At 70.7% G+C, this 56,442-nt stretch carries 51 protein-coding genes and 1 tRNA gene; 26 read left to right on the forward strand and 26 right to left on the reverse strand.

Annotation, left to right across the window (positions count from 1 at the left end):
* Positions 1-633: 633 nt before the first annotated feature.
* Positions 634-1,833, forward strand: a complete 1,200-nt coding sequence (locus tag LHA35_RS17930; protein WP_226610550.1) for an IS256 family transposase — start codon at positions 634-636, stop codon at positions 1,831-1,833.
* Positions 1,834-2,263: 430 nt separating this feature from the next.
* Here the strand turns inward: LHA35_RS17930 and LHA35_RS17935 are convergent.
* Positions 2,264-2,339, reverse strand: a tRNA-Lys gene (locus LHA35_RS17935).
* A gap of 570 nt (positions 2,340-2,909) precedes the next feature.
* On the opposite strand from LHA35_RS17935, the gene LHA35_RS17940 reads away from it, so the two are divergent.
* From LHA35_RS17940 to LHA35_RS17950, 3 genes are all read left to right on the forward strand, one after another.
* On the forward strand, positions 2,910-3,104 hold the full coding sequence (locus LHA35_RS17940; RefSeq protein ID WP_226610552.1) for a calponin homology domain-containing protein: 195 nt from the start codon (positions 2,910-2,912) through the stop codon (positions 3,102-3,104).
* Positions 3,101-4,780: a M3 family oligoendopeptidase gene (locus LHA35_RS17945; protein ID WP_226610554.1), complete on the forward strand. Its 1,680-nt coding sequence runs from the start codon at positions 3,101-3,103 to the stop codon at positions 4,778-4,780. The genes LHA35_RS17940 and LHA35_RS17945 overlap by 4 nt, the downstream gene beginning before the upstream one ends.
* A 251-nt stretch (positions 4,781-5,031) precedes the next feature.
* Complete coding sequence (locus tag LHA35_RS17950) at positions 5,032-5,400, forward strand: hypothetical protein (protein ID WP_226610555.1); 369 nt, start codon at positions 5,032-5,034, stop codon at positions 5,398-5,400.
* Positions 5,401-5,636: 236 nt separating this feature from the next.
* Here the strand turns inward: LHA35_RS17950 and LHA35_RS17955 are convergent, their stop codons facing one another.
* Together LHA35_RS17955 and trxB are read right to left on the reverse strand one after the other, a co-directional pair.
* The gene (locus tag LHA35_RS17955) at positions 5,637-6,527 is read right to left on the reverse strand and encodes a LysR family transcriptional regulator (protein WP_226610557.1); all 891 of its coding nucleotides are present in this window, start codon (positions 6,525-6,527) and stop codon (positions 5,637-5,639) included.
* A 7-nt stretch (positions 6,528-6,534) separates the two neighbouring features.
* Positions 6,535-7,512 carry a thioredoxin-disulfide reductase gene (gene trxB / locus LHA35_RS17960; RefSeq protein WP_226610559.1) on the reverse strand — a complete coding sequence of 326 codons (978 nt, stop codon included), beginning with the start codon at positions 7,510-7,512 and terminating at the stop codon, positions 6,535-6,537.
* A gap of 137 nt (positions 7,513-7,649) precedes the next feature.
* Between trxB and LHA35_RS17965 the strand changes: the two genes are divergently transcribed.
* The 3 genes from LHA35_RS17965 (at position 7,650) to LHA35_RS17975 (ending at position 9,389) form a co-directional block, all read left to right on the forward strand.
* Positions 7,650-8,129, forward strand: coding sequence for an Lrp/AsnC family transcriptional regulator (locus LHA35_RS17965; protein ID WP_226610560.1), 480 nt, complete (start codon positions 7,650-7,652; stop codon positions 8,127-8,129).
* A 69-nt stretch (positions 8,130-8,198) separates the two neighbouring features.
* Positions 8,199-8,849 (forward strand): class I SAM-dependent methyltransferase, encoded by a 651-nt coding sequence (locus LHA35_RS17970; protein ID WP_226610563.1) that lies wholly within the window; start codon positions 8,199-8,201, stop codon positions 8,847-8,849.
* A 60-nt stretch (positions 8,850-8,909) separates the two neighbouring features.
* The gene (locus LHA35_RS17975) at positions 8,910-9,389 is read left to right on the forward strand and encodes a DUF2171 domain-containing protein (RefSeq protein WP_226610565.1); all 480 of its coding nucleotides are present in this window, start codon (positions 8,910-8,912) and stop codon (positions 9,387-9,389) included.
* A gap of 19 nt (positions 9,390-9,408) precedes the next feature.
* On the opposite strand, the gene LHA35_RS28710 is transcribed toward LHA35_RS17975, so the two are convergent.
* The 8 genes from LHA35_RS28710 to carA form a co-directional block, all read right to left on the reverse strand.
* Positions 9,409-9,534 carry a hypothetical protein gene (locus LHA35_RS28710; protein WP_264185624.1) on the reverse strand — a complete coding sequence of 42 codons (126 nt, stop codon included), beginning with the start codon at positions 9,532-9,534 and terminating at the stop codon, positions 9,409-9,411.
* 298 nt (positions 9,535-9,832) lie between these two features.
* Entirely contained in the window at positions 9,833-11,080 is a 1,248-nt protein-coding gene (locus tag LHA35_RS17980) for a threonine ammonia-lyase (protein WP_226610567.1), read from the reverse strand.
* A gap of 415 nt (positions 11,081-11,495) precedes the next feature.
* Positions 11,496-11,969: a transcription elongation factor GreA gene (gene greA / locus LHA35_RS17985; protein ID WP_226610569.1), complete on the reverse strand. Its 474-nt coding sequence runs from the start codon at positions 11,967-11,969 to the stop codon at positions 11,496-11,498.
* A gap of 228 nt (positions 11,970-12,197) precedes the next feature.
* On the reverse strand, positions 12,198-15,443 hold the full coding sequence (carB, locus tag LHA35_RS17990; RefSeq protein WP_226610571.1) for a carbamoyl-phosphate synthase large subunit: 3,246 nt from the start codon (positions 15,441-15,443) through the stop codon (positions 12,198-12,200).
* Between the two features lie 38 nt (positions 15,444-15,481).
* A complete protein-coding gene (locus LHA35_RS17995) occupies positions 15,482-15,757 on the reverse strand; it encodes a hypothetical protein (protein WP_226610573.1) in 276 nt (91 codons plus the stop codon).
* A complete protein-coding gene (locus LHA35_RS18000) occupies positions 15,754-16,389 on the reverse strand; it encodes a LysE family translocator (RefSeq protein WP_226610575.1) in 636 nt (211 codons plus the stop codon). The genes LHA35_RS17995 and LHA35_RS18000 overlap by 4 nt, the downstream gene beginning before the upstream one ends.
* 3 nt (positions 16,390-16,392) lie before the next feature.
* Positions 16,393-17,151: an SDR family NAD(P)-dependent oxidoreductase gene (locus tag LHA35_RS18005; protein ID WP_226610577.1), complete on the reverse strand. Its 759-nt coding sequence runs from the start codon at positions 17,149-17,151 to the stop codon at positions 16,393-16,395.
* A gap of 5 nt (positions 17,152-17,156) precedes the next feature.
* On the reverse strand, positions 17,157-18,560 hold the full coding sequence (gene carA / locus LHA35_RS18010; RefSeq protein ID WP_226610579.1) for a glutamine-hydrolyzing carbamoyl-phosphate synthase small subunit: 1,404 nt from the start codon (positions 18,558-18,560) through the stop codon (positions 17,157-17,159).
* A 151-nt stretch (positions 18,561-18,711) separates the two neighbouring features.
* Between carA and LHA35_RS18015 the strand changes: the two genes are divergently transcribed.
* The 7 genes from LHA35_RS18015 to LHA35_RS18045 all read left to right on the forward strand — a co-directional run bounded on the left by LHA35_RS18015 (position 18,712) and on the right by LHA35_RS18045 (position 24,765).
* Positions 18,712-19,176 carry a GatB/YqeY domain-containing protein gene (locus tag LHA35_RS18015; protein ID WP_226610581.1) on the forward strand — a complete coding sequence of 155 codons (465 nt, stop codon included), beginning with the start codon at positions 18,712-18,714 and terminating at the stop codon, positions 19,174-19,176.
* 88 nt (positions 19,177-19,264) lie between these two features.
* The gene (dnaG, locus tag LHA35_RS18020; protein WP_226610584.1) at positions 19,265-21,148 is read left to right on the forward strand and encodes a DNA primase; all 1,884 of its coding nucleotides are present in this window, start codon (positions 19,265-19,267) and stop codon (positions 21,146-21,148) included.
* A 59-nt stretch (positions 21,149-21,207) separates the two neighbouring features.
* Positions 21,208-23,130, forward strand: coding sequence for an RNA polymerase sigma factor RpoD (gene rpoD, locus LHA35_RS18025; protein ID WP_226610586.1), 1,923 nt, complete (start codon positions 21,208-21,210; stop codon positions 23,128-23,130).
* Between the two features lie 85 nt (positions 23,131-23,215).
* Positions 23,216-23,782 carry a GNAT family N-acetyltransferase gene (locus LHA35_RS18030; protein WP_264185630.1) on the forward strand — a complete coding sequence of 189 codons (567 nt, stop codon included), beginning with the start codon at positions 23,216-23,218 and terminating at the stop codon, positions 23,780-23,782.
* A 291-nt stretch (positions 23,783-24,073) separates the two neighbouring features.
* Complete coding sequence (locus tag LHA35_RS18035) at positions 24,074-24,280, forward strand: cold-shock protein (protein ID WP_226610589.1); 207 nt, start codon at positions 24,074-24,076, stop codon at positions 24,278-24,280.
* A gap of 86 nt (positions 24,281-24,366) precedes the next feature.
* On the forward strand, positions 24,367-24,579 hold the full coding sequence (locus LHA35_RS18040) for a hypothetical protein (protein WP_226610591.1): 213 nt from the start codon (positions 24,367-24,369) through the stop codon (positions 24,577-24,579).
* A 12-nt stretch (positions 24,580-24,591) separates the two neighbouring features.
* Positions 24,592-24,765, forward strand: a complete 174-nt coding sequence (locus tag LHA35_RS18045; RefSeq protein ID WP_226610593.1) for a hypothetical protein — start codon at positions 24,592-24,594, stop codon at positions 24,763-24,765.
* Between the two features lie 159 nt (positions 24,766-24,924).
* On the opposite strand, the gene LHA35_RS18050 is transcribed toward LHA35_RS18045, so the two are convergent.
* Positions 24,925-27,042, reverse strand: coding sequence for a sodium-translocating pyrophosphatase (locus LHA35_RS18050; protein ID WP_226610594.1), 2,118 nt, complete (start codon positions 27,040-27,042; stop codon positions 24,925-24,927).
* Positions 27,043-27,560: 518 nt separating this feature from the next.
* Between LHA35_RS18050 and LHA35_RS18055 the strand changes: the two genes are divergently transcribed.
* On the forward strand, positions 27,561-28,736 hold the full coding sequence (locus LHA35_RS18055) for an E22 family MetX-like putative esterase (protein WP_226610595.1): 1,176 nt from the start codon (positions 27,561-27,563) through the stop codon (positions 28,734-28,736).
* Between the two features lie 21 nt (positions 28,737-28,757).
* Here the strand turns inward: LHA35_RS18055 and LHA35_RS18060 are convergent, their stop codons facing one another.
* The 4 genes from LHA35_RS18060 to LHA35_RS18075 all read right to left on the reverse strand — a co-directional run bounded on the left by LHA35_RS18060 (position 28,758) and on the right by LHA35_RS18075 (position 33,060).
* Positions 28,758-29,210, reverse strand: coding sequence for a response regulator (locus LHA35_RS18060; protein ID WP_226610596.1), 453 nt, complete (start codon positions 29,208-29,210; stop codon positions 28,758-28,760).
* 481 nt (positions 29,211-29,691) lie between these two features.
* Positions 29,692-30,984 (reverse strand): glycosyltransferase, encoded by a 1,293-nt coding sequence (locus LHA35_RS28995; protein WP_226610597.1) that lies wholly within the window; start codon positions 30,982-30,984, stop codon positions 29,692-29,694.
* Entirely contained in the window at positions 30,981-31,613 is a 633-nt protein-coding gene (locus LHA35_RS18070; protein WP_226610598.1) for a DUF4214 domain-containing protein, read from the reverse strand. The genes LHA35_RS28995 and LHA35_RS18070 overlap by 4 nt, the downstream gene beginning before the upstream one ends.
* A gap of 70 nt (positions 31,614-31,683) precedes the next feature.
* Positions 31,684-33,060, reverse strand: coding sequence for a glycosyltransferase family 4 protein (locus tag LHA35_RS18075; RefSeq protein ID WP_226610600.1), 1,377 nt, complete (start codon positions 33,058-33,060; stop codon positions 31,684-31,686).
* A 171-nt stretch (positions 33,061-33,231) separates the two neighbouring features.
* On the opposite strand from LHA35_RS18075, the gene LHA35_RS18080 reads away from it, so the two are divergent.
* Both LHA35_RS18080 and LHA35_RS18085 read left to right on the forward strand, forming a co-directional pair.
* Positions 33,232-33,387: a hypothetical protein gene (locus LHA35_RS18080; protein WP_226610602.1), complete on the forward strand. Its 156-nt coding sequence runs from the start codon at positions 33,232-33,234 to the stop codon at positions 33,385-33,387.
* A gap of 126 nt (positions 33,388-33,513) precedes the next feature.
* Positions 33,514-35,748, forward strand: a complete 2,235-nt coding sequence (locus LHA35_RS18085) for a glycosyltransferase (RefSeq protein WP_226610604.1) — start codon at positions 33,514-33,516, stop codon at positions 35,746-35,748.
* 75 nt (positions 35,749-35,823) lie between these two features.
* Here LHA35_RS18085 and LHA35_RS18090 read toward each other — a convergent pair whose 3' ends face one another.
* Positions 35,824-36,705: a helix-turn-helix transcriptional regulator gene (locus LHA35_RS18090; RefSeq protein ID WP_226610606.1), complete on the reverse strand. Its 882-nt coding sequence runs from the start codon at positions 36,703-36,705 to the stop codon at positions 35,824-35,826.
* 86 nt (positions 36,706-36,791) lie between these two features.
* Here LHA35_RS18090 and LHA35_RS18095 point away from each other — a divergent pair, with 86 nt between their 5' ends.
* The gene (locus LHA35_RS18095) at positions 36,792-37,622 is read left to right on the forward strand and encodes a substrate-binding domain-containing protein (RefSeq protein WP_226610609.1); all 831 of its coding nucleotides are present in this window, start codon (positions 36,792-36,794) and stop codon (positions 37,620-37,622) included.
* 37 nt (positions 37,623-37,659) lie between these two features.
* On the opposite strand, the gene LHA35_RS18100 is transcribed toward LHA35_RS18095, so the two are convergent.
* The 3 genes from LHA35_RS18100 to LHA35_RS18110 form a co-directional block, all read right to left on the reverse strand.
* The gene (locus tag LHA35_RS18100) at positions 37,660-37,953 is read right to left on the reverse strand and encodes a hypothetical protein (RefSeq protein ID WP_226610611.1); all 294 of its coding nucleotides are present in this window, start codon (positions 37,951-37,953) and stop codon (positions 37,660-37,662) included.
* A gap of 153 nt (positions 37,954-38,106) precedes the next feature.
* Positions 38,107-39,213, reverse strand: coding sequence for an NAD(P)/FAD-dependent oxidoreductase (locus tag LHA35_RS18105; RefSeq protein ID WP_226610613.1), 1,107 nt, complete (start codon positions 39,211-39,213; stop codon positions 38,107-38,109).
* Positions 39,214-39,444: 231 nt separating this feature from the next.
* Complete coding sequence (locus tag LHA35_RS18110; protein ID WP_226610616.1) at positions 39,445-40,251, reverse strand: enoyl-CoA hydratase/isomerase family protein; 807 nt, start codon at positions 40,249-40,251, stop codon at positions 39,445-39,447.
* A 146-nt stretch (positions 40,252-40,397) separates the two neighbouring features.
* Between LHA35_RS18110 and LHA35_RS18115 the strand changes: the two genes are divergently transcribed.
* Together LHA35_RS18115 and LHA35_RS18120 are read left to right on the forward strand one after the other, a co-directional pair.
* A complete protein-coding gene (locus LHA35_RS18115; protein ID WP_226610619.1) occupies positions 40,398-41,357 on the forward strand; it encodes a hydroxymethylglutaryl-CoA lyase in 960 nt (319 codons plus the stop codon).
* Entirely contained in the window at positions 41,354-42,643 is a 1,290-nt protein-coding gene (locus LHA35_RS18120) for a CaiB/BaiF CoA transferase family protein (protein ID WP_338050918.1), read from the forward strand. The genes LHA35_RS18115 and LHA35_RS18120 overlap by 4 nt, the downstream gene beginning before the upstream one ends.
* 99 nt (positions 42,644-42,742) lie before the next feature.
* On the opposite strand, the gene LHA35_RS18125 is transcribed toward LHA35_RS18120, so the two are convergent.
* The 4 genes from LHA35_RS18125 to LHA35_RS18140 form a co-directional block, all read right to left on the reverse strand.
* Positions 42,743-43,267, reverse strand: coding sequence for a hypothetical protein (locus LHA35_RS18125; RefSeq protein ID WP_226610621.1), 525 nt, complete (start codon positions 43,265-43,267; stop codon positions 42,743-42,745).
* Positions 43,268-43,612: 345 nt separating this feature from the next.
* Entirely contained in the window at positions 43,613-44,848 is a 1,236-nt protein-coding gene (locus tag LHA35_RS18130) for an MFS transporter (RefSeq protein WP_226610623.1), read from the reverse strand.
* A 2-nt stretch (positions 44,849-44,850) separates the two neighbouring features.
* A complete protein-coding gene (locus LHA35_RS18135) occupies positions 44,851-45,612 on the reverse strand; it encodes an SDR family NAD(P)-dependent oxidoreductase (protein ID WP_226610626.1) in 762 nt (253 codons plus the stop codon).
* Positions 45,613-45,842: 230 nt separating this feature from the next.
* Entirely contained in the window at positions 45,843-47,078 is a 1,236-nt protein-coding gene (locus LHA35_RS18140; protein WP_226610629.1) for a hypothetical protein, read from the reverse strand.
* A 163-nt stretch (positions 47,079-47,241) separates the two neighbouring features.
* Between LHA35_RS18140 and LHA35_RS18145 the strand changes: the two genes are divergently transcribed.
* The 4 genes from LHA35_RS18145 (at position 47,242) to LHA35_RS18160 (ending at position 52,407) form a co-directional block, all read left to right on the forward strand.
* A complete protein-coding gene (locus LHA35_RS18145; protein ID WP_226610631.1) occupies positions 47,242-48,708 on the forward strand; it encodes a glycosyltransferase in 1,467 nt (488 codons plus the stop codon).
* Positions 48,705-49,649, forward strand: coding sequence for a hypothetical protein (locus LHA35_RS18150; protein WP_226610633.1), 945 nt, complete (start codon positions 48,705-48,707; stop codon positions 49,647-49,649). The genes LHA35_RS18145 and LHA35_RS18150 overlap by 4 nt, the downstream gene beginning before the upstream one ends.
* A complete protein-coding gene (locus LHA35_RS18155) occupies positions 49,646-50,770 on the forward strand; it encodes a hypothetical protein (RefSeq protein ID WP_226610634.1) in 1,125 nt (374 codons plus the stop codon). Before LHA35_RS18150 ends, LHA35_RS18155 begins: the two co-directional genes overlap by 4 nt.
* A gap of 200 nt (positions 50,771-50,970) precedes the next feature.
* On the forward strand, positions 50,971-52,407 hold the full coding sequence (locus LHA35_RS18160) for an NAD-dependent succinate-semialdehyde dehydrogenase (protein WP_226610636.1): 1,437 nt from the start codon (positions 50,971-50,973) through the stop codon (positions 52,405-52,407).
* A gap of 92 nt (positions 52,408-52,499) precedes the next feature.
* Here the strand turns inward: LHA35_RS18160 and LHA35_RS18165 are convergent, their stop codons facing one another.
* Complete coding sequence (locus LHA35_RS18165) at positions 52,500-53,276, reverse strand: SDR family NAD(P)-dependent oxidoreductase (protein WP_226610638.1); 777 nt, start codon at positions 53,274-53,276, stop codon at positions 52,500-52,502.
* 82 nt (positions 53,277-53,358) lie between these two features.
* Here LHA35_RS18165 and LHA35_RS28720 point away from each other — a divergent pair, with 82 nt between their 5' ends.
* Entirely contained in the window at positions 53,359-54,006 is a 648-nt protein-coding gene (locus tag LHA35_RS28720; protein WP_264185625.1) for a histidine phosphatase family protein, read from the forward strand.
* 207 nt (positions 54,007-54,213) lie between these two features.
* Positions 54,214-55,002, forward strand: coding sequence for a Bug family tripartite tricarboxylate transporter substrate binding protein (locus LHA35_RS18175; RefSeq protein ID WP_408902352.1), 789 nt, complete (start codon positions 54,214-54,216; stop codon positions 55,000-55,002).
* A gap of 99 nt (positions 55,003-55,101) precedes the next feature.
* On the opposite strand, the gene LHA35_RS18180 is transcribed toward LHA35_RS18175, so the two are convergent.
* On the reverse strand, positions 55,102-56,331 hold the full coding sequence (locus LHA35_RS18180; RefSeq protein WP_226610642.1) for an ABC transporter substrate-binding protein: 1,230 nt from the start codon (positions 56,329-56,331) through the stop codon (positions 55,102-55,104).
* Positions 56,332-56,442: the final 111 nt, after the last annotated feature.

Raw genomic sequence — 56,442 nt, forward strand, 5'->3', positions numbered from 1 at the left:
GTCCAGCACCAGCCGGACTGCCCGCTCCCGCACCTCCGGCGAGTAGCTCGCCGCCGTCTTCTTCGTCATGGCTCTATCCTCTCAAGAGATAGTGCCTCCGGAAAAGCCGGTGCGGTTCAAACTGCTACTGCAGGTGAACGCCCACACCCCGGAGGAGCACCAGCGAAACCGGGACTGGCCGAAAGATCCGACCCGGCTCTCGCAGCGCCTCCGGCGCGTGGCGCCGGCACTGCGACGCGCTGGCGTAGACCTCCAGCAGGGCCGGACCAATTCGGCGCGTTGGGTTAGTCTCAGCTCCACTACAGCAGGAGCGGCTGGGGTGTCACCAGCGACACTGGCGTCATCAAGGGAGGCGAGTAGCGACCCCGTGCGTGACAGCAGTGACGCTCGTGACGCTGATCGCTCCAATTTCGGCGGTGGGCTGTGAGCATAGGGGCAGCATTGGGCTGCCTCGCGGTAAACTGGTCTTCCGGCTGTCCCGCAGGCAGGCTGCCCTGGTGGGCTTGCGGCCATCACTGATCGTGTCCCCAGACATAGTGTAGGAGGCCGCCACCGTAATGGTGGCGGCCATCGTGGTGATCCTCGGTAGGGTTGGGTTGCTGAGACCTGCAACCTGAACCTTGGACAGCCACGATGACCGACGACAGGATTGCCCTTCGGGAGCTTTTGGAGAAGGGCTCTGATGCCACCTTCCTCCGCGAGATGATCGGCTTCGCCGCCCAGCGCCTGATGGAGCTGGAGACCGACGGCTTGTGCGGTGCCGCCCATGGTGAGCGCAGCGCCGAGCGGGTGAACCAGCGCAACGGCTACCGCGAGCGCGACTGGCACACCCGCGCCGGGACGGTCGAACTGCGGATCCCAAAGCTCCGGAAGGGCGCCTACTTCCCGGGCTTCCTGGAGCCCTGCAGGACGGCCGAGAGGGCGCTGACGGCGGTGATCCAGGAGGCCTATGTCCAGGGCATCTCCACCCGCTCGGTGGACGATCTGGTCCGGGCCATGGGCATGGAGGGCGTCTCCAAGAGCCAGGTCTCCCGGCTCTGCGCCGAGATCGACGAGCGGGTGCGCGACTTCCTCGGCCGACCCATCGAGGGCGACTGGCCCTACCTGTGGCTGGACGCCACCTACGTGAAGGTGCGCGAAGCCGGGCGGATCGTCCCGGTCGCGGTCACCATCGCGGTCGGCGTCAACGCCGGCGGTCGGCGCGAGGTCCTTGGCATCGCCGTCGGCGCCTCCGAGGCGGAGACCTTCTGGCTGGACTTCCTGCGCTCCCTGGCGCGGCGCGGGCTGCGGGGCGTCAGGCTGGTCATCTCCGACGCGCATGAGGGGCTGAAGGCCGCGGTGACCAAGGTGCTGCGGGCCACCTGGCAACGGTGTCTGGTGCATTTCATGCGCACGGCGACCGCCCATGCCGGGAAGACCCAGCGCCGCATTGTCTCGGCCTGGATCGGCACCGCCTACGCCCAGGAGGACGCCGCGGCCGCCCATGCCCAATGGCGCACGGTGGCCGATCAGCTCCGCCCCAAGGTGCCAAAGCTCGCCGCCCTGATGGACGTCGCCGAGGAGGACGTCCTCGCCTACATGCACTTTCCCGCCGCGCATCGGGCCAAGCTGCATTCGACAAACCCCATCGAGCGTCTCAACGGCGAGATCAAGCGCCGCACCGACGTGGTCGGCATATTCCCGAACGAGGCCGCCGCCGCCAGGCTGATCGGCGCGATCCTGCTCGAGCAGTCGGACGAGTGGGCCACCCAGCGGGCCCGCTACATCACCCTGGAGACCATCAGCACCATCAGCGATACTGCACCCGTCAGCTTGCCCGCACTGGCATCCTGACACGGCAGCCCAGCCCGCCCAGGAGCACAGCTCCTACACCACGTCTGGGGACACGATCCCGACCCCCCCCGGATCACCGGGGACTTCCGTGGCGTACAGACAGTTTCCGACATCATTGGCGCCGGACCACCCTGGCTGCGGGCCTGGATGGCCTGCGGTGCCGTGACCTTCGCCGTACCGCCATGGTCAGAATGGCCGAGGCGGGCGCGACGGAGATCCAGATCGCGGCCGTAAGCGGCCACGATATCGAAACAACAAGGAGGATCCTGGAGACCTACATACCACGGAATGGCCACATGGCCGCAGCGGCAGTGAAGAGGCTGGAGGCGGCTGGACCCCGCCTCAAGCCAAGTCACTAGTCGTCACTGGCAAACTATTTGGAAAAAACTGGGAAACACCCAGCCCGAAGGCTGGCTAACCCTTTGTTTTTTGGTGGGCGCACAAGGATTCGAACCTTGGACCCGCTGATTAAGAGTCAGCTGCTCTACCAACTGAGCTATGCGCCCCCAGGCTGCGATGGTGCACCGCGTCCGGGAGGCGCCTTTTAACGTCCGCAGTCGCTTTGTCCACCCCCTATTTTCCGCCCTGGCCTTGCGAGCGCTGCCTGTTGCCCGAGACCGGTGGGCAAACCCGGCCAGCCCGCCGTCGGGGGCGGCGGGAATAGATGCGGCTCGGTTCAGCCGGATGAGGCGTCATGATCCCGGAACCAGCCTCGCCGCGCCCCATGCCCGTGCAATCATGCAGGCCCGGCCTGCCGAACGGGTTGGCCCGGGAATCCGGGGGGGCGGCGCCGGACAGCATTTTCCCAAGAACTGCGTCCATTTTTTGCGTTTGTGGAACGGCTGCGTGCTGCGGCGCCGAGACCCCCGGCATCGCCCTCGGCAGTGGCGTCGCCATCCTGCCGCCCTATCATCCCGGGCGGCTGCTGGCGGAGGTCGGGATGCTGAACCAGATGGGGCCCGTCGCCGCCTCGCGCCAGGTGCATGCAGCGGCTAACACTGCGCCGCGTTCGGGCGCTTCGGCCAGGCGTCATCCGGAGCCATGCCCGGCCGATCGAATGCAGGGAGAACCACATGATGGCCGGCAATGCCTACACCATCGCGGGACAGGTGGCGGAGGAGATCCGCCGCTCGCAGCCCTGTCACTGTTCGCTGCTGTTCCAGGCCGGCGAATCCTTCGACATGCCGGCGCTGCGCAGCGTCGATCGCTTCGTCCAGGTGCGGCGGCCGCTGCTGGAGCCTATCGGCGTGCCGGTGGCGGGCGCGGCATGAACGCGATTCCGGACTTCACCTGGCTGCGCTTCCCGCGGCCCTCGCGGGAGAGCCTGGCAGCCGACCATGCCGCGATCTTGGCGCGGCTGGATGCGGGCGACCTCGCCGGCGCCCTGGCCGACTGGGACCGGCACCGGCGTGACCATGACAGCTGGTCCGCCCTCGTCCATCTGCGCTTCTCGCAGGACACGACGAATGAGGCCGCGAAGGCCGAGCGCGAATATGCCGACGCGCTGGCGCCGGTCGCGACCGACCACGAGACAGCGCTGAAGCGCCGGCTGCTCGCCTGGCCGGACCGCGCGGCGCTGGAAGCGGTGGCGGGCGGCTTCGCCCTGCGCCTCTGGGAGATGGACGTCACCACCTTCGAGCCGGCAATCGCCGCCGACCTGGAGGAGGAAGCCCGCCTCGGCGCGCGCTACACCGCACTGCTTGCCGCCGCGAAGCTGCGGATCCGGGGTGAGGAGGTGAATCTTGCGGGCCTTGCGCCCTATGCCGAGGATCCCGACCGCGCGCTGCGGCATGAGGCCGAGGCGCTGCGCTGGCGCTTCTTCGAGGCCAATGGCGCCGAGCTCGACTCGGTCTATGACGCGCTGGTCCGGCTCCGGCACAGCATGGCGCGCAAGCTGGGCTACGCGAATTACATCCCGCTCGGCTACCGTCGCATGCGGCGGACCGATTACGACGCCGCCGATGTGGCGCGCTACCGCGAGGAGGTGGCGACGCATGTGGTGCCGATGGTCGCCAAGCTGCTGGAGCGGCGGCGCCAGGCGCAGGGCTGGGACGTGCTGCGCTTCTGGGACGAGGCGCTGGTCGATCCCCTCGGCAACCCGAAGCCGGTCGGCGACCACGACACGCTCTGCACCCAGGCGCGCACCATGTTCGACCGCATGGACCCGCGCCTTGGGGGCTTCTGGCGGCTGGTGGAGGCCGGCGGCTACATCGACCTGAAGAACCGCCCTGGCAAGGCGGGCGGCGGCTTCTGCACCAGCTTCCCAAGCGTGGGTGTGCCCTTCATCTTCGCCAATTTCAATGGCACGCATCACGATATCGGCGTCTTCACGCATGAAATGGGGCATGCCTTCCAGAACTGGGAAAGCCGCGCCCTGCCGGGCATCGACTATCTTTGGCCCACCATGGAGGCGGCGGAGATCCACTCCATGTCGCTGGAATTCCTGACCCACCCGCATATGGGCCTGCTGGTCGGGGAAGATGCCGCCGAACGCTTCCGGCGGATGCACCTGGAGACCTCGCTCGCCTTCCTGCCCTACGGCGTCTGCGTGGATCATTTCCAGCACGAGGTCTATGCGCAGCCGGAGGCGACACCGGCGGAGCGCCACGCGATCTGGCAGAGGCTGGAACGGCGCTATATGCCCTGGACCGATTACGGCGACCTCGCCTACCCCGCCAAGGGCGGGCGCTGGCAGGCCAAGGCGCATATCTATCGCTCGCCTTTCTACTACATCGACTACACCCTCGCGCTCTGCTGCGCCCTGCAGTTCTGGGTGCGGGCGCGGCGCGATCCGGCGGGGGCGCTGGCCGACTATGTCACGCTCTGTGGCCGCGGCGGCTCGGCGCCCTTTACCGGCCTGGTCGCCTCGGCCGGGCTTGCCTCTCCCTTCGCGCCAGGCGCGCTGGCCGGCGTGGTGCGGGAAGCGGAACGGGTGCTGCTGGGCTGAGGCCATGCGGTCGCGGAGCGGAACCGGCCACCGGGCGCGGGCTGTGCCCCGTGTGGTTGCCGGACCGGCGGCGTGCCTGGCGGTGCGTGCCCGACTCCGGCCGGCACGGGCCAGGACCCCTGATGCGGGGAAACGGGCAACGTGCATGGCCTTGTGATCGATCCCGATACGCCGCCCGGCCCTTCGCGGCGTTGGTGCAGGACGAGAATGGCGGTGCTGCGGCCCCCGCAGCACCCGGAGGAGGCAGGGCCGTGAGGCCGCGAACCATGTACCGATCCTGCTGTGTCCTGCTGCTGGCGCTCGGGCTCGGCGCCTGCGCCGAACCGGCAGGAGGCTCCCGCTGGGGGAGTTCGGGCTACTATCCTGGCTATTACGGCAGGTCCTACGACTATTCCGGCTATTCCCGCGGGCCCTATGGCTATCCGGGCCCCTATGCCGGCCCTGGTCGCTACCGGGGCTACTATGCGGACCGCTACGGCGGCGCGCCGTCACGGGGCTGGGCGCATCGGCCGGAGCGCAGGCATGAGCCGAGAGTCGAGCACTGGTCGCAGGACCGGCTGCGCCAGCATTGGGGTGAGATGCTGCGGCGCAGTTGCCGCACGCCCGGCGCCGATTGCTGACCCCAGATTGCGCCCAGGGTTGCCGCACCTGCGGCGCCGCAGAAAAGAAAGGCCCGGAACCGCTGGGGTGCCGGGCCTGAGTCAACAGGGAGGCTTCACGTCTGGGAGACGAAGGGGTTCGGGGCAGGCCCCGAGTTACCCTGTTCCGGCGATACCGCCGGGACACCCATAGCCTACGCCCCTCATTGTCATGCTGGTTTGGTCAAACCTGCCAGCACCCATGCATCAGCTGCATATCAGTGGGACCCGGTCAGTTCCGCCACCAGAAAGTCGCGGAAGACCGAGACCCGCTTGGAGTGCCGCATCTCCTCGGGATAGACAAAATAGGCGTCCAGCCGCGGTGCCTTGAGTTCCGGCAGCACCTGCAGCAACCCATCCAGTTCCGGCCCCATGTAGTCGGGCAGCGCCGCCAGCCCCAACCCGCTCTGCACCGCCCGCAGCATGCCGGTGAGGCTGTTCACCTCGACGGCCGCGCGCCGCGGCGCGCCGGGGCGCCGGCCGGCCTCGCTCAGCCAGTTCACCTCGTCGATGGGCGGCCGGTGGTCGCCCCAGACGATCAGCCGGTGCGCATCCAGATCCTCCGCCCGCTGCGGGATGCCGGCCGCCTTCAGATAGGCGGGCGCCCCCACCACCCGCCAGCCGAAGCCGGCCAGGTGCCGCTGGATCAGGTCCGGCTGCCGCGGCGGGTGCATGCGGATGGCGACATCGGCCTCCCGCATCGCCAGATCGAGGTCGCTGTCATCCAGCAGCAGCGTCACGCTGACATCCGGGTAGAGGGCGAGGAAGCGCGACAGCCTTGGCGCCAGCCAGGTGCTGCCGAAGCCCGTGGTGCTGGTGACCTTCAGCCGGCCCGCCGGCCGCTCCCGGCTCTCGGTCAGCAGCGCCTCGGTCATGGCCAGCTTGGCGAAGACCTCCCGTACCGTGCGGTTCAGCGTCTCGCCCGGCTCGGTCAGGATCAGGCCGCGCGCATGGCGATGGAAGAGCGGCACCTGCAGCGCCTCCTCCAATGCCTGGATCTGGCGGGAAACGGCGGACTGGCTGAGGTTCAGCGTCTCCCCCGCATGGGTGAAGGAGCCGGCCTCGGCAACCGCGTGGAAGACCCGCAGCTTGTCCCAATCGAGCGGCATCGCTGCCTCAGGTCCAGGCTTCGACGGCGGGGGCCTCGGCGGGCATATGAGCCAGCCACTTTTCCGCCTCCAACGCCGCCATGCAGCCGGTGCCGGCGGCGGTGACCGCCTGGCGGTAGATCCTGTCCTGCACATCGCCTGCGGCGAAGACGCCCGGGATGGTCGTGCGGGTGCTGCCCGGCTCGGTCATGATATAGCCCTCCGCATCCATCCCGATCTGGCCGCGGAACAGCGCCGTCGCCGGGTCATGGCCGATCGCGACGAAGACGCCGTCGAAGGGCAGTTCCTTGGTCGCGCCGGACTTCAGGTTGCGGGCGCGGACGGCGCGGAGCGCGCGGAATTTGCCCTCCGTCGCCAGCATCTCCTCGACCACCGTGTCCCAGAGGATGGCCACGTTCTGCCTGGCGAAGAGCCGCTCCTGCAGGATGCGCTCCGCCCGGAAGCCATCGCGGCGGTGGATCACCGTGACCGTCCTCGCCAGGTTGGAGAGGTAGAGCGCCTCCTCGACCGCCGTGTTGCCGCCGCCGATGACGGCCACATCCTTGCCCCGGAAGAAGAACCCGTCGCAGGTGGCGCAGGCGGAGACACCGAAGCCGCCCAACTCCTTCTCGCCCGGCACGCCGAGCCAGCGGGCCTGGGCACCGGTTGCGATGACCAGGCTGTCGGCCAGGTAGATATCGCCCGAATCGCCCTCGGCCCGCACCGGCTTCGCGGCCAGGTCGATCCGCGTCACCACGTCCTGGATGATCTCCGCGCCACAATGCTCGGCCTGGGCCCTGAACTGCTCCATCAGCCAGGGGCCCTGGATGGGCTCGGCGAAGCCCGGGTAATTCTCGACATCGGTGGTGATGGTGAGTTGCCCGCCCGGCTGCATGCCGGCGACGACGAGCGGCCTGAGGCCGGCGCGCGCGGCATAGATCGCCGCGGTGTAGCCGGCGGGTCCGGCGCCGAGAATGAGGAGGCGGGTATGGTGCGTGTTGGGCAAGGCTCGATTCCCGGCAGTCAGGACGTGACGCGCATATTTGTCACAGGCGGGGCCGCCACAAGCACAAGCCTTGCGGCGCGGAGGGTCAGCAATGATATTGCGCCCCGAGCCCGTTCACGGCAACGAATCATGAGAAGATGAGCGCCGCCCCCGATACATCCCTCGACGAGGTGGACCGCCAGATCCTGGCGGAATTGCAGGCCGATGGCCGGATGACCAATGTGGAGCTGGCCCGCCGGGTCGGGCTCTCCGCACCGCCCTGCCTGCGCCGTGTCCGCCGCCTGGAGGAGGAACGGATCATTCGCGGCTACCACGCCGAGCTCGACCCGGTCGCGCTGGGCTATGAGATCACCTTCTTCGCGCTCGTCGGGCTGGAGAGCCAGAAGGAGGCGGTGCTGACCGCCTTCGAGGCGCGGATGCGCGACTGGCCGGAGGTGCGGGAGTGCCACATGATCCGCGGCGGCGGCGATTTCCTGCTGCGGCTGGTCGCGCGCGACACGGCACATGAGAATGCGCTGACCGCCAGGCTGACCGCGGCGGATGAGGTGGCGCGGGTGCAGACCCTGCAGACCATCCGCACCTCGAAGGATGAGACGGGGGTGCCGCTCGGCGGGTAGGAGTCCGGCAACCGCTCCCGGGAAGCATGGCCGGCCGCCGCGCGCGGCCCCACTGGCCTGAGAGGGACGATGCCCGATTCGCCGACCGCCCTGGTGACCGAGGCGCGGCTTGACGCCGCCGCCCGCCATGCCGGCGACCTCTGGCTGCCCGAGCATCCCTATTTCGACGCGGCCGAGCCGGAATTCGATACGCTCTGGCGGTGCATCGCGCCCTTCCTGGAGGGAGCCGATTTCGCCTGCGTGCTGGACCTGGCGACCGGGCGGGGGCGGAATGCGCGCAAGCTGCTGGAGGTGGCGCAGCGGCTGATCCTGGTGGATATCCGGCCGGAGAACATCGCGTTCTGCCGCCGGCGCTTCCAGGACGACCCGCGGATCACCTTCGTTGCCAATAACGGCTACGACCTGCGCGACGTGCCGGATGCGAGCGTGACGCTGTTCTACAGCTTCGATGCCATGGTGCATTTCGACAGCGACGTGGTCCGCGCCTATCTGGCCGAGGCGCGGCGGGTGATGGCGCCAGGGGCGCGTGCCTTCCTGCACCATTCCAACCACACGGGCGGGGAGGATTGGCTGGAGGCGCCGCATTGCCGGGCCTTCATGTCGAAGGCGCTGTTCGCCCTTTACGCCCGCAAGGAAGGGCTGCGCGTGCTGCGGCAGGACGTGATGGACTGGGGCGGCGTGCCGCAACTCGACTGCATAAGCCTGTTGCAGCGGGACTGACCGGGCGCATCCTTCTGCGTGCCTCGCCGTTCTCCCTGTATCAAGGGGAGAGCCGGTAGCATGACCACCACGGGCGAGATCCGCGAGCATATGGAGATTATCGGGGCCGATGGCGGCCATGTCGGGACGGTGGACCGGGTGGAACTCGGCGTCATCCGCCTGACCCGGCGCGACGACCCGGACGGAACGGGCCGGCACCACCACAGCCTGCCGCTCAAGATCATCGAGCGAGTCGAGGCCGGGCGGGTGCGGCTGACCATCCCGGCGCAGCAGGCCCGCGCCATGGCGGTGGGCGGGCTCGGGCTGGCCGAGGTGCAGGAAGGCGCGCCGACCGATGAGGTGCCGGGCGAGAACGCTGCCGGCGCCGCCACCTCTCCCATGGGTGACCAGGCCGGGACGGGCACGGGCATGATCCAGGGCGGCGGGCGCGCCGGGCCCGGCAGCCTTCCGGGCTGGGGTGCCGGCGGCGGCACGGCCGGTCCGGGCTTCCCGGATGATCCGAACATGGACCGGCATGGCGGGCAGGACCCCGCCCGATAGCCAGCCGGCGCACCTTGCCTCAGACGAAGATGGCGGCCAGGGCGATCAGCGCCAGGTTCGCAAGGATGAGGTAGAAGAGCGGACCGTCATGCACGGGCGCGGCATAGCGCGTCGGGGCCTGATGCGGGGTTAACGAGGACGGCACCTGGCGTGGTTGGGATGCAGGTCCGGGCCGGTCGCAGCCTTCCGTTCGCGCACCGGCGGGGAAGGCGGAGGCGCCTCCACCCGCCGGGGCCAGCAAGGCCGCCGCACGGCCCGGCCATGGCGCGGGCCGATGCCCTGACGGTCCGGAATGGCGACCGCCCGGGGTGGTGCTCCGTGCCCCCCGCAGCGGCCGGTGCTACAGCGGGTGGGCGTTCAGAAATGAACGCCCACCCGCTGTAGCTCTTTGTTTTTCGAGCAGCTTTACGCTCCCGGGCGTTCACGCCCGTCCGCGATCTGCTCTATCCCCGCCGCACCACATACTGCCCTGCCTCCAGGGCCGCGACGATGGCATTGCCCTGGGCGGTGTCGCGCACCTCGATCATCAGCTCCAGCTCGGCGCTCTGCACGCTGGGGGCGGCGAAGAGGCGCTGGTGGCTGACCTCGATGACATTGCCGCCGGCCGCCGCTACCCGGGTCGCGATATCGGCCAGCACGCCCGGCCGGTCAGGGATGTCGAGATGCAGGCGGAGGATCCGCCCATCCCGCAGCAGGTTACGCAGGAGGACATTCGCCAGGATGCGCGCATCGATATTGCCGCCGCAGACCACGGTGCCCACGGCCTTGCCCTTGAAGCGCTCGGGGTAGGTGAGAATGGCGGCGAGGCCGGCGGCGCCGGCACCTTCGGCGACCACCTTGGCGCCCTCGGCCAGAAGGGCGATCGCCTGTTCCACCGCCCGCTCCGGCACCACCAGCACCTCGATACCCATCTGCCGCAGCAGGCCAAGCGGCACCTCGCCGACATCGCGCACCGCAATGCCCTCGGCGATGGTCGGGCCGCCGACCGCGACGGGCTGGCCCGCCAGGCGCTGCGCCATGGCCGGGTAGCCCTCCACCTCCACGCCGAAAACAGGCAGGCCGGGCCGCAATTCCCGCACCGCGGCCGCGCAGCCACTGAGCAGCCCGCCGCCGCCCACCGGGAAGACCAGCGCATCGAGCGCCGGTGCGTCCTCCAGCATTTCCAGCACCATGGTGCCCTGGCCGGCAATGACGCCGGGATCGTCATAAGGGTGAATGAAGGTCAGGTCCTGGGCGAGGGCAAGCTCATGCGCATGCGCGGCTGCCTCGGCCAGCGTCTCGCCATGCAGGACGACACGGGCGCCCCAGCCCTCGGTGCGGACCACCTTGGTGGCGGGGGTGAATCGCGGCATCACGATGGTGGCTGCGATCCCGGCCAGCGAGGCATGCCGCGCCACCGCCTGGGCGTGATTGCCGGCGGACATGGCGATCACGCCCGCCGCCCGCTCCCGCGCCGTCAGCAGGGCGATGCGGTTGGCCGCACCGCGCTCCTTGAAGGCGCCGGTCGCCTGCAGGTTGTCGAGCTTGAGGAAGACCTTCGCCCCGACTTCGCGCGAGACGGCGTGGGAGGGGATGGTCGGGGTGCGGAGGACGGCGCCCTCGATCCGCGCCGCGGCGGCACGGATCTCGGCGAGGGTGACGAGCGGGGCGGTATTGGCGACGCTGTCCGTGGCCAGGGCGCGCAGGGGCAAGGTGGCAGTCCTTCGCGGCAGTTCAGCTCAGTCCGCCGGCCCGGCGCGTTCGCGCCCTGGCGGCAGGTTGCCGCCCTATACGGCCATTTCCGGCCGTGGGCGACGGCCATTGCTGCGCCGCAGCAGACGAATTCGCGCCGCCGTCCATGAGGGCGGGGCAAACCGTCGCCGGCCGGGCTCACCCGGAGGCGGTCGGGGCGTCCCGGAAGCAGGCCGGAGAGGCTCCGGGCGCCGGAAGCAGGACCCTGGCGGCCGTCAGAAGCACAACGAAACCCCACGCCTGGTCGGGCGATGCGACCGCAACGGCGCGCCGGAGGGCAAGGGTCAGCCCGGCTTGCGGCTCATCCCGGAAGGCGAGGACAGGCTCCGGTCAGGCATATCCGATTCGGATAGCCGGCGCGGTGCGGCTACCTCGTCAGCGAAAGGCGACCGCCGTGATTTCATAGGCCCGCGCGCCGCCCGGGGCCGGGACCTCCACGCTGTCCCCCACCTTCTTGCCGATGAGCGCCTTGGCGAGCGGCGAGGAGATGGAGATCGAGCCGACCTTCATGTCGGCCTCATGCGCGCCGACGATGCGGTAGGTCTTCTCCTCCTCCGTCTCCTCGTCGACGATGGTGACGCGGGCACCAAACTTCACCTGATCGCCGGAGAGCTTCGAGACGTCGATCACCTCGGCAGCCGGGATGATGGTCTCAAGTTCCATGATGCGGCCTTCGATGAAGGACTGCTTCTCCCGCGCCGCGTGGTACTCGGCATTCTCCGAGAGGTCGCCATGGGCACGCGCCTCGGCGATCGCACGGATCACCGCCGGGCGTTCCTCAGCCTTCAGCTGCTTCAGTTCCTCTTCCAGCTTCGCCAGACCTTCCGCGGTCATGGGGAACTTCTGCACGGCAAGCCCTTCCTTCGAGCAACTCAGGCGAAGTCTGCGCGGTTCGCCCGCTGGAACGCGATCAAAAGTTTTTCCCGCCGCCCGGCGCCGGAAGACCGGCACCGAACCCGGGCGGCGGTGGGAAACCGAGCGGCCCGGCCGAGGGTTCCGTACCGCCGGCGCATGGCTCCGATGCAGGATCGGCAACGCATCCCCGGCAGGCCGCGCCGGGTCACCGTCGCAGTCCGCTCAGAATGAACGGGTAAAGTAGGACTGCAGGGGGGCCACATCAAGGGTCCCGGCCCGAAGCGCGGCAATGGCATGCACCGCCGCCCGGGCACCCGCCGCTGTGGTGTAGTGCGGCACGCCATGCGTCAGGGCGGAGCGGCGGATGTCGAAGCTGTCCGCCACCGACTGCCCACCACCGGTGGTGTTGATCACCAGCTGGATGTCGCCCGACTTGATGGCGTCCACGCAGTGCGGCCGGCCTTCCAGCACCTTGTTGATGATCTCGCAGGCGAGGCCGGCTTCGCGGATGCGCGCCGCCGTGCCGCGGGTGGCCACCAGGCCGAAGCCCATGTCGATCAGCCGCCGGGCCAGCACCACGGCGGCTGCCTTGTCGCTGTCCTTCACCGAGATGAAGGCGGTGCCGGCGAGCGGCAACTTCACCCCGGCGCCGAGCTGCGACTTGGCAAAGGCGCGCTCGAAGGAGGCGTCAAGGCCCATCACCTCGCCGGTGGACTTCATCTCCGGCCCGAGGATGACGTCGACATTGGGGAAGCGGTTGAAGGGGAAGACCGCTTCCTTCACCGCGACATGGCGGTAAATCGCCTCGCCATCCAGGCCGAACTGGGCGAGCGCCGCGCCCGCCATGACCTGGGCGCCGATCTTCGCGACCGGCACGCCGGTCGCCTTGGCGACGAAGGGCGCGGTGCGGGAGGCGCGGGGGTTCACCTCCAACACGTAGATCTCGCCATCCTTCACCGCGTACTGCACGTTCATGAGGCCGACGACCTTGAGGGCGCGGGCCATGGCCTCGGTCTCCGCCTTCAGCTCCGTCACGATGGCGGGCGGCAGGGAGTAGGGGGGCAGGGAGCAGGCACTGTCACCGGAATGGATGCCGGCCTCCTCGATATGCTCCATGACGCCGGCGACATAGACCTGGCCGGTCGCGTCGGCGATGCAGTCCACATCCACCTCGATCGCGTCCTGCAGGTACTGATCGATCAGGATCGGGTTATCGCCGGAGACCTTCACCGCCTCCTGCCCGAAGCGCAGGAGCTGTTCGCGGTTGTAGGCGATCTCCATGGCGCGGCCGCCGAGGACGTAGCTCGGGCGCACCACTACGGGGTAGCCGATTCGCTCGGCCTCCTGCACCGCCTCCTCCAGCGTGCGCGCGGTGCCGTTCTGCGGCTGCTTCAGGCCGAGGCCTTTCAGCAATTGCTGGAAGCGCTCCCGATCCTCGGCGATGTCGATCGCCTCGGCGGAGGTGCCGAGGATCGGGATGCCCGCCTTGTGCAGCGCCTGGGAGAGCTTGAGCGGCGTCTGCCCGCCATACTGCACGATGCAGCCGAGCAGTTCGCCCTTCTCCTGCTCCTTGCGGATCAGGCTGATGACATCCTCGCCGGTCAGCGGCTCGAAATAAAGGCGGTCGGAGGTGTCGTAGTCGGTCGAGACCGTCTCCGGGTTGCAGTTGACCATGATGGTCTCGAAGCCCGCATCGCGCAGCGCATAGCAGGCATGGACGCAGCAATAGTCGAACTCGATGCCCTGGCCGATGCGGTTCGGCCCGCCGCCGAGGATGACCACCTTCCGGCGGTCCGTCGGCCGGCTCTCGCAGACCGGGGTGCCGAAGCCGCCCTCATAGGTCGAGTACATGTAGGGCGTCTCGGAGGCGAACTCGGCCGCGCAGGTATCGATGCGCTTGTAGACCGGGGTGACGCCGAGCGCGAGGCGCGCCGCCTCCACCGTGGCCTCGGGCTCCCCAACAAGCTGCGCCAGACGCTTGTCGGAGAAGCCGAGCGCCTTCAGGCGGCGCAGCCCGGTCGCCGTCCTCGGCAGACCCTCGGCCTTCACCGCCTTCTCGGCCTCGATGATCTTCTCGACCTCGCGCAGGAACCAGGGGTCGAATTTCGACGCCTCATGGATCTCATCGAGCGAGACGCCGGCGCGCATGGCCTGGGCCGCCATCAGGATGCGGTCGGGCTTCGGCGTCGCAAGCGCGGCATGGAAGGCCTGCGGGCTGCCATCGCCCGGCGCCGCCACCTCGTCGAGGCCGCTGAGACCCGTCTCCAGTGAGCGCAGCCCCTTCTGCAGCGCCTCGGCGAAGCTGCGGCCGATCGCCATGGCTTCACCGACCGACTTCATGCTGGTGGTCAGCGTCGGCGGCGTGCCGGGGAATTTCTCGAAGGTGAAGCGCGGGATTTTCACCACAACATAGTCGATGGTCGGCTCGAAGCTAGCCGGCGTGACCCGGGTGATGTCGTTCGCCAGCTCATCGAGCGTGTAGCCGACCGCGAGCTTGGCCGCGACCTTGGCGATCGGGAAGCCTGTGGCCTTGGAGGCCAGCGCCGAGGAGCGCGAGACGCGCGGGTTCATCTCGATGACCACCATGCGCCCATCGGCCGGGTTGATGCCGAACTGGACGTTCGAGCCGCCGGTATCGACGCCGATCTCCCGCAGGCAGGCGATGCTGGCATCGCGCATGCGCTGGTATTCCTTGTCGGTCAGCGTCAGCGCGGGGGCGATGGTCACCGAATCGCCGGTATGGACGCCCATGGCATCCAGATTCTCGATGGAGCAGACGATGATGCAGTTGTCCGCGCTGTCGCGGACCACCTCCATCTCGAACTCCTTCCAGCCCAGCACGCTCTCCTCGATCAGCACCTCATTGGTCATGGAGGCGGCGAGGCCGGCGGCGACGATCTGCTCGAACTCCTCCTTGTTGTAGGCGATGCCGCCACCCGTGCCGCCCAGGGTGAAGCTCGGGCGGATGACGCAGGGCAGCTTGACCAGATCGAGGCCGGCGCGCGCCTCCTCCATCGTGTGCGCGATGGCCGAGCGCGGGCTTTCGATCCCGATCTTCGTCATGGCATCGCGGAACTTGAGCCGGTCCTCGGCCTTGTCGATGACCTCCGCCTTGGCGCCGATCAGTTCGCAGCCGTATTTCTCGAGGACGCCGGCCTCGGCCAGCTTCAGCGCGGTGTTCAGCGCGGTCTGCCCGCCCATGGTCGGCAGCAGCGCGTCCGGGCGCTCCTTGGCGATAATCTTCTCGACCATCTCGACCGTGATCGGCTCGATATAGGTCGCGTCCGCCAGGCCGGGATCGGTCATGATCGTCGCCGGGTTGGAGTTCACCAGGATGACCCGGTAGCCTTCGGCACGCAGCGCCTTGCAGGCCTGGGCGCCGGAGTAGTCGAACTCGCAGGCCTGGCCGATGACGATCGGGCCGGCGCCGATGATGAGGATGGACTGGATGTCGGTGCGCTTCGGCATGGGGGCGTTCCGGCGGGAAAGGGTGTCGGGCGGAAAGGTCAGACTGGGGGGCGGCCGCGCTGCTCCTCGCGCCTCGCGGCGAGCAGCAGGGGCGGCAGCAGCAGGGCGTGGCAGATCAGGATCAGCAGGACGGTCGGCAGGGGCTCGCCGGGCGTGGCGTACCAGGCGCTGATGGTGTTGAGGACCAGGGCGAGGCCGAAGGCGCGCCAGGCCGCCTGGCGCGGCGGCGAGACCTTCTTCATCACCATCGCCAGCACGGCGAGCGACAGCCCGGTCCAGGAGAGGGCAAGCAGCGCGACGAAGATAAGGGTCATGCGGCGCGCCCCTGGAAGGCAAGCTTCATGGCGATGAGGCCGAGCGCGGCGCCCAGCACCCAGCGCTGGACCACCAGCCATTCGGGGCGGCTGCCGAGGAAGCGAGCCGTGGCCGCCGAGCCCCAGACCAGCAGGGCATCGAACACGACCGCAACGGCGATCTGCACGGCGCCGAGCAGTGCGCCCTGCAGGAAGACGCTGCCGGCATTCGGGTCGATGAAGGGCGGCAGCACGGCCATGTAGAAGAGCGCGACCTTCGGGTTGAGCGCGGCCGTGGCGAAGCCGACGGCGAAGAGCCGGGCCGCCGGCTCCCGCGGCATCGGCCGCGGCGCAAACAGCGGCTGCCCGCCCGGCCGCACGCATTGCCAGGCGAGGAAGAGCAGATAGGCCGCGCCGCCGAGGCGCAGCAGGTCCCAGGCATGGGGGATGGTGAGCAGCGCCGCGGTGATGCCGGCCGCCGCCGCCAGCATGATGACGAGCGAGCCCGCCTGGCAGCCGACCAGCGAGACCATGCCGGCCCCGGTCCCCTGCGCGAGCGAGCGGGAGACCAGGTAGAGCATGTTCGGCCCCGGCGTCAGCGCGAGGCCGAGCGACAGGGCGGCGAAGACCAGCAGGGTCTCGGCGGAGGGCACGGGTCAGCCGTTGACGGAGAATCCGCCATCCACCGGAATGGCGACGCCGGTGATGAAGGCGGCCGCATCGCTCGCCAGGAAGGCGGCGATGCCCTCGAAATCCCGCGGGTCGCCCCAGCGGCCCTTCGGCGTGCGGGCGAGGACGTTGTCGTTCAGTGCCGGCATGTCCGTCCGCGCCTTGCGGGTCAGGTCGGTATCGATCCAGCCGGGCAGGATGCAGTTCACCGTGATGCCGTCCGCCCCCCAGGCCACGGCCATGGATTTCGTCATCTGCACCACGCCGCCCTTGCTCGCGCCATAGGCCGCATGGAAGGGCAGGCCGAAGATCGAGAGCATGGAGCCGTTGTTGATCACGCGCCCATGGCCACCGGCCTTCAGGTGCGGATGGGCCGCCTTGCTCGCCAGCATGGCGCTGGTGAGGTTCGTCGCGATCACCTGGTGCCAGTCGGCCAGCTCATAGACCTCCGGCCGGTTGCGGATGTTGATCCCGGCATTGTTCACCAGGATGTCGAGCCGCCCGAAGCGCTCGACGCAGCGCGCCACCATGGCGTTCACGCTCGCCTCGTCGGTGACGTCCACCACCACCGCATCCGCCTCGGCGCCCAGCGCCTGCAGCTCGGCGACCGCGGCCGCGTTCTTCTCCGCCTTGCGCCCGGCCAGCATGACGGCCGCGCCGGCCCTGGCCAGCCCACGCGCGAGGCCAAGCCCGATGCCGCCATTGCCGCCGGTGACGAGGCCGACGCGGCCCTTCAGGTCGAACATGGTCGTTATCCCCCTTTGGTCTTCTCGATCAGATCCACGAAGCGGTGGAACAGGTAGTGGCTGTCGGTCGGGCCGGGGGCGGCTTCCGGGTGGTACTGCACCGAGAAGGCCGGCCGGTCCGTCGCCGCCAGTCCTTCGTTCGAGCCGTCGAAGAGCGAGACATGCGTCACCCGCACATTGGACGGCAGGCTCTTCGGATCGACCGCGAAGCCGTGGTTCTGGCTGGTGATCTCGACCTTTCCCGTGGTCAGGTCCTTGACCGGCTGGTTGGCGCCGCGATGGCCGCGCTCCAGCTTGTAGGTGGACCCGCCCAGCGCCAGGCCGAGCAACTGGTGGCCGAGGCAGATGCCGAAGACCGGCACGCGCCTGTCCAGCACCTCGCGGATCACCGGCACGGCATATTCGCCGGTCGCCGCCGGGTCCCCAGGGCCATTCGAGAGGAAGACGCCGTCCGGCTCATGCCGCAGGATCTCCTCGGCGGTCGCGGTCGCCGGCACCACCGTCACCTCGAGCCCGGCGGAGGCGAGGCAGCGCAGGATGTTGCGCTTCGCCCCGTAATCCACCGCGACCACCTTGTGCTTCGGGGCGGTCTGCCGGCCGAAGCCCTCCGGCCAGGCCCATTCCGTTTCGTCCCACTGATAGGCCTGGCGGCAGGAGACCTCCTTCGCCAGGTCCATGCCCTTGAGGCCCGGCCAGGCCGCGGCCTTCTCGCGGAGCGCCGGCAGGTCGAACTGCCCGTCGGCGGGGAAGCAGAGCACGCCGTTCGGCGCGCCGCCGTCGCGGATGCGGGCCGTCAGGGCGCGGGTGTCGAGGCCGGCGATGCCTGGCACGTCATGGCTCTTCAGCCAGAGGTCGAGATGGCGGGTGGAGCGGTAATTGGCCGGCTCCGTCACATCCTGCTTGACGATCAGGCCGCGGGCGACCGGAGTCGCCGCCTCCAGATCCTCGGGATTGGTGCCGACATTGCCGATATGCGGGAAGGTGAAGGTGATGATCTGCCCGGCATAGGAGGGATCGGTCAGCGTCTCCTGATAGCCGGTGATGCCGGTATTGAAGCAGACCTCGGCCACTGGGGCCCGGCCGGCCGGCGTATGGGCACCGAAGCCGCGCCCCCAGAAGACGCTGCCATCGCCGAGGACGAGGCAGGCGGTCGCGCCTTCGGGCACGGCGTCGGGGGCGGTCTCGGTCTGGGGCATGGGGGTCTCCGCGCGGGATTCGGGGCGGGGCTCGGGGGCGCCGGGAAGGTCGGTCAGGGACAGGCCGGTGGCCGCCAGGATGGAAGGCCAGTGCCGGGGCGGGATGGCGCGCGCCTGGCGCCACTTGCGCACTGCCTCGGTCCCGATGCCGCAATGCTGCGCCGCGGCCTCCGCGCCGCCGAGCAGGGCGATGATGTCTTCGACCGTCCGCATGTGGCGGATATGTGGGAAAACACTTCCCAGTTCAATGCAATTTCACCGGCTGGGAAATCCTTTCCCATCTGCCGGGCCGGGCGCCTCCCCATGCGAGGGGGTGCCATGCTACAGCCGCCCGCTCGTAGGATCACCCGATAAGGAACGCCCCATGGCCGAGGACCTCCGCCCCCGCTTCACCGAGGCGCTGAAGGCCGCGATGCTGGCCAAGGACGCCGCCCGGACCTCCACGCTGCGCATGATCCTGGCGAAGCTGAAGGACACCGACATCGCCGCGCGCCCCTCCGGCATCGACAAGGTGCCGGATGAGCAGATCGTCGCCATGCTGCGCGGCATGGCGAAATCCCGCCGCGAAAGCGTGGACCTCTACCGCCAGGGCGGGCGCGAGGAGCTGGCGGCGAAGGAGGAGGCGGAGATCGCGGTGATCGAGAGCTTCCTCCCGCAGCAGATGGACGAGACGGCGACCCGGGCGGCGATCCAGGCCGCCATCGCTGAGACGGGCGCGGCCAGCGTGAAGGATATGGGCAAGGTCATGGCCGTGCTGCGGGCGAAGCATGCCGTCAGCATGGATCTCGGCAAGGCCGGGCCGCTGGTGAAGGCTGCGCTCGGCGGCTGACCGCGGAAGGTTTTTCCAGCGGATAAGGCGATCGGCGCCGGGGAAGGGGTGCCGGCCGGGGGGCATGCGGCTACACTGCACCCATCGCATGGCACTTCCCCCCGCCTTCCTTGATGAGCTGCGCGCCCGGACACCCCTGCAAGGGCTGATCGGCCGCAAGACCCGCCTGGCGCGGAACGGCCGGCAATGGAAGGGCTGCTGCCCCTTCCACAATGAGAAGACGCCCAGCTTCTACGTCTACGACGACCATTTCCATTGCTTCGGCTGCGGCGCCCATGGCGATGCCATCACCTTCCTGATGCGGGCGGAAGGCGCTTCCTTCCCCGAGGCGGTGGAGCGCCTGGCTTCCGAGGCGGGGATGGAGGTGCCGAAGCCCACCCCGCAGGCCGCGGCGCGGGAGCGGCGGGCCCGGGACCTCTACGGCGTGCTCGCCGCCGCCGAGGCCGCCTATCGCCGCCGGCTCTTCCTGCCCGAGGGGCGCGCCGCGCTCGACTACCTCCGCCGGCGGGGCCTCTCGGAGGAGACCATCGCCCGCTTCGGGCTTGGCTGGTCCGGGGAGGGCAGGGGAGCGCTGGCCGCCGAGCTGAAGCCGGAGGGCATCGAGCCGGCGCAACTCGTTGCCGCCGGGCTGATGAAGCCGCGCGATCCGGACCGGCCCGAAGCCGGCCTTTCCGACATGTTCTTCGGGCGCGTGATGTTCCCGATCCGCGACCGCCGGGGCAGGACCATCTCCTTCGGCGGGCGGATCCTCGGCGATGGCCAGCCGAAATACGTCAACGGACCGGAAACCGAGCTCTTCCACAAGCGCCGTGGCCTCTATGGGCTCGATGCGGCGCGGGAGGGTGCCTTCCGCGGCGCGCCGGTGCTGGTGGTCGAGGGGTATATGGATGTCATCGCCCTGCACCAGGCCGGCTTCACCGGCGCCGTCGCCCCGCTCGGCACGGCGCTGACGCCGGAGCAAATGGAGCTGATCTGGCAGCTCACGCCCGAGCCGCTGCTCTGCTTCGATGGCGATGCCGCCGGCGCCCGCGCCGCGGCCCGCGCCGCCGAGATCGCGCTGCCGCTGCTCTCCCCCGAACGGAGCCTGAAGCTGGCGACGCTGACCGGTGGCGAGGACCCCGACACGCTGATCCGGAAGGGCGGGCCGAAAGCGTTCCAGCCGGTGCTGGACGGCGCGAAGCCGCTCTCGGTCGCGCTCTACGACCTGCTCACCGAGGGCAAGCCGGCCGGGACGCCGGAGCAGCGCGCCGCCATGCGCGGCCGGCTGGAGGAAGCGGCACGCCGCATCCCGGACAAGGTCCTCTCCGGCGAGTACCGTCGCGCCCTGCTCGATCGTTTCTTCGAGGCGAACCGCCGCCCCATGTCGGGCCCCGGCGCCCGCCGCGCCCCCTGGCCGGGCCGCGGCGAACGGCCGATCGGCATCCCCGGCCTGCCCCGCCCGCCGATCGACCAGCCCGCCATCCGGCTGGAGCGCGCGCGTAATATTCTCGCGATATTACTCCGTCACCCCATTCTTTTGCCCGAGGTGGAGGAGGCGCTGGTGGCGCTCGACTTGCCGGCGGGCGATTGCCAGGCGCTTCGGGCCGTGATGCTCGCCTGGTTTGCCGATGCCGAGGCGCTTGACTCCGGGAGCTTGACGGGCCACCTCGCCCGGTGCGGGATGGGGAATGCCGTCACCTGGGTCACCCGGGCCAATGGGCTCTGCGCCGCGGCGCAGCCCGAGGCCCAGCCGAAAGAGGCGCTGGACGGCTGGTGGCATTTCTTCGGGCTGCTGCAGGGCGAGTCGGAGCTGGTCCAGGATTTGGCGGACGCGCAGAGACTGCTTGCTGAAACCAACGACCCGGCCGCGCAGCAGCGTCTGATCCGGCTGACGGAGGCCCTTGCCGCCCTGCGGAGCGGCGAGGTCGAGTCCTTGCCGGACGAGGGGCCCAGCCGGGGCTCCGAGGCATCGCGTGCGGACACCATAGGATAGAGGCATCGCACGGGCGTCCCGCCGCGTGGGGCGACCGTCGCGTCGATGGAGCGGACGGGATGGCGAGCAAGGTCGCTGGCGGCACGGACACGGTCGAGAGCCGCGATGAGGCAGTGGAAGGTGTCCTGATCGATATCCAGTCGGCCGCGGTGAAGAAGCTGATCGCCCGCGGCAAGGAGCGTGGCTACGTCACCGTGGACGAGCTGAACGCGGCCCTGCCGTCGGACCAGGTCTCCTCGGAGGTGATCGAGGACCATCTGGCGACCCTCAGCGACCTCGGGATCAACGTGGTCGATGCCGAGGAGAGCGAGGATGGGGAGGCCGCGGCGGCCGCCAAGCCTGCCTCCGAGGACAAGGAGAAGGAGGAGGACGAGGAGGGCGGCGGCAATGTGGACGAGGAGAGCCTCGGCCGCACCGACGACCCCGTCCGGATGTACCTGCGCGAGATGGGCAGCGTCGAGCTGCTCTCGCGCGAGGGCGAGATCGCCATCGCCAAGCGTATCGAGGCGGGGCGGGACATGATGATCGGCGGGCTCTGCGAGAGCCCGCAGACCTTCAAGGCGATCATTGCCTGGCATGAGGCGGTCAAGGAAGGCCGCATGCTGCTGCGCGACGTCATCGATCTGGAGGCGACCAACGCCGCCGACACGCCCGATGGCGGCCCGACCGAGCAGCCCGAGGAGTTCGAGGAGGGCGAGGAGGGCGAGGGCCTCGGCCTGTCCCTCTCCGCGCTCGAGGAGAAGCTGAAGCCCGAGGCGCTGGCCGCCTTCGAGGCGATCGAGGCCGCCTATTCCCGCCTGCAGAAGCTGCAGAACAAGCGGATGGAGGCCTATACGGCGGGCGAGGACCTGGCCGGCAAGTCGGAGAAGACCTACGAGAAGGCGCGGGCCGAGTTGGTCTCCCTCGTGCAGAAGGTGCATCTGCACAACAACCGCATCGAGGAATTGGTCGAGCAGCTCAAGCAGCTCAACCGCAAGCTGACCGCGCTGGAGGGCCAGGTGCTGCGCCTGGCCGAGGCCAGCAAGGTCAAGCGCGAGGAGTTCCTGCAGCACTGGCGCGGCAGCGAGCTGGACCCCGGCTGGTTCGAGCGCCTGTCCAAGCTGAAGGGCAAGGCCTGGGTGAATTTCATCGCCCGCTCGCGCGACGATGTGGAGGCGGTGCGGGCCCAGATGTCCGTCATTGCCAACGACACCAACCTGCCGATCGGCGAGTTCCGCCGGGTCTATGCCACCGTCTCGCGCGGCGAGCGGGACATGACCCAGGCGAAGAAGGAGATGATCGAGGCCAACCTGCGCCTCGTGATCTCCATCGCCAAGAAATATACCAATCGTGGCCTGCAATTCCTGGACCTGATCCAGGAAGGAAATATCGGCCTGATGAAGGCGGTCGATAAGTTCGAGTACCGCCGTGGGTACAAGTTCAGCACCTATGCCACCTGGTGGATCCGGCAGGCGATCACCCGCTCCATCGCCGACCAGGCCCGGACCATCCGCATCCCGGTCCATATGATCGAGACGATCAACAAGCTGGTCCGGACCAGCCGGCAGATGCTGCACGAGATCGGCCGCGAGCCGACGCCGGAGGAGCTGGCGGAGAAGCTTGGCATGCCGCTCGAGAAGGTCCGCAAGGTTCTGAAGATCGCCAAGGAGCCGATCAGCCTCGAGACGCCGATCGGCGATGAGGAGGACAGCCATCTCGGCGACTTCATCGAGGACAAGGCGGCGATCATTCCGCTCGATGCCGCCATCCAGTCCAACCTGCGCGAGGCAACCACGCGGGTGCTGTCCAGCCTGACCCCGCGCGAGGAGCGGGTGCTGCGCATGCGCTTCGGCATCGGCATGAACACCGACCACACGCTGGAGGAGGTCGGGCAGCAGTTCAACGTGACGCGGGAGCGCATCCGGCAGATCGAGGCCAAGGCGCTGCGCAAGCTGAAGCACCCCAGCCGCAGCCGGAAGCTGCGCAGCTTCCTGGACAATTAGGCCCGGCCTCTGGCCTGATTTGCCCCGCCATGCCATGCCGTGGCGGGGATAGTGACAGGGGAGGGGGCCACCGGTGGCGGTGAGCATGGCGTCCGAGACGATCATCCCGGTCGCGGTCGACGTGACCTTCCTCCGCATGGACGAGGCGCCGGAGGAGCCCGGCCCGGCCCTGCCGCCTGGGGCGGAGGTGGTGCAGGCCACGCGCTGCAGCGTCGCCTTCTACCGTTACCTCTACGGCACGGTGGGCGAGGACTATGTCTGGTGGCTCCGCCGCACCCTGCCGGATGCGGACCTCGCCGCGATCCTCGCCGATCGCGGCGTCACCATCCATGTGCTGTATCAGCATGGTGAGCCGGCCGGCTTCTACGAACTGGACCGGCGCAACCGCCCCTTCACCAACCTCGCCTATTTCGGGCTGATGCCGCATGCAATCGGGCTCGGGCTTGGCCGTGCCTTCCTGCGCCATGCCGTGGATACCGCCTGGGCGGAGCATCCACGCGGCCTGACGGTGAATACCTGCACCGCCGACCATCCACGTGCGCTTCCCAACTATCACGCCGTCGGCTTCGGCACGCTGCGCAAGGTGCGGGAGATCTGGCAGGTGCCGGCACGGCTCGGCCTGCCGATTCCGGAGCGACTGCGTTACCGCTGACCCTGGCGGCCGGGGCTGTCCGGCCCTCTGCCAGACAATCGGGTGGATCCGGCCTGCGCACCGCCATGTGGCGGAAGCCTGAGCGCGCCTGCATCCCATGCCCGTGACCTTGGCCGATTGGCATTGTGCTCGTTGCCTGCGGGGCGCATGGTGCAACTGTCAACTCGTCTGGTTCGGTCCGTTTCGTCTGCTCATGCGTGAGCGCCGAGCCTGGTGTCCGTCCCGCATAGGCAGATTGGCCCGCACCACGACCGGCGTGGCGCGGAACGCATGCCTGATGGAATCGCCACAATGGCAAACGGCACCGTGAAGTGGTTCAACGCAACCAAGGGTTATGGCTTCATCCAGCCCGAGGACGGGACCGCCGACGTCTTCGTCCATATCTCGGACGTCCAGCGCGCCGGGCTGTCTGGCCTGAATGACGGCCAGCGCGTCAGCTTCGACGTCCAGCGCGGCCAGCAGGGCAAGCTTTCCGCCTGCAACCTGAAGCTCGACTGAGGCTGGCCAAGCTCGCCCGGGGGCCGGCTGCGGCCCCGGGCGACCCTTGCCTGGCCCATTCCGCAGCCCCAAGGGCAGGAGTTCCCATGTTGGCACCGCATCGCTTCAGCGTCGGGCAGAAGGTCGAATTCGTCCCGCACCGGTTCGACGGCAACATCCCCCGTGGCCCTTACACCGTGGTGCGGCAACTCCCTGGGCCGGACCATGACCGCGAATATCGCGTGAAGCACAAGGACGGGCATGAGCGCGTGGTGCTGGAGAGCCAGCTCCGCGGTGGCCCGCCTTCCGTTTTCTCCTGAGCGGAGCCTGGCGTGGCGCGTCGACCGAATTACGGCCAGCAGCGGGCCGAAGTGAACCGCGGCAAGCAGTCCAAGCAGGCAGAGAAGCAGCGCGAGCGCGACGAGGCCGTCGCCCGGCGCAAGGCCGAGCGCGAGGCGGCTGCACCCGCGCCACCCCCTGCGGCAGAGGGCAAGCCCGACCGCTGAGGCGATCGGCACCGCGCGTGAGAAAAGGCCGGCGGGGCAGCCCGCCGGCCTTTTCCGTTTCGCCGCTCTACAGCGGACTGGCGTTCAGACCCGGACGCCGATCCGCTGTAACTCCTTGTTCGGGGCGGCTTCGCGCCCCTCTGCGATCCGCTCCAGCGCTCAGCTATGGGCGAGGATCGCCAGCAGCAGCAGCGCCACGATGTTGGTGATCTTGATCATCGGGTTCACCGCCGGCCCCGCGGTGTCCTTGTAGGGGTCGCCCACCGTGTCGCCGGTCACGGCCGCCTTGTGGGCGTCCGATCCCTTGCCGCCATGGTGGCCTTCCTCGATGTATTTCTTGGCATTGTCCCAGGCGCCACCGCCGGTGGTCATGGAGACTGCGACGAAGAAGCCGGTGACGATGACACCGAGCAGCATGGCCCCCAGCGCCTCGAAGCCCGCCGCCTTGCCGGCGATGGCGCTGATGCCGAAATAGATGACCAGCGGCCCGAGCACCGGCAGCAGCGAGGGGATGATCATCTCCCGGATCGCCGCCTTGGTCAGGATGTCCACCGCGCGGCCATAATCGGGCCGGTCGCGGCCTTCCATGATGCCCGGCTTCTCCCGGAACTGCCGCCGCACCTCCTCCACCACGCTCATCGCCGCGCGGCCGACCGCCGTCATCGCCATGCCGCCGAACAGGAAGGGCAGCGCCCCGCCGAAGAGCAGCCCGACGACGACATAGGGTGAGGAGAGGCTGAAGGTGAGCGCGCCGACGCCCTGGAAATAGGGATAGGTCGCCGCGTTCTGGACGAAGAAGTTGAGGTCCTGGGTATAGGCCGCGAAGAGCACCAGCGCGCCAAGGCCCGCCGAGCCGATCGCATACCCCTTGGTGACGGCCTTCGTCGTGTTGCCGACCGCGTCGAGCGCGTCGGTGGTCACGCGGATCTCCTTCGGCAGGCCGGCCATCTCGGCGATGCCGCCGGCATTGTCCGTCACCGGGCCGAAGGCGTCGAGCGCGACGACGACGCCGGCGAGCGCCAGCATGGTCGTCACCGCGATGGCAATGCCGTAGAGCCCCGCCAGGTTGTAGCTGATCAGCACGCCGGCGATGATGATGAGCGCCGGGATCGCCGTGCTCTCCATCGAGACGGCGAGACCGCGGATCACGTTGGTGCCGTGGCCGGTCACCGAGCTTGCGGCAATCGCCTTCACCGGGCGGAAATCCGTGCCGGTGTAGTATTCCGTCACCCAGATGATCAGCCCGGTGACCGCCAGACCGACGACGCCGCAGAGGAACAGCGCGAAGGCGCCGAAGCTCGCGCCGCCGGCGCTGATGGTCCCGGTGCCGAAGACCAGGTAGGTCAGCGGCAGCAGCGCCACCAGCGACAGCACGCCCGTCACCACGAAGCCACGATACATTGCGCCCATGATGGAGTTGTTGGCCGGCAGCTTGACGAAATAGGTGCCGGCGATGGAGGTGACCACGCAGACCGCGCCGATTGCCAGCGGATAGAGCATGCCGAGATGGAGCGTGTCGGCCGGGAAGGCGATGGCGGCCAACACCATGGTGGCGACCATGGTCACCGCATAGGTCTCGAACAGGTCGGCCGCCATGCCGGCACAGTCGCCGACATTGTCGCCGACATTGTCGGCGATGGTGGCGGGGTTGCGGGGATCGTCCTCTGGGATGCCGGCCTCGACCTTGCCGACCATGTCGCCGCCCACATCGGCGCCCTTGGTGAAGATGCCGCCACCGAGCCGGGCGAAGATGGAGATGAGGGAGGCGCCGAAGCCGAGCGCCACCAGCGCGTCGATCACCGGCCGGCTGTTCGGCGCATGGCCGACAAGCACGACCAGGATGAAGAAGTAGACGGCAACGCCCAGCAGGGCGAGGCCGGCCACCAGCATGCCGGTGATGGCGCCCGACTTGAACGCCGCATCGAGGCCCGCGGCGAGGGACTGGGTGCTGGCTTGCGCCGTGCGCACATTGGCCCGCACCGAGACATTCATGCCGATGAAGCCCGCCGCGCCGGACAGCACCGCGCCGATCAGGAAGCCGATCGCGACCGGGATGCCGAGCGTGACGACAATCAGGACGAACAGCACCGCGCCGACGATGCCGATGGTCGTGTACTGCCGCTTGAGATAGGCCGAGGCGCCTTCCTGAACCGCCTTCGAGATCTCCTGCATCCGGGCGCTGCCCGCATCCAGCGCCATGACCTGCTTGGCGGTGACCACGCCGTAGGCGATCGAGAGCGCCCCCAGCACGATCACCAGCAGCAACGAAAACGTCATCAAGTTCGCAACCCCCCGTTCTTGTGTGCCCGTCGCCATGCGCAGGGCCGGCCCGCTAGTCTCTCCCCGAGGCAGGCCGCGCGCCGCTCAGGCGGGCAGCCGACCCAGGGGGCGGGTCGGTCGGCGCGCCACCACACGGCGCCAGCGGGAGCAAGGCTAAGCGGGGCCACGGCACGGGCGCAACGGTGCCGCCATGGCCGGTACGGGCGCCGAGGCTTCATGCTGGTCTCAGGAGAGAGTGAGGCGCGGTCCGAAACAGGGCTCGCGCCTTTCCGGTGCCAGGCGTCGCGCCGTGAGGCGGGCCGGAGCTATTTCGTGCCGTGAGGCGCGCCGGATCTATTCCGCGCCGTGAGGCGTGCCGAGCCTATGTCGCGCTGTGAGGGGCGCCGCCAGACGCACCATTGGCAAGGCCCAAGGGGGCTGCGCGGCGCTGCATGGACCAATTGTCATCCGCCGTCTTGTTGCGGCCATGATCGCCCCGCAGCATGGCGCTTCCATAAGCAGGGAGAGACCGAGGCATGATCGGACGGCGAGGCCTGCTGGCCACGGCGGGTGTACTGGCCGCGGCTTATGCGATGCCGGCCGCGGCGCAGGAGGTGGTGGAAAAGCGGGTCTTCGAGGCGGGGGCCTTCCAGACACGCGGCGGCGCCACCATCAAGAACACCCGCATCGGCTACCAGACCATGGGCCGCCTGAACGCGGCCGGGGACAATGCCGTCCTGATCTGCCACTTCTTCAGCGGCAACAGCCAAGCCTTCGGGCGGCTCTCGGCCAATGGCCCGGCCGGCTACTGGGATGCCATCATCGGCCCGGGCAAGGCGATCGACACGGACCACTATTTCGTGGTCTCGGCCGACACGCTGGTGAATGTCAACGTGCCGGACGCCAACACCGTCACCACCGGCCCGGCCAGCATCAACCCCGATACCGGCCGGCCCTGGGGCATGAGCTTCCCGGTGATCGCCATGCGCGACTTCGTCGAGGTGCAGAAGAAACTGCTGGACAGCCTCGGCGTGAAGCGGCTGGCCCTGGTCGCTGGCCCGTCCAATGGCGGGCTGCAAAGCATCGAATGGGCCGCCGCCTACCCCGATTTCGTGCAGCGCGTGATGCCCGTGATCTCGGCCGAGATCGATGCCTGGATGCAGGGCTGGCTCGACATCTGGGAAGCGCCGATCAGGCTCGACCCGAATTGGCGGGAAGGCGACTACTACGGCCAGGGGCGCGAGCCGCCGCTGCGCGGCCTGGCCGAGGCCTGGAAGATCGTGACGCTGCATGCCCGCGACCGGCCCTGGGCGCGGCAATTCGACCGCAAGCTGCCCGAAGGCCAGGATCCGGCGCGGCGGATCGGCGACCGCTTCGCGATCGAGAAATGGCTGGACGATGCGGCGCTGGCCCGTGCTCGCACCTCGGATGCCAATTCCTTCCTCTATATGGTGCGGGCGAACCAGCTTTTCCTGAACGACTATCCGGACCTCTCCACGGCGATGCAGGGCGCGGCGCGGCGCTGGCTGGTGGTGCCGGCACCGACCGACCGCGTCTTCCTGCTGGAGGGGGTGCGGGAGTTCGTCGATGTCCTGCAGAAGGCCGGCAAGCAGGTGGAGGTGGCGGAGGTTGGCGGCACGCTCGGCCACCTGAACGGCGTGGTCGGCATGGCGCCGCTGACGGAGCGCATCCGCGGCCTCCTGGCACAGTAGCCCGGCCGCCGCGGGGGACACTCATGCCAGCCGCACGGTGCCCTGGCCGAGGGTCAGCGGTCGTGCGACGGGCAGGCAGACCTGTGGGGCGCGCAGCGCCGCGACGCGGTCCAGCGCCGCGGCCAACTGGCCGAGAGGAAAGGGCTTCAGCAACAGCGCCGTCGGCCCCATTGCCGGCGATGCCAGCATCCGCGCCGCCTCATCGGAGAGATAGCCGGTCATCACCACCACCGGCAGGCCGGGGTTCTCGGCACGCAGCCGGGGTATCAGTTCCAGCCCCGTCATGCGCGGCATGGCGAGGTCGGTGACCAGCACGTCGAAGGGCACGGCGCTGGCGAGGCCGAAAGCGGTCTCGCCATCCGCGGCGTGCACCACCGCATGGCCCATTTCGGCCAACGCATCGGCAAGGACAGCGGCGGCCAATGCCTCATCTTCCGCCAGCAGGACCCTGAGACCTTCCCCCGCTTTCATCATCGCCCGTCTCCACACTCCAGGCCGCGCCCCTGGGGGCAGGCCGATCGCATAAGCGCGATGTTTGATCGCGTTTGCGCGACCCAGATATGGGACTGCCTCCCTGCTCCGGCTCACTATTGCGCGATGGTTGATGATTTGATCAAAATTGCGCGCAATAAGCGAAAAACCACCCCCTTCCCGGATTGCTCGCGCGGATGTGTGGAACCTGCCACGAGAGGCAGGGTGTAGGCACCAGAGCTTGTAGCTGCCCCCGACTCTGTCTGACGACATGTGGGGGCCGCGGCAGAGATGGTGCCCCTGTCCAAGACGCAGGACGACTCGATCCTTCGGATGCTGCCGGGGATGGTCCTGCTCTCGGAGCCGATCGCGAACGTCCCCCGGCGGCCCGGGGGACGCGAACCGCAGGGCGAGAGGAATGCCGGGGCAGATCGCGGACGGGCGTGAAGGCCCGGGCGCGTCAATCTGCTCCGCAATCCGTGATCTACAGAGGTTTGGCGTTCAGATAGGAACGCAATCCGCTGTAGGGCGACCCGGTTGTCGGCCCCGAACGCGTCCCACCGCCACCCCAGGCCTTGAGCGCGGCGAGGTAGGCAGCGGCCGATCCGGCCAGGCTGCAATGCCGGCGCAGATGCGCCCGCGCCGCGACCCCACGCGCCGCCAGCGCGGCCGGATCCCTCAGCAATGCCGCGAGCAGCCCCGCCAACCGTGTCGCCGGTTCCGGCCCCGGCGGCAGCTTCGCCACCGCTGCATCCGGGTACTCCGCAGCCGGGCCGGCATCATCCACCACCGCCGGCAACCCCATCCCGAGTGCGCGCGCCAGCGCACCGGAACTCTCGCCGGCAATCGGCCAGCGCAGGTTCACCAGCAGGTCCGCAGCCCGGGCATGCAGCAGGAATTGCGCCTCCGTCAGCCAGCCGGTGACCCGCACCCGCGCGCCGAGCCCCAACCGCTCGATCTGCCCGGCAAGGTCGAGCGCCGGGTCGGGCGCGCCGGCCACCACATGCAGCAGATCCGGGAACTCATCCGCCAGCCGCGCCACCGCCTCCAGCACCACCCCGATCCGCTTGGCCGGCGTTGCATGGCCAAGGGAGAGCAGGACCGGTCCCGCTGGCGGCAGGCCGAGCCGCTCCCGCGCCTCCGCCTGGCGCAGTCCGTCCAGCGCCGCGACGGCGGGGGAGAGGTGGTGCGGCACCACACGCAGCGGCGGCCCGGATGCCTGTCCCCCGGGCCGGTGCACGCGGCCGGCGGCGAAGCGGCTGTGCAGGATCACACCATGCGCCCGGTCCAGCACCTGGCGGTGCAGCGGCATCAGGAAGCGCAGCGCCGGATCGAAGATCCCCCGCTGCCGCAGCCGCGCGACCCGCCGGCCGGCCTCCCCATGTTCGGCGACGAGCGCCGCCTCATAGCCGGCCGGGTTGCCGCGGCCGAGCGTCAGCGCCTCCACCAGATGGTGCAGCACCGGGTCGTGCAGGGTGACGATGCCGGGCCGGCGCAGCGCCGCGGCGAAGGCATGCGCGTGGTCGAGGCTGTTGCCGACCTGGTGCAGATGCGGCCAGTGCCGCAGATCCGCGCGTGCCTCGTAGTCCGGCACGGCGATCACCTCGACGCCCGGCAGTGCCACCACATCCGCCCGGGCCGCCACCACCGCGACGACCGGCAAGGCGCGCGCCAGTTCCGGCAGCAGTTCCGCCGCGTAGTCGGCGATGCCGGAGCGCGTCGGCGGCAGGGGGGTGAAGACGACGAGGCCGGGCAGGGAAGCCGCTGGCGCGCTCACGCGCCGCGCCGCGCCTCGAGCGCGAGGAGGCGCGCCTCGAGCGCCCGGAAGCGATGCTCGATCTGCGCCTGCTGCGCCGCGACGCGGTCGGCGACATGCTCGGCGACAAGGCGGGAGACCGCCTGGATGGCCGCCTCCCGTGCCGCGCCGGCATCGCTGGTCGCCGGCCCGAGAAGCCCGTCCAGCCGGTCCGTGACCTCGCGCCGCAGGGCGTTGATCTCGAAATGCAGGGCGGCGTCGCGGGCCTCGATCAGTTCGGGGGTGAGCAGGGCGGCGCCCAACTCCCCGAGGGCCTGCCGGTGCCGTTCCTGCTCCTCCCGCAGCCATTCGGTCCGGATGGCGAGCGAGATGGCGAGCGCCCGCGTCGGGCCGGGCGGCAGGAGGGGGGCGGCCCCGAAGGCGACGCGGGTGCCCGCGCGTGCCGCCTCCTCCGAGCCCGCAACCTCGCGCAGTGCCTCCAGCCGACGCTCCGGCCGGCCGGCGACCTGCTCAAGGTAGCGACGATAGCCGGCCGGATCGGGCCAGCGCCGCAGCACCGCCAGATAGAGGTCCACGACGAAATCATGGTCCTCGCCGCCGATCAGGTCGGCCGCGTCCCAGCACCGTCCTGCCCTGCATTCTTCGCTCATCAAACCGTCCTTTACGCGCCGCGACCCTGGCCCGCCAGGCAGGCGCGCGCCAGCCCCGGGACGCCCCTTGCTACTCGGCCGCCAGCCGGGCCTCCGCGGGTGCCGCGTTGCGCTCGACCGGCGGGACGCCGAGCCGTGCATAAAGCGCCTCTAGTCGCGCCGCATAGCGCTCCGGGCTGAACAGCGCCGCCTGGCGAGGCCCGGCTTCGGCCATCCGGGCGCGCAGCGTCGCGTCGCGGTCCAGGGCCTGGATCGCCTGGACCAGGGCCGAGACGTCGTAGGGATCGACCTTGATCGCGGCATCGCCCACCACCTCCGGCATGGAGGCGGTATTGGATGTGATGACAGGGGTCCCGAGCAGCATGGATTCCAGCGCCGGCAGCCCGAACCCTTCATAGAGCGAAGGGAAGAGCACCGCCCGCGCGCCGCGGATCAGGTTCACCAGCAGGCGGAAGGGGGCATAGTCCAGCATCATGACGCGGTGCCGGGTGCGCAGGATCGATCCCTCCTGCGCGAGGTAGCGGACATGGTCGTCGTGCAGGAGGCGCAGTTCCTCCTCCGACTTCCAGGCCTTCTTGCCGACGATGACCAGCGGCCCCGGAACGCCGCTGGCGAGATAGGCCTGGATCAGCCGGCCGACATTCTTCTTCGGCTCGATCGCGCCGAAGAACAGCCAGTACTGCCCGGCGGTCAGGCCGAAGCTGCCGTCGATCTCGGCCTGCACCTGCTGCGGCGGGACATCCCTGAACTTCCGCGGGATGTCGACCGCCTGGTAGGTGTTGGTCACCCGCTCCTCCGGGACGCCGAGCAGCGAGATGATGTCGCGCTTCGAGGCCTCGGAGACGGTGACGATGTGGTCGGCCCGCTGGCCCAGCATCCGGTTCAGCCGGAAGTAGCGGCGCTTGTTGTCGAGCGTGGTGTAGGGCAGCCGCAGCGGCACCAGATCGTGCATGGTGTAGATGTTGCGCGCGCCGCGCAGGCGCAGCGCCAGCGGGTAGGTCCAATGCATCAGCCGCGGCTGCTTCGGCACGGATACGCTGAGGCGGCCGTTGAAGAGGTACTGGTGGACATAGGCTTGCTGGAACAGGTCCTGGCAGTTCCAGATCTCGTCGAAATGCGGCAGGCGGTCGCGGAAGGTCGTGGCAACGACCTGGCCGGTGATGGGCACCGGCACCGCCAGTTCGCCGATCGGTGCGCGCAGCATCCGCCGCGTTCGTCGCAGGGCGACGAGCCATTTCGGCGGGGCGCCCACCCGCTCGTCGAAGAAGGCGATCTCCCGGATCAGCGGATTGGCCGAGGGTGCCGCCCGGGTGCCGTAAAGCACGCCGACCTGATGGCCGAGCCGGCCCATGGCGAAGCTGAGGTTGCGGGCATAGGTGGCGACCCCGGTGCCCTGGTCGAGCGCCAGATTGTACCCGTCGAGGAAGATGCGCGACGGCCGGCTCATGCTCTGACCTCAGGAGCGGGGTGAGGGCTCGCCGGAGCGTGATGGCCGGCCGCTGTCTTCTTCACGTCTTGGCATCCCGTTATGTACAGATATCGCTTTCTGCGCGATAAAGAGCATAGATTTATCGCGCAAACGAAGCGAGGCAGGGCTGTGGCACGATCCTCCGAACCGATGGATGGGCTGATCGCTGGCGGGAGCGCGGCGGTCTTGCCGGTGCGCGGATGGCTGGCCTTGCGATTGGTCGATCTGGCGGTGCTCATGCTGCGGGTTGCCGCCATTCTGGTGCTCCTGTCGCCGCTTCTCGGCGCGGCGATGCTGTTTGCATGACATTCACGATTAGTTAAGCGGCAACGCATTTCGCCTCATTCACCGTCCGGCATCACACCCGTCTCCTCCCGCTTTCGCGTGTTTCGCGATATTTTGTTTTCGGTCTTTCAGATTCGGAATTGACGCATGGAAATGCAAGCACTCGACGCGCCTCTCGACGACGCCGCGGCCAAGGCCGATCGTCTGCGGCAGGACGGCGACAGGCTGCGCGACCAGAGGGCCTGGCAGGAGGCAGCCGAGGCCTATGCCCGCTACCTTCGCCTGTGCAGCGGGGACTGGGCCATCCTGGTTCAGTACGGCCACTGCCTGAAGGAGGCGGGCGATCCCAAAGGCGCCCTGCTCTGCTACCGGGAAGCCGAGAAGCTGCAGCCCGAGGACAGCGACATCCAGCTCCAGATCGGCCATGCGCTGAAGCTGCTCGGTCGGCCGGAGGAGGCTTTCGGGGCCTATGCCATGGCGCTGACCTTCGACCCCGGCAATGTCCATGCCCGGCGCGAGCTGATGGCGGGCGACCTGCCGGAGGCGCCCTTGCCTTTTGAGCCCGTGCCTTCCGAACCGGTGCAGGCCGAACCCGCCCCGACCGAACCCGTCCCGGCCGAGCCGGCCTCACTTCCGGCCGGCACCATGCTGGTCTTCGACGCTTCCGACCTGCTCGACTATTTCCGAGGCAATCGCGCACCCACGGGCATCCAGCGCGTCCAGTTGAACATCATCCGGGAGGCGCTCTCGGCCGGCGGGACGGCGCCGGTCGCGGTGACCGCCTTCGACCCGGCGACGGGCGCCTGGAAGCCGGTACCGGCCGAGCTCTTCCAGCGCCTTGCCGCGCTCTCGGCGACCGGGACGGATCTCACCGACCCGGACTGGCGGGAGGCGGTGGAGGCGGTGCAGGCGCTGCTGCGCGGCGGTACGGCGCTGGACTTCGCCCCCGGCAGCACGCTGGTCAATCTCGGCACCTCCTGGTGGCTGCCCGAATACCTGCGACGGGTGCGGGAGGCGAAGGCCAGCTTCGGCCTGCGCTATGTCCCCTTCCTGCATGACTGCATCCCGCTGATGGTGCCGGAACACTGCGCCGAGGAGCTGGTGGACGAGTTCGCCCGCTGGTTCGCCGGCCTCTGCCTGCATGCCGATGCGGTGCTGGTGAACTCCGACTGCACGCGGGAGGATTTCCGCCGCCTGTCGCGCTCGGTGCTGCCGGCGCGCGAGATCCCCTGCCATGTCGTGCGGCTGGATGCCGCGCCGGCGGCGCCCGAGGCGGCGCCGCTGCCCGCCCTGCTGCGCGACGGCCGGCCCTTCGTGCTGAATGTCGGCACCATCGAATCGCGGAAGAACCATCTGCTGGTCTTCCAGGCCTGGCTGACCCTGGTGCGGCGCTTCGGCGCGGAGGCAGTGCCGGACCTGGTCTGCGTCGGCAAGCAGGGCTGGCTGGCGGAGGAGGCGCTCAGGCTGCATGCCCGCTCGCCCATCCTGCGGGCCAAGGTGCACCTGCTGCACGATGTGCCGGACACGGTGCTCGAGGGGCTGTACCGCGCCTGTCTCTTCACCCTCTACAACTCCTTCTACGAGGGCTGGGGCCTGCCGGTCACCGAGAGCCTGGCGCATGGCAAGGTGGCGCTGGTGCCGAGCCACTCCGGCCTACGCGAATCGGGCGCGGCCGGCGCGGTCTTCTTCGCGCCGAACAGCGAGCCGGATCTGGTCGAGCAGGTCCGCTCGCTGAGTTCGGATGCCGATCACCGGCAGCGGCTGGAGGCGCGGATCGCCGAGCAGGTGCGGCTTCGCTCCTGGGCCGAGATTGCCGGGCAGGTGGTGCGCGATGCCGCCGCGGGCTCGGTCTCCGGCCTGCCTGCGCCGCTCGCGCGGCTCGACCTGCCGCTCGGCCAGGCGCATCCGCTGCGCCTGCTGCCGGGGCCGGAGCCGCTGCCCGCCATGGCCGTGGCCGACGCGCTGCGCGAGGGCCCGGGCTGGTCGGCGCTCGAACCCTGGGGAGTCTGGGCCCGGCCGGGCGAGAGCCGCCTGCGTCTGCCCTTGCCGCCCGAGGCCGAGGCGGCGGCGCTGCGCGTCTATCTGGAGGTCCAGGCGCCGGACGCAGCCTGCCGCTTTGGCCTCCGGGCGGGGCGGGAAGGCGGGCTGCCGCCGATCCTGCAGCGTTTCGACGCGCGGGCGGGCGAGCGGCTCTTCGCCATGCTGATCGTGCCGGCCGGGAGCGGCGGCGATCTCCTGATCTCGATCGAGCCGGGCCTCGCTGCCGGGGCGGGCGCCGAGGCCGTCGGCATCTGCAGCCTGATGGTCTGCCGGGCGGACGATCAGGCCGCGCGCCTGGATTACCTGGAGAGCCGGGCGCTGACACAACTGCCGGGCGGGTGAGGGGCGGGGGGCGCCCCGGGCAAAGTTCCGCCGGGCAGACCTTCGCAGGTTTGCGCGGCGGGAGAGCCTGCCCGGCTACAGGCTAAAGGCGATGCTGCCGGTGGGCATGACATCGTAGCCGCCCATCCGGGCGGCGCGGGCCGCGAAGGCCGGGCTGCGGGTGAAGGCCAGTAGCGCCTGCAGCGGCGCCTCGAAATAGTCGCGCCGGTCCATCACCAAGTCGAAGCGTTCCTTCAGCAGGGGGACAAAGCCAAGCCCGCGGGAGGCCGCCGCGGCCCGGATGCCGAAGCCGGCCTCCGCCCGGCCCTCCGCCACCGCCGCGGCGACCTCGTCCTCCGCCATCGCCGGCTCCGGCAGGAAGCCGAGCTGGTCGAGCCGCAGCTCCGCCTCCGCCAGCAGGTGCAGCAGCAGGGCGTGGCTGCCGGCCCGGCGCTGCCGACCGATGACGCGCAGACCCGGCCGCGCCAGGTCGGCGACCGTGGCCAGATTCAGGGGATTGCCGGGCGGCACGATCAGCCCCTGCTCCCGCCAAGCCCAGACCAGGCCGACCGTGCCCCGCCCGGCGAGCGCCGCGCGGACCGCCGGTTCATTGAAGGTGCCGCTGTCAGGATCGAGCAGGTGGAGGGCGGCCACCATGGCCTCGCCGCGCACCAGCGCCTCCAGCCCATCGAGGCTGCCGCCGCCTCGCAGTGCCAGGCCGCAGCCGGATTGCCGCGCCGCCCAATCGAGCAGCGGGTCATGGCTGCCGGCGAGGATCGGCAGCGGGGCGGCGCGGTGCTCCACCCCCGGCGGGTCCGCCTGGGCGGCCAGCCAGCGCTCCAGCAGGGCGCGCGGGAAGAGCCACTTGCCGCCGAGCTGCGCCGCCGGCACGCGGCGCTGCCGCGCCAGCGCATAGAGCGAGCGTTCCGAGAGGCGGAGCCAGGCGGCGGCCTCCCGCAAGGTCAGGACATCCGGCATAGGCCGGCAAAATCCGGCAGGTGTATGCCTGGCGTCAAGCGTGACCGGCATTGCAGCCAGGCGCTGCCGGCCACATCTGCTGCTTCATGATCCTGATGCCGCGCCGTGCGCTGCTGGCCGCCTTCCCGCTGCTCATCGCCCGGCCGGCCGCCGCGCAGGAGCGGTTCCTCACCCTGGCCTCCACCACCAGCACGGAGCAGTCAGGGCTCTTCGCCCATCTGCTGCCGGCCTTCACCCGCGCGACCGGCATTGGCGTGCGCGTGGTCGCGCTCGGCACCGGTCAGGCGCTGGACGTGGCGCGGCGCGGCGATGCGGATGTGGTGCTGGTGCATGACCGGGCGGCGGAGGAGCGCTTTGTCGCCGAGGGCTTCGGGGGGCCGCGCCGCGCCGTCATGTACAACGACTTCGTCGTGCTCGGCCCGGCCGCCGACCCGGCGGGCATTGCCGGCCTGCGCGACACGGCGGAGGCGCTGCGGCGGATCGCGGCGGCGCGGGCGCCCTTCGTCTCCCGCAGCGACCGCAGCGGCACCCATGCGGCGGAACTGCGGCTGTGGCAGGCGGCGGGACTTGACCCAACGACCGGCCGCGGCGCCTGGTACCGGGAGATAGGGCAGGGGATGGGGCCGGCGCTGAACACCGCGGCGGCACAGGAGGCCTATCTGCTCGCCGATCGCGGCACCTGGCTGGCCTTTCGCAACCGGCAGTCCCTGCGGCTTTTGGTCGAGGGCGACCAGCACCTGTTCAACCAATATGGGGTGATGGCGGTGAGTCCGGTGCGCCACCCGCATGTGAAGGCGGCGGAGGTCGAACGCTTCGTCGCCTGGCTGGTCGGGCCGCCGGGCCAGGCGGCGATCAGCGATTACCGGATCGGGGGCGAGAGGCTTTTCTTCCCGAACGCGGAGCGGCCGGGGACCTGAGGCCGGGCCGCCAGCAGGCCGCTGGCGAGGCCGCGACCTATCCGGCGCTGACCTGGATATGGATGCGCCCGGCACCCTCCTGCCGCAGGCGCGGGATCAGGGCGGCGATCCGGCCGGAGAAGGAGAGGCGGCCGGCCGGCAGCAGCCCCGTCAGCACGTCCCGCTCGGCCGGCGGCAGCCGGCCCAGGCGCTGGCCGGCCGCGGAATAGGCTTCGATCATGCGGCCACCCTGCAGGATACGGAGTTCCACAGGATCGCCCACCCGGGGGCTGGCGACGCCGGGGCCGGGCTCACCCGTCAGATAGGTCAGAAGGTCCAGACGGTGCGGCACGCGCGAATCCCTGTGCAGTCTGCCGCCGAGTCATGCCTCGGCGGCACCTGTCCTTCTCGCACGGTCCGATGACAAGTGCGAGGCAGAACTGAGGCAGGGAACGCCATATTTTCAGGAGCTTACAGCGCTTTACTGAGACTTTTCCCGAACTTCTCACCCAAGGCCGGTCACGTCTCGCACAAGCTCACCAAGGGCCAGCGAGGCGGTCAGCCCCGGGCTCTCGATCCCGAACAGATGGATCAGGCCGGGCAGGCCATGCTCCTTCGGGCCCATTACCGTGAAGTCCTGCGCCGGCGCGCCGGGCGGGACGATCTTCGGTCGGATGCCGGAATAGCCGGGCGCCAGCGCGCCGTCCTTCAGGGCCGGCCAGTAGCGGCGGATGGCGGCATAGAAGCTGTCCCCGCGGCGCGGATCGACCTCGTAGTCGATCTCCTGCACCCATTCGACATCGGGCCCGAAGCGCGCCTGGCCGCCGAGATCGATGGTCAGATGGGTGCCGAGCCCGCCCGGCACCGGGACCGGGTAGATCAGGCGGGAGAAGGGGTTCCGCCCCGTCAGGGTGAAGTAGTTGCCCTTGGCGTAGTAGGCGGTCGGGATCAGCTGGCTCGGCATGCCATGGATGGCGCGCGCCAGCTTCGGGGCATGCAGCCCGGCGGCGTTCACCAGCGTCCGGCAGCGCAGCGCCATGGGCTCGGCGCCACCCACCTCGATGACGACTCCCGCCTCGGTGGCGCGGCCGCCGGTGACGGGCGCATGGAAGACGAAGACCGCGCCGGCATTCTCCGCATCCCCCTGCAGGGAGAGCATGTAGGCGTGGCTGTCGATGATGCCGGTGGAGGGCGAGTGGAGCGCCGCGGTGCAGTGCAGTTCTGGCTCCATGGCCAGCGCCTCCTCCCGCGTCAGCAGCGCCAGGTCGGGGACGCCATTGGCGGCGGCGCGGGCCTGGATGGAGGTGAGCTTCTCCGCCTCCGCCTCATCGGTCGCGACGATCAGCTTGCCGCAATTCGAGTGCGGGATCCCGCGTTCCCGGCAGTAGTCGTAGAGCATGTGCTTGCCGGCGACGCAGGTGCGCGCCATCAGGCTGCCGGCGGGGTAGTAGATGCCGGCATGGATGACCTCCGAGTTGCGCGAGGAGGTCTCGGTGCCGATCCCCTCGGCGGCGTCGAGCACCAGCACCTCGCGGCCCGCCAGGGCCAGGCCGCGCGCGACGGCGAGCCCCACCACGCCGGCGCCGACCACGACACAATCATATTCGTCCATCGTTTCCTCGTCCCGGTCGCGCCCGTCCTCCCGGCACGCCACCCCGCCCAATGTGTCAGGCCGTCATCGATCCGTATCCGGGCCCCATCCGGCCACTGCATCTCCTGGGGCGGCGCCCCGCCGCCCCGAGTCTCAGGACCCGGGCCGGGCAGCCCGTCACCCGACCAGAGGTTTTCCGCAGCATGCCCGCGTCAAGGCCAGGCATGGCGAATTGCGGTTGAGTGACCTGCCCTACCACCCCTTGAAGACCGGCTTCCGCTTCTCCTTGAAGGCCGCCAAGCCCTCGCGGATATCCTCGCTGTCCTTCGCCACCGCGATCCGCGCCTCCAGCGCCGCGACATCGAGCGCCTGGTGGCCGATCTCATTGATTGCCCGCTTGGCGCCCTGCACCGCCAGCGGGGCCAGCTCGCCCAGCCGGTTGGCGATGGCGTCGATCCGGGCATCGAGCGCGTCGGGCGTCACCAGGTCGGTCAGGTAGCCGATGCGCAGCAACTCCTCGGCGCTCTGCTCCTCCGCCAGCATGAACAGCCGCTTGGCATTGTTGAAGCCGAGGCGGGAGACGTAGCGCCGCAGCCCGCTCTCGTAATAATGCACGCCGATGCGGGCCGCCGGCATGAACATGACGGTCGCGGGCGTCACGCCGACCCGGAAATCGCAGGCGAGGGCGAGATCGGTGCTGCCCCCGTACACGCCGCCATGCAGCCGGGCGATGGTCGGGATCATCAGCATCTCGAGCCGGTTGATCATGTCCTCGAAGCCGGCGCCGCCGGTGTCCTTGATCCCGCCGGCTTCCGCCTGCTTGGCCATGTCGCCGAGATGCGCGCCGGCCGAAAAGGCCTTGCCCGTGCTGGCGATGACCAGGACCCGGATGTCCTTGTTCCCCTCCACCTCCGCCAGCAGGCGCAGGACCTCGGTGATGTCCTCGGGCTGGATACGGTTCATTACCTGCGGCCGGTTCAGGTGCAGCGTGGCGCGGCTGCCGCTGATCGAGAGGGTGGGCAGGCTGCCCTCGTCCCGGGTCTTCACGGCGGCGCTCATCCTTCGGTCTCCTCCTGGCTCCCCCGCCTTGTGCCGGGGGCAGGGCGAGGCGGCAAGACGGGCCCCGCCGGATGCGGGGCGCCCCCTGGCGCCCCGGCCTGCGCCGCGTCACTCTCCCGGCCAGATCACGCTGCCGGAGGACGCCCGTGTCCGATCTGCCCGCCCAAGTCGACATCCATGAGGAAGGCCCGCGCGAAGGCTTCCAGATCGAGCCCGGGCCGATCCCGACCGCCGACAAGATCGCGCTGATCGAGGCGCTGGCCGAGACCGGCCTGCGGCACATCCAGATCTGTTCCTTCGTGAACCCGCGCCTGGTCCCCGGTTGGGCGGATGCCGAAGCCGTGGCGGGCGGCTTCCGGCCGAGGCCCGGGGTGCAGTATGCCGCGCTCTGGTTCAATGAGAACGGGCTGAACCGGGCGCTCGCCTTCCGCGATCGCCTCACCATGGCCGGCTCCATCTCGCTCGCCGCCTCGGATGCCTTCTCCCGCAAGAACCTCAATCGCGGCCATGCCGAGAACCTGGAGGCGATGCGGAAGCAGACCGCGGTGCACCTCGCGGCCGGCCTGCCGGTGACGCGTATCGGCGTCATGGCGGCTTTCGGCTGCAACTACCAGGGCGATATCTCCCCGGCCCAGGTGGTCCGGACCGTGGCCGATGGCCTCGCCGTCGCCGAGGAGGCGGGCGTCGCCATCACCGATGTCTCGCTGGCCGACACCATGGGCTGGGCGACGCCCATCCGAATCGAGCGCGGCATCGGCGCGGTCCGGGAGCGCTGGCCGGAGCTTCGCATCGGCCTGCACCTGCATGACACGCGCGGCCTCGCGGTCGCCAATGCGCATGCCGGCCTGAAGCTCGGCGTGACGAAATTCGACAGCACGGTGGGCGGCCTCGGCGGCTGCCCCTTCGCCGGCCAGAAGGGCGCCGCCGGCAATATCTGCACGGAGGAGCTGGTGCTGCTCTGCGAGGAGATGGGCATTGCGACCGGCGTGGATCTGGACGCGCTGATCGAGGTCGGGCGGCTGGCCGAGCGCATCGTCGGCCACCAGCTCCCCTCCGAGCTGCTGCGCGCCGGCAGCCTCGACGCCTTCCGGCGGAAGGCGGCATGAGCGCGTCCGATCGTGGAGCGCCGGAGGGATATCCGGCGATGCAGGGCGGCGGGACCCCGGAGGCGCGGAGCGTGAGTCCCCAGCCGCTGAGGGGCCTGCGTGTCCTGGAGTTCAGCCACACCATCATGGGGCCCTGCGCCGGGCTGCTGCTGGCCGATCTCGGCGCCGATGTGGTGAAGGTGGAGCCGGCGCCGGCCGGCGACCACACGCGGCGCCTGCCCGGCTTCGCCTCCGGCTTCTTCGCCACCTTCAACCGCAACAAGCGCAGCCTGGCGCTGGACCTGAAGCGGCCCGAGGGGCAGGCGGCGGCGCATCGCCTCGTCGCGCAGGCCGACATCGTCCTGGAGAATTACGGCCCGGGCACCATGGAACGGCTCGGCTGCGGCTGGGAGCAGCTTCGCGCCGTCAATCCGCGCCTGGTCTACTTGGCGCTGAAGGGCTTCCTCGCCGGGCCTTATGAGCACCGCCCGGCGCTGGACGAGGTGGTGCAGTTCCAGTCCGGCCTCGCCTACATGACCGGCCCGCCGGGCCGGCCGCTCCGCGCCGGCGCCTCCGTCATCGACATCCTGGGCGCGGTCTTCGGCGTGACCGCGACCCTGGCGGCTCTGCGGGAGCGGGATGCGACCGGGCAGGGGCAGCGTGTCTGCTCCTCCCTCTTCGAGAGCGCGGTCTTCCTGATGGGCAGCCACATGGCGGGCACGGCCGCAACCGGGGAGCCGCCGCCGCCCATGCCGGCGCGGCGCGGCGCCTGGGGCATCTACGACGTCTTCCGGACCGCCGATGGCGAGCTCTTCATCGGCGTCACCAGCGACCAGCAATGGGCCCGCTTCACCCGGGACTTCCGGCTGCCGCAGCTCGCGGAGGATCCGCGCCTCGCCACCAATGCCCAGCGTGCGAAGGAGCGCGCCTGGCTGATCCCGGCGCTGCAGGAGGCGCTGGCGAGCATGCCCCAGGCCGAGGTCGAGCGGCTCTGCGAGGGTGCCGGCATCTCCTGGGCCCCGGTCGGCAAGCCGGCCGACCTGTTCGAGGACCCGCATCTGCTGGCAGGGGGCGGGCTGCTGCAGACCGCGATCTCGGCGCTCGGCGGCGGGGCGCAGGTCGGGCTGCCGGCCCTGCCACTGGAATTCGGTGAGGACCGCGCCCGGGTGACGCTGCGGCGCCAGCCGCCGCGGATGGGCGAGCACAATGCCGAGGTGCTGGCGGAGGCGGGCTACGGCGCCGCCGAGATCACCGCGCTCTCGGCCGAGGGCGTGGTGGTGGCGGCGGAACCGCCGGCCGCGGCCTGATCCGCCGCCGCGGCCGGGAGAGGTGATTGCCCCGCCCGGCGCGCGGCGGTGGGGCCGGCAGGCAGCCTGCCGCAGGCCCGGATGCCGGAAGGTGGAGCATCAGGCGAGCGCCGCGACCTCCTCAGACCGCCAAGTGACGCGACCGCCAAGATGGCGCATGAGCGCGAGCAGCGCCGTGCCTGCCTCGCCCATCGTCCCGGTGCAGCCCGTCGCCGATTGTACCCCGAGGACCTGCTGGACCAGCATGGGGCCGAGATCGCGCTGCCGGTACGCGGCATCCTCGGTCGCCACCACCTCCGCATCCTCCGTCCCCGGCGCGCCGCAGGCGGCGGCGATCACGGCATTGCCCGCGATCGCACCGAAGATGACGGCCGAGCGGAAGTCGATCGCCTCGCAGCAGGCGGTGATCGCCGCCTCGTCCAGGCTGCCGCGCTGGCGCGCATTCCGCTCCGCCGCGGCCAGGCCCTGCAAATGCGCGAGTAGGGCCGCGCGGTCCGCCTCGCCCAGGCGGCGCACGCGCAGCCAGGGAACGGGCGACTGCCGGGCGATCACATAGAGCCGAGGCGGTGGGCCACGCCGAGGGCGGCGCGGAGGTTCGACATCCATCAGGCTATGATCGGCCATGCACGTCTCCCAAGGATTGACCGCCGGGCGAGCCGCGGCGATCGCGTTGGGAATTCAATGGCACGTGTGCTGCGCGCCGAATGTGCGCTGGCGCACACCACAACTTACCCGATTATGAACCGAGAGGGGATCGCGGCAGGGGGGAAGCCCGGATAGCGGCGGCCAGGGCGCGTCCGGGGACTCGTTCCCCATGTCGCGCCGTACTGGACCAGCATATCCGGGGAGAATGGGCGCGCGCCTCCGCCGCCGCATTCGTGTCCCGACCAGTGGTGGCCACCGGAGAGGCGTCGCGCCTGCTCGCCCTGGTTGCAGCCAGGACAGCACGATGATCCGGCCCGGAAGCCCTCAGCCGCCCCGCCCGGCATTCCGCCAGGCGATCGCCGCCCCGATCGCCGGCAGGCCGGCCAGCAGGGCGAAGGCGAGCGCATAGGAGCCGACGGCGCCCACCACCCCGCCGAGCAGCGACGGGCCCACCACCACGCCGGCGAAGGCCACGGCCAGCACGCCGCCCGCCGCATCCCCCGCGCGTCCGGGCGCCGCCAGCCGCGCCGCTTCGGCCATCAGCACGCCGTTCCAACCGGCCGCGCTGGCGCCAAGCACACAGAGCAGCCCGATCACCGCGGCCGCCGGCCAGGGCAGCGCGAAGGGCAGCAATACCCCGCCCGCGACCGTGACGAGCCCGATCACCGCCAGGGTCCGCATTCCGTCCCGCCAGAGATCCGCCACCAGCCCCCAGACCAGCCGCGCCGCCGCGCCGATCGCCTGGGAGGCGGCGGCGACCGCGCCGGCCGCCACCGGGCTCCAGCCGAATTCCTCGACCAGCATGGTAACCGTGTAGGCGCCGAGCGCGAGCTGGAATCCCGAATAAAGGGCGGAGGTGAGGGCGAGGCCCGGCAGCCCCGGCCGTTCCCGCAGCGCCCGGAAGCCGCCGCCGGCCCCGGCGCGGAGCGGCCAGGCAGTGTCGCGCTCCCCGTCCCAGTGCCGGCGGAACGGGCCGAAGCCCGCAGCGGCCAGCAGCAGGAGGAGCGCGACGCCGAGCACCGCGCCCTGCCAGCCGAAGGCAAGCGCCAGTGAGGGCAGCAGCAGCCCGGCCAGCGCCCCGCCGATCGGCACGCCGGTCTGCTTCACCGCGAAGACCATGTTGCGCCGCCCGGCCGGGGCGAGGCGCGCCAGCACCTGGGTCGCGGCCGGGTTGGTCAGCCCGTAGCCGATGCCGATGAGGAATGAACCGAGCACCGCGCCCGGCAGCCCAGCCAGGACCATCAGCAGGCAGGCCGCACCGGCCGAGGCGAGCGCGACCTGGGTGCAGCGCGCCGGTCCCCACCGCCTGAGCGCCCCGGCCGAGAGCAGGGAGGTGGCGCTGGCCGCGACATAGACGCAGGCAACCTGCCAGCCGACCCAGTGCGGTGCCGCGTCCAGGTCCCGTGCCACGATCGGTGCCAGGACCGGCAGGATGAAGACCGTGAGCGTCGCCAGCGCCTGCGCCGCGGTGGTGGCGACGAGCGCGGCGGCGAGCCCGCCCGGCGCCTCCACGCGTTCCGCCCCGGGCGGGCCGGGGCGATCGCTGCGCCCGTCCGGCACCGCTATAGCGGCGGCAGCCGGAGCGCGCCGTCCAGCCGGATGGTCTCGCCGTTCAGCATGGGGTTGGCCGCGATCGCCAGGACGAGCCGCGCGAAGTCCGCAGCCTCGCCCAGGCGCTTGGGGAAGAGCGGCAGCGTCAGCAGCGCCTCCCGCGCCGGGTCCGGCAGGCCAGCCAGCATCGGCGTCTCCATCAGCCCGGGCGCGATGGTCATCACCCGGATGCCCGTGCGCGCCAGTTCCCGCGCCGCCGGCAGGCCCAGGCCGACCACGCCCGCCTTGCTCGCGGCATAGGCGCATTGCCCGAACTGGCCCTCATAGGCGGCGATGGAGGCGGTGTTGACGATCAGCCCGCGCTCGCCATCCGGGCCCGCGGGCTCGGTCCGCTGCATCCGCGCCGCGGCCAGCCGCAGCACGTTGAAGGTGCCGATCAGGTTGACGCGGATGACCCTCTCGAACAGCGCCAGGTCATGCGGCCCGTCCCGCCCCACCACCCGCGCCGGCGGCGCGATGCCGGCGCAGGAGACGGCGAGGCGAAGCGGCGCAAGCTTGCCCGCGGCATCGAGCGCGGCCTCGACCGCCGCAGGGTCGGCGACATCGCCTGCCGCCGCCACGCCGCCGATGCGCGCCGCGACGGCCTCGGCCGCCTCCGCCCGCATATCAAGCACGACGACCCTGGCGCCCGCAGCCGCCAGCGCCTCCGCCGTCGCCGCGCCGAGTCCCGAGCCGCCACCGGTCACGAGCGCCGCGATGCCCTTGAGCTCCATGCCGTTTCCCCCTCGATGGGTTGTCGCCGGGGAAACTCCGCCCAAAGCCCGGCCGGGTCAACGCGCCGGCGGGGGTGCCGTGGCGGTCAGGGCGGGTGGGTCATGCCGGCTCGCCTGCCGGCGGCCCGGCATGGTTCTGGCGCCTGACGCGCAGCGGCGAATCCCTACCGCCCCAGGGCGAGCCGTGCGCGAGGCCGGGCGGCGGCCATCGGGGCGGCTGCCGCCCGTTGCTAATCGGCGTAGTCGAACAGCACGCGGGAGATGGCGAAGGACAGGACCCGCCGGTCGGTGCTCGCGCCATCCTCGGCCGGGCTGCCGCCGGTGAGGCTGGCAAGGCGCGCCAGCCGCACCGGCTGCGGGCCGGCGGGAGGGACGATCCGCACCGCAAAGCCGCCATGCTCCTGCGGGGTCACGGTCAGCTCGGCCGCGACATCGTCCAGCATGGCGGTGAGGGTCGGCGCCGCGGCCTTGTAGAGGTAGCAGATCTCCAGCGTGATGGCGGCCAGCGGGCGCTCCGGCAGCGGGTTCAGCAGCAGCCCGCGCGGGCTCATCCAGCGGAAGGCGCCGGTGGGGTAGACTTCTTCCCGGTGCCAGCCGACGCCGAACAGTCCATCCTCCGGCGCCACCGTCACCTGCCGCGCCGTGTGGTCGAAGGCCGGCTGCCCCCTGCGCTCCGGTCCGGCGGAGTCGAGCAGCGAGCGCAGCGCGTCCTGCTCCTGGCCGGGCACGACCGCCAGGCGGTCCAGCAGCAGCGTTGCGGCCGCGGCGATGAAGGCGTCGATGCGTTCCTGCTGCACGGAGAACTGGCGCCGCAGCATCGCCTGCATGTTCTGCTGCGCCGCCGCCTGCTCCTCCTCCATCTGGCGGAGCCTTGCCTCCAGCTCGGCAAGCCGCCGTTCCGCCTGGCCGACGCCCTGGCGCGTCCAGCCGAAATGCGCGATCGGCGCATCCAGGCCGATCAGGTGCAGATCGACCGACAGGCCGGATTCGGAGAGGTCGGTCGGCAGGATCGGCAGCGCGAAGCGGAAGGCACAGCCGCCCTCCGGCAGCGCGACCGGCTCATCAACCGTCGCCATGCGCGCGCCGGTGCCGTTGATGCGCGCGAACATGATCGGGTCCAGCAGGCCGTTGCGCAGCTCGCGCCCGGTGCCGCGCAGCATGCCGTGGTCGAGGCGGAGATCCTCGATTGTCACCTCGGGCGGGCCCAGCAGCGACAGCGCCGCTGCCGCGCTCTCGATGCGCCAGGGTGCCACCAGGTCGGGGCCGTCGGGCGCGGTCGCGACGCGCAGCTCCGCCGGCAGCGGCACGCGCGGCACGCGCGGCATCGGCACCTCGAGCACGGTGCCCTCCGCTACCGGGCCGTCCGGCACCAGCCGTCCGACCTCGATGCCGCGGCAGAGCAGCAGCAGGGGCGCGCCGCGCTCGAAGCGCCGGATGGCGCGCAGGCTGAGCCCGTTCCGGCTCAAGCCAATCGCAAGAAACGGGAAATAGCCGACGGAGATACCATCCATGCGAAGGGCGGCTACCACGCCGTCCGCAGCTTCATCAAGATAATCCATTCTCTGGACATGAACCTGGGGTGGCATTAACCGCCCACACCACGACGCAATCGGGATATTCCTCCTCGCAATGACGGATGCGCGCAACGGCCTGACGGTATGGACGCCCTTGCCGCCGGAGCGGAACGGAATCGCGGACTACGCCCATGTCCTGCTCGGCTCGCTTGCCGCGCATTATGATTGCCGCGCCGCCTGCGACGATTGGCTGGGCCGCGCGCCGGACGGCATCCCGGTGGTGGATGCCGCGCTCGCCCATCGCGATGCCGGGCCGCGCGTGCTGCACCAGATCGGCAACAATCCCGGCCATGGCTTCGTGTTGCGGGCGATGCGCCGCGTGCCGGGCGTGGTCACGCTGCATGATCCCGGGCTGCTCTATCTGTACGAGACGGCCGGCGAGGATGCCGCATCCATCCGCGCCGGCATGCTCGCCGCCCTGCCGGGGCTGCCGGCCGTCTATGGCCGGCACCAGCGCGAACTCGGCCTGCAGACCCGCGCGAACCACCTGCTCTTCGACCTCGCCGGCGAAACCCTGGCACGGTCGCGCGCCGTCATCGTGCATTCTGAATACGCGCGGCAGCGGCTGCGCCTCGTGCACGGGCCCGATGCCACGGCGCATGTCGCGGTCATCCCGCATTTCCTGCCGCCGGCCACGCTGCCGGATCGGCCCGCGGCGCGCGCGCGGCTCGGCATCGGGCAGGAGGAGTTCCTTGTGGTGACCGCGGGCTTCGCCACCGCCGCGAAGCGCTTCGACTGGCTGATCGAGGCGCTCGACATGGCCTGCCGTGCCGGCGCGCAGCTCCGCTGGATCCATGCCGGCGCGGAGCGCGCGGAGGAATATGCCCTCAGCGCGGCAATTGCGGAGCGCCCCGCGCTGGCCGGTTGCGCGGGCGTCACCGGCTACCTGGACGAGGCCGCGCTGGATGACCACGTCGCCGCGGCGGATGTGCTGGTGAATCTCCGCTTTCCCTCCACTGGCGAGAGCTCCGGCTCGCTCGCCCGCGCCTTCGCCGCCGGCACCTGCTGCATCGTCTCGGACACCGCCGCCTATGCCGAGCTGCCGCGCGACGCGGTGCTGCAGATCCCGCTGACGGAAACGGTGCCGCTGCTGGCGCGCGCGCTGCTGGCCCTGGCGAAGGCGCCGGCGCGGGCCGCCGAGATCGGTGAGCGCGGCCGCCGCTACGCCTGCGCCGAGATGGCGCTGCCCACGGTCGCGGCCCGCTACCGCACGGTGATCGAGGAGTCGCTCGGGCGGCCTGTCATCGCCCCGCCCACCGCCGGCCCGCCGCCGCTGCTGGTGGTGGAGGCGGGGCCGCAATTGCAGGCCAGGACCGTCGCCGCGGCGCTTGCTGGGCGGCAGGGCGCCTGCCGGCTGCTGCTCGCCATGCCGGATCTCGGGGCGCTCGCGCAGCTCACCCTGGACCGCCCCGCCCTCCTGGCGGAGCTGCTGCCGCTCGGCGCCCGGCTGCGTGCCGCGCGGGTGGAGGCGGCGCCGCGCGCCGGGCTGCTGCTCGACCTCGAACTGGGGTGGCCGGCATGAGCGCGGCGCCGGTGCTGGCCTGCCTGCTGCGGGAAGCATTGCCGGAGGCGGCGGTGCTCGATCTCGGCCAGCCTGCTTGGCCGGTCCTTCCCTGGTGGCCCGGCGCGCGCTGCGGCCTTGCGGATGCCGCCGCGCTGGCGCCGGCCGAAGCGGCGCTGCTGCGACGCTTCCACCAGGGGCCGGCCGGGCTGCCTGTCCTCGGCCTGGCCGGGACTGCGGATGACGACGTGCCGGTGGTCACCGACCGCCCGATGCTGCTGGTGCTGGACCGACTGCCACCGCCCGCGCTGACGCCGTGGCTGGAAGCCGGGGCGATGATCCTCCGGCGCGGCCGCACGGAGGGCATGCCGCCCCTGCCCGGGCCGGAGCGTGGGCGGATCATGCTGCTCGGCGGCAGCGCTGCCCGCATCGAGCGCTGGGACCTGCTGGTGCCGCCCGAGGCGGTCGCGCCGCTCTTCGACCGGCTGCATGCGGCGGCCCATCATCTGGCCGCCAGCCTCGGCGGCAGCGCCGGCTGGCAGGTGGGCGGCCGGGTCGCCTCCCCGAGCCTCGCCAGCCTCGGCATGCTGGTGATGGGGCCGGAGCGCGTGCCGCCGCTGGCCGTGCCGGCCGATGCGTTGCTGCACGACCTGCCCGAACCCGCATCCGGCGCTGCCCTGCCACTCGGCGCGGCCCGGCGCGTCCGGCTGCTGCTCGGCGGCCTGCCGGCGCGGCCCGCCTGGCTGCGGCTGCGGCTGCGAGGGGCCGACCCGGCCCGCCCGCCCGCCCTGTTCCTGGATGGTGGGTGGCTGGATCAGGCGCAGTGCCGGATGGAAGGGGAGACCTGCGTGCTGGAGGCCCCGGTGCGGCCAAGACCCGACCAGACGAGCATCGTCGGCCTCGCCTTGCCGGAGGGGGCGCCCCCCGGCCTCATCCTGCTTGGCCTCGAGGTCGGACCATGAGCCGTGCGCCCCGCCTGCTGATCGTCTCCCCGGCGCCCTCCCACCCGGCGGACCAGGGCAATTCGGCGCGCATCCAGGCGCTCGGCGCGGCCCTGATGGCGCGCGGGGTGGTCTGCGACTTCCTGTACTACGCGACGGAGGGCTGCTCGCCGGCGCAGCGGGAGGCCATGGCCGGCTTCTGGCACGCCCTGCACGTGGTGCCGCCGGTGCCGACCGGGCCGATGCGCTTTCCTGGTGTCTGGGGCCTGGATGACTGGTGCGATGCCAGCCTGGTCGACCAGACGGCGGCGCTGCAGCGGCGCTGGCGCTACGATGCCGTGCTGGTGAACTATGTCTGGATGTCGCGGGTGCTGGAGGGGGTGTCCGACGCCTTCCGGATCATCGACACCCACGACCTGTTCGGCGACCGCCATCTGGTGGCGCAGGCGGCGGGCATCGACCCTTCCTGGTTCTTCACCACCGCGGTGGAGGAGGGGCGGGGGCTGGCCCGCGCCGATCTCGTCCTGGCCATCCAGGGCGATGAGGCGCAGGTGCTCCGCGGCCGCAGCGCGACCCCGGTCGAGACGCTCGGGCACATGCTGCCGCTGCGCTTCCTGGAGACGCGCCCGGCCGGCGCCATCCGGGCGCCCTTCGGCTATTTCGGCAGCGCCAATCCCTGGAACATCACCTCGGTCCGGGCGCTCGACGCCGCGCTGGCCGGGGAGGCCGGGCTGCCCTGGCTGCTGGCTGGCCGGATCCTGCAGCGGCGGGACCTCTCGCTCGCCAGCGCGCCGCTGCGGCTGGAGCAGGTGCCGGAGCCTTCGGTGTTCTACGACGCCGTCGAATGCGTGCTGAACCCGATGGTCCCGGGCACCGGCCTCAAGATCAAGACGGTGGAGGCGCTGGCCTATGGGCGGCCGATCCTCGGCACGCGCCATGCCTTCTCCGGCCTGCCGGCCGAACACCCCGCGCATTGCGCCACGGAGATCCCGGAGATCGTGGCCCTGATGCGCGCCTGGCGGGACAGCGCGGCCTTCCGGGCGGAACTTGCCCAGGCCTCGCGCCTGCTGGCGCTGCGCTACGCCGCCATGCTGGCGGCACAGCAGGATGCGCTGGCGGCGCGGTTGCGCGGGCTGGTCTGAACCAGCGGCCATGGTCGGTGGCGCCTGCGGCGCTGGCGGCAGCCCGTGCCATGCCGGCCGGTCTCGCCCATCCGTTCCGCGGTCCGGACCATCCTGCGGGGCGCGGCGCGCCCCGCCCCATTGCCCCCGGGCGGCCGCGCCGCCAAAGTGCGCCCCCCAAGGCGCCCCTGGCCGAAGGCCGGGGCTGGAGGAGATCGCCGATGGCCTATCCGAACGTCCAGTTGCACATCAACGGGGAGTGGCGCGCCGCCCGCTCCGGCAAGACCATCCCGGTCCTCAACCCGGCGACCGAGGAGGTGATCGGCACCGTCGCGCATGCCGGGAAGGACGACCTGGACGAGGCGCTGGACGCCGCGGCCAGGGGCTTCGCCACCTGGAAGAAGGTCTCGGCCTTCGATCGCGCCAAGCTGATGCGCAAGGCGGCGGATATCCTCCGCAGCCGCGCCGACGAGATCGCCCGCATCATGACGGTGGAGCAGGGCAAGCCCGTCCCCGAGGCGAAGATGGAGACGCTGGCCGGCGCCGACATCATCGACTGGTTCGCCGAGGAAGCCCGCCGCGCCTATGGCCGCGTCATCCCGGCCCGCGCCGAGGGCGTCTATCAGCTCGTGGTGAAGGAGCCGGTCGGGCCCGTCGCCGCCTTCACGCCCTGGAACTTCCCGATCAACCAGGTGGTGCGCAAGCTCTCGGCCGCGGTCGCGACCGGCTGCTCGATCATCGTCAAGGCGCCGGAGGACACCCCGGCCTCCCCGGCCGAGCTGATCCGCTGCTTCATTGATGCCGGCCTGCCGGCGGGCGTCTGCAACCTGGTCTATGGCAACCCGGCCGAGATCAGCGAGTACCTGATCGCGCACCCCGTCATCCGGAAGGTGACCTTCACCGGCTCGACGCCGGTGGGCAAGCAGCTGGCGGCGCTGGCCGGCCAGCACATGAAGCGGGTCACGATGGAACTCGGCGGCCATGCGCCGGCCATCGTCTTCGACGACGCCGATCTCGACCTCGCGGCCAGGACGCTGGCGGCGGCGAAGTTCCGCAATGCCGGCCAGGTCTGCGTCAGCCCGACGCGCTTCCTGGTGCAGGAGAAGCTCTACGAGCCCTTCGTCGAGAAGTTCGTGGCCGCGGCCAAGGCCGTGAAGGTCGGCAACGGGCTGGAGGAGGGGACCCAGATGGGCCCGCTGGTGCATGACCGGCGCATCCCCTGGATCGACGGCCTGATGGCCGATGCCCGCCAGAAGGGCGCCGAGGTGCATACCGGCGGCGAGCGCATCGGCAACAAGGGCTATTTCTACCAGCCAACCGTGCTGACCGGGGTCGGCAAGGATGCGCGCATGATGAACGAGGAGCCCTTCGGCCCGCTCGCCATGATCGCGCCCTTCAAGGACTTCGACGAGGTGGTGGAGGAGGCGAACCGGCTGCCCTACGGCCTTGCCAGCTACGCCTTCACCCGCAGCGCCAAGACCGCGAATGCCATCGCCTCCAAGGTCGAGAGCGGCATGATGACGATCAACCACCTGGGCCTCGCTTTGCCCGAGGTGCCCTTCGGTGGCATCAAGGACAGCGGCTATGGCTCGGAAGGCGGGTCGGAGGCGATCGAGGCCTATCTGAACACGAAGTTCGTGAGCCAGGCGGGTCTCTGACTCGAAAAGCGCGGGGGCATCGGACGCAGTGCGTCCGATGCCCCCGCGCCCCTGCCGGGGGGCCGCGGTCTGGCCCCCGGCAGGGGTTCGGCTCAGCCCGGCGGCGCGATCCAGTTGTGCAAGGCCAGCCCGCCATCGACGACCACCGTCGTGCCGGTGACATAGGCCGAGAAGCGCTCCGCCAGCAGCCCGACTGCCGCGCGCGCCACATCCTCCGGCGCGCCCAGTCGGCCGAGGGCGATCTTCGCCGCAAGTTCCGGACTGGCCTGGAAGCCGCCGCCCGCGATCGCCCCCGGCGCGATGGCATTCACCCGGATCCCGAAGGGGCCGAGGGCGCGGGCCAGCTCCTTCATCACCATCGTCAACCCGGCCTTGCTGGCGCTGTAATGCGGCAGGTTGCGCGGACTCTCCGCATGCAGGGAGGTGACGAAGACCATCCGCCCGCGCGGGCCGGCGGCCGCCGTGTCCCGCATGTGCCGCCCGGCGAACTGGCCGAGGGTGAAGCCGGCCTCCAGGTTCACCGCCACCATCCGCCGCCAGGCCTCGGCCGAGACCGTGAGCGCCGTCTCGCTCTCCTGCCGCCGCGGGCTGGCGCTGTGGACCAGGATGCTGATGCGGCCAAGCGCGGCTTCTGCCGCGGCGAACAGTGCCTCCGCCCCGCCGGGCGCGGACAGGTCGGCGGCGATGAACCGGGCGTCGCGCCCGGCCGCGCGCAGCGCTCCGGCCACCGCCTCGCCCTGCGTCGCGTTCACATCGGCAAGCATGACGCGCGCCCCCTCGGCCGCCAGGGCCTCCGCGATCGCCCGGCCGATGCCGTTGGCGGCCCCCGTGACCAGCGCGGTGTCGCCCGCAAGCAGCGCATTCGTCATGACATCCTCCCCGCCATGGCCCATGTGATGGGCCCGATCCCTGTCCCGCGGCAAGCACGCCGCATCTCGGCGGAGAAGAGCCTTGCCCCTCCCGCGCCGCAGCCTGCCCCTGCTGGTCCTGCCCACCCTTGCCGCGGCCGAGGCGCGGCTGCGGCCGGTCTCGGTGGAGGCGCCGGAGGGGAAGGCGCTGATCGGGCGCCTGCGCGCCGGTGGCCTGGTGCTGTTCCTCCGCCATGCCGATACGCGCGGCGAGCCCTGCGACCGCAGCTACCGCCTCGGCGACCGCGCCGGGCAGCGCAACCTGGCGCCGGAGGGGCGAGCCCAGGCGGTGCGGATCGGCGCGCGGCTCGAGGAATTCGGAGTCCCGGTCCAGCTCCCGGTGCTGGCGGGCCCGGTCTATCGGGCGCGGGACACGGCGGAACTCGCCTTCGGCAAGGCGCGGGTGCAGGTGACGGACAGCCTGCTGGCGGATGACTATGCCGGCGGGCGGCTCGACTGGGTGCTGGCCGAGCACCGGCGGCTGTTCGGCGCGCTGGTGCCGCCCGGCACCAACCGCGTGCTGGTCGGCCATCGCACGCCCGCAATCCTGGTGGCCGGGGAGGCGATGGGCGGCCGCGCCTTCCCCGAGGGCGCCGCCCTCGTCATCGCGCCGGGCGGCACGGGCTTCGACCTGCTCGGCATCCTCATGCTGGCGCCGCTGCCGGAAGGCGGCTTTCATCACTGCGGATGACCAACAGGGGGGAGGAAAACGGTGTCGCGCATGAGGATGACGCGCCGTGCGCTCGGCGCCGCGGCGCTGGTGCTGCCGGGCCTCGCAGGGGCGCAGGCTTTCCCGGACCGGCCGCTGCGGCTGATCGTGCCCTTCCCGCCGGGCGGGCCGGTGGACATGGCGGCGCGCCTCCTCGCGCCGGCAATGGGCACGCTGCTCGGCCAGCAGATGGTGGTGGAGAACCGCTCGGGCGCCGGCGGCACGGTCGGCATCGATGCGGTGGCCAAGGCGGCGCCGGATGGGTTGACCCTCGCGCTCGGCTCCACCGGCGCGGTCGCGGTGAATGTCAACCTGGTGCCGAACCTGCCCTATGACCCGCGGCGGGACCTGGCGCCGGTCGGCTTGGTGACGGGCGTGCCCTCCCTGCTGGTGCTGCGGCCGGGGCTGGAGGTAAGGAATCTCGAAGATCTGCTCGCCGTGGCGCGGCGGCAGCCCGGCAGGCTCACCTTCGCCAGCACCGGGCCGGGCGGCACGCCGCATCTGGCGGCCGAGCTGCTGAAGCTGCGGGCCGGCATCGACATCGTGCATGTCGCCTATCGCGGCGCGGCGCCGGCCATCACCGCGCTCATGGCGAATGAGGTGGACATCGCCTTCCTCGACCTGCCGGTGCTGCTGCCGCATGTGCGGGAGGGCAAGTTCCGCGCCCTCGGCCTGGCCGCTGCGGCGCGCGCCCCGGTGCTGCCGGAGGTGCCGACCATGGCGGAGGCGGGTCTCCCGGGTGTCGAGGTCGAGAACTGGTATGCGCTGATCGCGCCGGCCCGCCTGCCGCCGGACCGGATGTCGGTGCTCTCGGCCGCGCTGCGCGGCGCCCTGGCACAGCCGGAACTGGCGGAGCGCTTCCTCTCCCAGGGTGCCCGCGTGATCGGCGGCGGCCCGGAGGAGGCGGCGCAGTTCATCGCCGCCGAGATGGAGCGCTGGGGCGAGGTGGTGCGCCGCGCCAATATCAGGATCGACTGACCCAGGCCGGGGGCCGGGGCCGGGCTGCCGGCCGCGGCGGGAGTTTGAAGGGGCAGGGGTACCCCATCGCGCGCTGCGCGATGGGGTGCGCGCAGAGCCTCACGCCCGCACGAGCGGGCAGCCCCCCTGATCCATCGGCCGGAACGCATCATTGCCCGAGATGGTCTCCGTCACCTCCAGCAGGTCCCACTCGCCCTTCGAGGCGCGCGGGGCTTTCACCTGCATCAGGTAGACATCACGGATCACGCGCCCGTCCTCGCGGATGCGGCCGTCCTTCGTCATGAAGTCGTTGATCGGCATCTCCCGCATCTTCGCCATCACCGGCGCGGTGGCATCCGTCCCGGCCGCCTGCACCGCCTTCAGATAGTGCATGACAGCGCCGTAGGAGCCGGCATGGAAGGCGGTGGGCGGCCTGCCATGCAGCTTCCGGAAGCGTTCGGCAAAGGCGCGCGTGCCCTCGTTCTGGTCCCAGTAGTAGCTCTCGGCATAGACCATGCCCTGGCCGGTCTCGAGCCCGATGGAGCGGATATTGGTGATGGAGCAGTTGAGCGCCGCCGGCACGATGCCGCGGCGGATCAGGCCGAACTCGCCCATCTGCTTGGCGATGTTGATCATGTCCGCGCCGCCGGCGCAGATGCCGACGGCCTGCGCGCCGGAGGCCGCGGCGCGGATGAGGTAGGAGGAGTAGTCGGTCTCGCCGAGCGGCACGCGCACGCTGCCCACCACCTCGCCGCCGAGCGCCCGCAGGATGGCGGAGGCATTGGCCTCCAGCGAATGGCCGAAGGAATAGTCGGAGGTGACGAAGAACCACTTGGTCTTGCCGTTGCGGTAGAGCGCCGTCACCGGGCCCTTGGCGGCGGAGTAGTTGTCGTAGAGCCAGTGGGCGGTCCAGGGGCCGCAATCCTTGCCCGTCAGGTCGGTCGTCGCGGCCGACATCGGGATGACGATCTTCTGCTTCTCCTTCGAGAGCGTCTGCACCGCCAGCGCCACGGCGGAATTCCCGACGCCGGTGATGATGTCCACCTTCTCCTGGTCGAACCAGCGGCGGGCGATGCCCATGCCGACATCGGGGCGGTTGAGCAGGTCGCCATGCACCAACTCGATCGGCGCGCCGAGGACGCGGCCGCCGAACTCCTCGATCGCCAGGCGGGCGGCCACGACCTCGCCCATGCCCTGCTGGTCGGAGAAGACGCCGGTCATGTCGTTGAGCACGCCGATCTTCACGACACCATCGGAGATCTGGCCGGTTCCTGTCCCCTGGGCATGGCTCGGCAGGATGTGGAAAAGGGGCAGCGCGGCGGCGCCGCCAAGAAGCGAGCGACGGTTCATTCCTGGTTCCTCCCGCGGGCGCGTCTGCGCGCGCCCATCCGGCGGGAGCCTAGGCGGTTCATTCGGCCGCCGGCAATGCCCGGCTGGCGCAGGGCGAGGGGGAGGAGAATG

The organism is Roseicella aerolata, assembly GCF_020523605.1.
Lineage (GTDB): Bacteria > Pseudomonadota > Alphaproteobacteria > Acetobacterales > Acetobacteraceae > Paracraurococcus > Paracraurococcus aerolatus.

Bases quoted from the DNA above. Each gene is read 5' to 3' on its own strand.
- LHA35_RS17930 (WP_226610550.1), top strand. From the start codon at position 634: ATGACCGACGACAGGATTGCCCTTCGGGAGCTTTTGGAGAAGGGCTCT.
- LHA35_RS17940 (WP_226610552.1), top strand. From the start codon at position 2,910: ATGGCCGGCAATGCCTACACCATCGCGGGACAGGTGGCGGAGGAGATC.
- LHA35_RS17945 (WP_226610554.1), top strand. From the start codon at position 3,101: ATGAACGCGATTCCGGACTTCACCTGGCTGCGCTTCCCGCGGCCCTCG.
- LHA35_RS17955 (WP_226610557.1), bottom strand. From the start codon at position 6,527: ATGCCGCTCGATTGGGACAAGCTGCGGGTCTTCCACGCGGTTGCCGAG.
- LHA35_RS17965 (WP_226610560.1), top strand. From the start codon at position 7,650: ATGAGCGCCGCCCCCGATACATCCCTCGACGAGGTGGACCGCCAGATC.
- LHA35_RS17970 (WP_226610563.1), top strand. From the start codon at position 8,199: ATGCCCGATTCGCCGACCGCCCTGGTGACCGAGGCGCGGCTTGACGCC.
- LHA35_RS17975 (WP_226610565.1), top strand. From the start codon at position 8,910: ATGACCACCACGGGCGAGATCCGCGAGCATATGGAGATTATCGGGGCC.
- carB (WP_226610571.1), bottom strand. From the start codon at position 15,443: ATGCCGAAGCGCACCGACATCCAGTCCATCCTCATCATCGGCGCCGGC.
- LHA35_RS17995 (WP_226610573.1), bottom strand. From the start codon at position 15,757: ATGACCCTTATCTTCGTCGCGCTGCTTGCCCTCTCCTGGACCGGGCTG.
- LHA35_RS18005 (WP_226610577.1), bottom strand. From the start codon at position 17,151: ATGTTCGACCTGAAGGGCCGCGTCGGCCTCGTCACCGGCGGCAATGGC.
- carA (WP_226610579.1), bottom strand. From the start codon at position 18,560: ATGCGGACGGTCGAAGACATCATCGCCCTGCTCGGCGGCGCGGAGGCC.
- LHA35_RS18015 (WP_226610581.1), top strand. From the start codon at position 18,712: ATGGCCGAGGACCTCCGCCCCCGCTTCACCGAGGCGCTGAAGGCCGCG.
- dnaG (WP_226610584.1), top strand. From the start codon at position 19,265: ATGGCACTTCCCCCCGCCTTCCTTGATGAGCTGCGCGCCCGGACACCC.
- rpoD (WP_226610586.1), top strand. From the start codon at position 21,208: ATGGCGAGCAAGGTCGCTGGCGGCACGGACACGGTCGAGAGCCGCGAT.
- LHA35_RS18030 (WP_264185630.1), top strand. From the start codon at position 23,216: ATGGCGTCCGAGACGATCATCCCGGTCGCGGTCGACGTGACCTTCCTC.
- LHA35_RS18035 (WP_226610589.1), top strand. From the start codon at position 24,074: ATGGCAAACGGCACCGTGAAGTGGTTCAACGCAACCAAGGGTTATGGC.
- LHA35_RS18040 (WP_226610591.1), top strand. From the start codon at position 24,367: ATGTTGGCACCGCATCGCTTCAGCGTCGGGCAGAAGGTCGAATTCGTC.
- LHA35_RS18050 (WP_226610594.1), bottom strand. From the start codon at position 27,042: ATGACGTTTTCGTTGCTGCTGGTGATCGTGCTGGGGGCGCTCTCGATC.
- LHA35_RS18055 (WP_226610595.1), top strand. From the start codon at position 27,561: ATGATCGGACGGCGAGGCCTGCTGGCCACGGCGGGTGTACTGGCCGCG.
- LHA35_RS18060 (WP_226610596.1), bottom strand. From the start codon at position 29,210: ATGATGAAAGCGGGGGAAGGTCTCAGGGTCCTGCTGGCGGAAGATGAG.
- LHA35_RS18070 (WP_226610598.1), bottom strand. From the start codon at position 31,613: ATGAGCGAAGAATGCAGGGCAGGACGGTGCTGGGACGCGGCCGACCTG.
- LHA35_RS18075 (WP_226610600.1), bottom strand. From the start codon at position 33,060: ATGAGCCGGCCGTCGCGCATCTTCCTCGACGGGTACAATCTGGCGCTC.
- LHA35_RS18080 (WP_226610602.1), top strand. From the start codon at position 33,232: ATGGATGGGCTGATCGCTGGCGGGAGCGCGGCGGTCTTGCCGGTGCGC.
- LHA35_RS18085 (WP_226610604.1), top strand. From the start codon at position 33,514: ATGGAAATGCAAGCACTCGACGCGCCTCTCGACGACGCCGCGGCCAAG.
- LHA35_RS18090 (WP_226610606.1), bottom strand. From the start codon at position 36,705: ATGCCGGATGTCCTGACCTTGCGGGAGGCCGCCGCCTGGCTCCGCCTC.
- LHA35_RS18095 (WP_226610609.1), top strand. From the start codon at position 36,792: ATGATCCTGATGCCGCGCCGTGCGCTGCTGGCCGCCTTCCCGCTGCTC.
- LHA35_RS18105 (WP_226610613.1), bottom strand. From the start codon at position 39,213: ATGGACGAATATGATTGTGTCGTGGTCGGCGCCGGCGTGGTGGGGCTC.
- LHA35_RS18110 (WP_226610616.1), bottom strand. From the start codon at position 40,251: ATGAGCGCCGCCGTGAAGACCCGGGACGAGGGCAGCCTGCCCACCCTC.
- LHA35_RS18120 (WP_338050918.1), top strand. From the start codon at position 41,354: ATGAGCGCGTCCGATCGTGGAGCGCCGGAGGGATATCCGGCGATGCAG.
- LHA35_RS18125 (WP_226610621.1), bottom strand. From the start codon at position 43,267: ATGGCCGATCATAGCCTGATGGATGTCGAACCTCCGCGCCGCCCTCGG.
- LHA35_RS18135 (WP_226610626.1), bottom strand. From the start codon at position 45,612: ATGGAGCTCAAGGGCATCGCGGCGCTCGTGACCGGTGGCGGCTCGGGA.
- LHA35_RS18145 (WP_226610631.1), top strand. From the start codon at position 47,242: ATGACGGATGCGCGCAACGGCCTGACGGTATGGACGCCCTTGCCGCCG.
- LHA35_RS18150 (WP_226610633.1), top strand. From the start codon at position 48,705: ATGAGCGCGGCGCCGGTGCTGGCCTGCCTGCTGCGGGAAGCATTGCCG.
- LHA35_RS18155 (WP_226610634.1), top strand. From the start codon at position 49,646: ATGAGCCGTGCGCCCCGCCTGCTGATCGTCTCCCCGGCGCCCTCCCAC.
- LHA35_RS18160 (WP_226610636.1), top strand. From the start codon at position 50,971: ATGGCCTATCCGAACGTCCAGTTGCACATCAACGGGGAGTGGCGCGCC.
- LHA35_RS18165 (WP_226610638.1), bottom strand. From the start codon at position 53,276: ATGACGAATGCGCTGCTTGCGGGCGACACCGCGCTGGTCACGGGGGCC.
- LHA35_RS18175 (WP_408902352.1), top strand. From the start codon at position 54,214: ATGGTGGTGGAGAACCGCTCGGGCGCCGGCGGCACGGTCGGCATCGAT.
- LHA35_RS18180 (WP_226610642.1), bottom strand. From the start codon at position 56,331: ATGAACCGTCGCTCGCTTCTTGGCGGCGCCGCCGCGCTGCCCCTTTTC.